Here is a 57,671-nt window from a genome sequence, read left to right on the forward strand (position 1 = left end):
GTCCAGTTCCAGGTCATTGCCCACTGCCGTGACCCGGGTCAGCACATCCGGGCCATTACCGATCAGGGTTGCGCCCTTGACCGGTGCGCCGAGCTTGCCGTTTTCGATTTTGTAGGCTTCGGTACAGCTGAAGACGAACTTGCCGTTGGTGATGTCTACCTGTCCGCCGCCGAAATTCACTGCATAAAGGCCGTTTTTGACTCCGGCAATAATTTCTTCCGGGTCCTGATCGCCGGCCAACATATAGGTATTGGTCATGCGCGGCATGGGCTGATGGGCATAGGACTGACGCCGGCCGTTACCGGTGGCGTTCATCTCCATCAGGCGTGCATTCATGCGGTCCTGCATGTACCCTTTCAGAATACCGTCTTCGATCAGGGTGGTGCAGCTTGTGGGGGTGCCTTCATCATCAAAGGTGAGAGAGCCACGCCGATCCGTAAGAGTACCGTCATCCACCACGGTGACGCCCGGGGCGGCCACCCGCTCGCCAAGGAGGCCGGCAAATGCTGATGACCCCTTGCGGTTAAAATCCCCTTCCAGACCGTGACCAATGGCTTCATGCAGCAGGACGCCAGGCCAGCCAGGGCCAAGCACCACATCCATTTCCCCGGCCGGGGCAGGTACGCTTTCTAGATTAACCCGCGCTTGGCGATAGGCTTCATCCACCTGGGCTTTCCAGTTCTCTTCCATCAGCAGGCGGCTGTACTCATATCGGCCACCGGCCCCTTGATAGCCGCTCTCCATACGGTCTCCCTGGCGGGCCACAACGGAAACGTTAAGCCGTACCAGGGGCCGGATATCCCGGACCCGATGCCCGCCGGGGCGGATAATTTCAATAATTTGCCATTCGCCGCTAAGGGAGGCGCTGACCTGACAGATCCGCTCGTCCAGCGCGCGGGCATAGGCATCAATTTCTTCCAGAAGTCGGACCTTGGCCTGAAAGTCAAGGCCGCCAAGCAGCGGGTTTTCATCTGTATAAAGTTTTCGGTTGGTGCCTTGGGGCGGAATGGCGAGGGTACCACCCTGTCCGCTGCGAATGCTGCGCACGGTTTCCGCAGCGCGCTTCAGTGCGGTTTCCGTCAGATCCGAAGAATGGGCATATCCGCTGACTTCACCCAGGACGCTGCGCAGACCAAAACCGCGGCTGATGTCATAGACTGCATTTTTGAGCCGGCCATCATCATAGGTAAAACTTTCCGACTGGGCATATTGCAGATAAAGCTCACCGTCTTCCATGCCATGCAAGGCTTCGTCCACAATACGCTGGGTGCGCAGGGAATCGAGATCGGTTTCTGTGAAAAAATAGGAGTCGGTTTGTAATGAATCGGTCATATTGGCCCTGTTCTCGGTGGAATCGGTTTTCAAAGTATATTTTTTATACATCATACATAGTCTATATGGGTCTTATGGAAAACCGTCGCAAGAAAATTTGGCAAAAGAGGGCTGTTTTTCAGGCCTGTTCCGGTGAATGAGAAGGAGATGCGCTGAAGCAAGAGACAGAATTTCCGGTAATAATCCGGCACTAAGAGGATACAGAAACAAATTATTGCACAGGAAAGTATTGATTTGTATCAATGTAATCAATTACAGGGGTAATTGATAATTATAGCGGTAACTGATAATGCAGCCTTGAGCTAGATCAATTATCTGCTATAAGGTGAGGTGTTTTGCACGGGGATCAATAATAAGGATGGCAAGACATCCTTACCCTTGTGTGCACGATTTGAACTCGACAGTGGAATTTAGGGGTAGGACAGGATATGTCGTTTAAAAAAGCATCAATAGTGGTGGCCGCGTTTCTGGCCACGCTGTTCGCCGGCCTGTCATCGGTAATGGCAGAAGGCGACGGTATTTATTATGCGGCTCCCAAACAGGTGGGCTTAATGCAGCCTGCGACGGAAGTCATGAGGGATCTGGTGGGGTTCCATGACATGCTGCTGATAATTTGTGTTGTGATTACGGCACTTGTGTTGGGGCTGATGCTCTATATCATGATGAAATTCAACGCCAGAACCAACCCCAATCCGTCAAAAACGACCCATAATACCCTGCTTGAGGTTGTTTGGACTGTTCTGCCTATCCTGATTCTTGTAGTGATTGCGGTGCCTTCCTTCAAGCTTCTTTATAAACAGGATGTGATCCCGGAAGCCGATGTGACCATCAAGGCAATCGGTAACCAGTGGTACTGGACTTATGAATATCCCGATCATGATGGCCTGTATTTTGATGCTGTCATGTTGACGGATGAAGAAAGCGAAGAAAGTGGAAAACCGCGTCTTCTGGCCACCGACAACAGCGTTGTGGTGCCGGTGGGCAAGACGGTTCGGGTGCAGGTGACGGCCAATGACGTGATTCATGCCTGGACCATTCCCGCCTTTGGCGCCAAGGTGGACGCGGTTCCGGGGCGCCTGAACGAAACCTGGTTCAAGGCGGAAAAGGAAGGCACCTATTACGGGCAGTGTTCCGAACTGTGCGGCATCCGTCACGGTTTTATGCCGATTGTTGTTGAGGTGGTGTCCGAGGAAGAATATGCAGCCTGGCTGGAAGAGGCCAAGGAACGTTTTGCTTCCAATACGTCCAAGCGACCGGTCCTGGTGGCCGACGCCCATGGTGCTGAGTAAGAGACAGGGAGATCGTTAGAATGAGTTACGCTGCACAAGACGCCCACGCAGACCACGGTCATCCGACAGGCTGGCGCCGGTGGTTGTTGTCCACCAATCATAAGGATATCGGCACGCTGTATCTGATCTTTGCCATTGTGGCCGGGTTGATCGGCGGGATTTTCTCCGGCCTGATGCGTGCCGAGCTGATGTATCCGGGCATGGACTTCCTTCCGGCCTTTACCGGCGGGGATGTGGATGCCGCCTATCATTTCTTTAACGTGCTGATTACCGCGCACGGGCTGATCATGGTGTTCTTCATGGTCATGCCGGCGCTGATCGGGGGGTTTGGTAACTGGTTCGTGCCGATCATGATCGGGGCGCCGGATATGGCCTTCCCGCGCATGAACAATATCAGCTTCTGGTTGTTGCCGGCGGCGTTGGGCCTGTTGGTGATGTCCATGTTCTTCGAAGGCCCTCCGGGGCAGAACGGCGTGGGCGGCGGCTGGACGGTTTATGCCCCGCTCAGCACCTCCGGACAGCCCGGACCGGCCATGGATTTTGCCATTTTCTCTCTGCATATTGCCGGGGCTTCTTCAATCCTGGGGGCGATTAACTTCATCTGTACTATTTTCAACATGCGTGCGCCGGGCATGACCCTGCACAAGATGCCGCTGTTTGTCTGGTCCGTTCTAGTGACGGCCTTCCTGCTGCTGCTGTCTCTGCCGGTTCTGGCCGGGGCGATCACCATGCTGCTGACAGACCGTAACTTTGGCACCAGCTTCTTTGACCCCGCCGGGGGGGGTGATCCGGTCCTGTACCAGCACCTGTTCTGGTTCTTCGGTCATCCGGAAGTTTATATCCTGATCCTGCCCGGCTTTGGCCTGATCAGTCATGTGGTGGCCACCTTCTCCAACAAGCCGGTATTCGGCTATCTGGGCATGGCCTATGCGATGGTGGCGATCGGCGTGGTCGGGTTTATCGTCTGGGCCCACCATATGTTCACCGTCGGCATGGATGTGGACACCAAAGCCTATTTCACGGCCGCAACCATGGTGATTGCGGTGCCCACTGGCATCAAGATCTTCTCTTGGCTGGCGACCATGTGGGGCGGATCGATCCGGTTTGAAACACCTATGCTGTTTGCCCTTGGCATGATTTTCCTGTTCACCATCGGTGGGGTAACCGGTGTGGTTCTGGCCAACGGGTCGGTGGATACGGCGCTTCATGACACCTATTATGTGGTGGCGCATTTCCATTACACCATGTCCATGGGGGCGTTGTTCTCTATTTATGCCGGCTGGTATTTCTGGATTGGCAAAATGACCGGGAAACAGTATCCGCAATTGATCAGCAAGATTCATTTCTGGCTGACCTTTATTGGTGTGAACCTGATTTTCTTCCCGCAGCATTTCTTGGGATTGGCTGGTATGCCGCGGCGTATCCCGGACTATCCGGATGCCTACGCTTACTGGAACCTGGTTTCCACCATTGGGTATTATGTGATGGCTGTGGGGCTGGTGTTCTTCCTGATTGGTGTGGTGAAAACACTGATGTCCAAACGGACCCTGGGTGAAAATCCGTGGGGCGAAGGGGCAACCACGCTTGAGTGGACGCTGTCCTCTCCGCCGCCGTTCCACCAGTTTGAGAAACTGCCGCGGATTAAATAAACATGATGAGGGGCGGGCCTTGTCTTTCCCGGAATGTTCCGAGAGGAAGAGGGGCCCGCTTTACGGACTTTCAGATTGCCCGGCGGTTTGCTCGGAAGGGCAGGCTGGGTTTTTGATGAGCTTGACGGGACAAGATGTACGCTACTTCCGCTGAACAGCGCCGTTATGATCAATATGAACCGGCGGCGAGGGATTTCTGGGCCCTGCTGAAACCACGGGTGATGTCGCTGGTGGTTTTTACCGGGCTTGTGGGCCTGTTGCTGGCGCCGGGGGAAATTCACCCTGTGATCGCCTTTACGGCCATTTTATGTATTGCCGTGGGGGCCGGGGCATCGGGCTGCCTGAATATGTGGTATGACGCGGATATAGATGCGGTGATGAATCGCACCTGCGACCGGCCGATCCCGGCAGGGCGCGTTTCCCGTGAAAGTGCGTTGCATTTCGGGGTAGCGTTGTCAGTGGCGTCCGTTCTGCTGATGGGACTAGCGGTAAATATCACGGCGGCAGTGCTTCTAGCGGTTACCATCGGGTTTTATATTTTTGTCTATACCATGTGGTTGAAACGCCGCACCCCGCAAAATATTGTTATCGGCGGGGCGGCGGGGGCATTTCCGCCGATGATCGGCTGGGTCGCCGTGACCGGCAACATTTCCTTGGAAAGCCTGGTTTTGTTCGGGATAATTTTTATGTGGACGCCACCGCATTTCTGGGCGTTGTCTTTGTTTGCCTGCAAGGATTATGAAAAGGTGGGGGTGCCGATGCTGCCGGTGGTGGCGGGAGAGGCGGAAACCCGCAAGCAGATTCTGATTTATACCCTGCTTATGGTGCCGATCACGCTGGCCCCGTGGGTGATGGGATTTGCCGGGCCGGTCTATGGGCTGACTTCTGCGGTTTTGGGGACTGTTTTTCTGGGCCTGGCGCTGAAGCTTTATTTTCGTAAAGATATCGGAACGGCGAAAAAGCTGTTCTTTTTCTCGATCCTGTATCTGTTTATTCTGTTTGCGGTTCTGGGAACGGAAGCCTTTCTGGGCCAGACTTCAGGAGGGCTGATCTGATGCCGCTGCATGAGGAACATAAAAAACGCGCCGGGCGGAATTATGCGCTGGCTGCTGTGCTGCTGGCCTTGGTCGTGTTGTTTTTCCTGCTCACTCTTGCGAAGCTGAATGTGATATAGGGATACCCATGAACAGTTACGCAGAAACCAGACCCAACAATACCAAAACCCTGCTTGTGATCATGCTGATCCTGGCAGTGATGATCGGGCTTGTTTTTGCCGCAGTGCCGTTGTACCAGCTATTCTGCCAGGTAACAGGCTATGGGGGTACAACGCAAAGAGCGGAAAGCGGTGCGGCGCCTGTGGTGCTGAACCGGGAAATGAAGGTCAGTTTTAATGCGGATGTAAACCGGGAACTGCCCTGGAGTTTCAGGCCGGTGCAGCGGTCAGTTACCGTCAAGGTTGGAGAAGAGGCTCTGGTGTTCTATAAGGCGGTGAACAACAGTTCCGAAACGATAACCGGCACGGCGACCTTTAATGTCACGCCGTATAAGGCGGGAGCGTATTTCAGTAAGATTGAATGTTTCTGTTTTACGGAGCAGACACTCAAACCCGGGGAAGAGGTGGACATGCCAGTCACTTTCTTCATTGACCCGGAAATTGCCGAAGATGAACGTTTGGATGAGGTGAAGGAAATCACCCTTTCCTATACATTTTTCCGGATGAATGAGGAACAATAGACGGCGGGCAGGCCGCTATTTGGTTAGGATACAATTACGCATAGAGTGAGTAAGGGGACAATAGATGTCAGATTCACATGCTACTGAACATGAATATCACCTGGTGGACCCGAGCCCGTGGCCGTTGATCTGTTCGATCGGCGCATTTGTCACTGGTATTGGACTGGTGTTGTTGATGCATTTCGACGTAAGCTGGGTGGTTATCACCGGTGCGGTCATTCTGGCTTATGGCGCCTATAGCTGGTGGGGGGATGTCATTGACGAGGGCGAGCACAAAGGGTTTCACAAACCCATCGTGCAGTTGGGCCTGCGTTATGGCATGTTCCTGTTTATTATTTCCGAGGTCATGTTTTTTGTGGCGTGGTTTTGGGCGTATTTCAATGCGTCCCTGTTTCCTACCGAGGCCGTCGGTGGGGTATGGCCGCCGGAAGGCGTGGAAACTCTGGATCCCTGGCATTTGCCGCTGGTCAATACGCTGATCCTGCTGACATCCGGCTGCACGGTAACCTGGGCGCACCATGCCCTTGTTGAAGGGGACCGCAGCACCTTCCTGCGTATGTTGACTTTCACCATTCTTCTGGGGCTCAGCTTCACCGGCATCCAGGCTTACGAATATGCCCATGCCAGCTTCGGCTTCGAAGATGGCATCTACAGCTCCACCTTCTATATGGCGACCGGGTTCCACGGCGCCCATGTGATCATTGGCACCATCTTCCTGTTGGTGTGTCTGTTGCGTGGCCTGCGGGGCCATTTCAAACCTGATCACCACTTCGGTTTCGAAGCGGCCGCCTGGTACTGGCACTTTGTTGACGTGGTGTGGCTGGTGTTGTTCTTTAGCATTTATGTCGCGGGGTCCAGCAACGGTGTTGCAGGCCATTAAGGCGGTTAATGCCTGATCAAGACCATGATCCTTATCTGATGACCCCAGTCTCGCCTCTTAGGGCGGGGCTGGGGGGTGTCTGTCCGCGTTGCGGCCAAGGCCGCCTGTTTAGGGGGTATCTGGATCTGCGGGACAAATGTTCGTGCTGCGGTCTGGACTATTCATCATTTGAGTCCGCAGATGGCCCGGCCGTTTTTATTATTCTGATTCTTGGCTTTATCGTTGTGGGACTTGCGCTTGTGGTGGAGGTAAGCTTTGAGCCGCCGCTATGGGTGCATGTCGTGCTTTGGGGGCCGCTGACCCTGCTGGGGGCACTCGCATTGTTGCGCCCGTTCAAGGGGGTGATGATTGCCCTGCAATATCATTTCAAGGCAGAAGAAGGCCGGCTGGACGGGGAAGACGAGATATGATTTCCTTCCGCCCCCGTTTATGGCCCACGGTCTTTACCCTGCCGGCCTTTATCCTTCTTTGTGTGCTGGGCAACTGGCAGCTGGAGCGGCTTGACTGGAAGCTGGGGCTGATTGAAAAACTGGAAAGCCGCATGGCGCTGCCCCCAGTGGACCTTCCCCGTTCTCTGGAGAATAGCCCGGAGGTTCTGGATCGCTGGGAATACCGGCCGGTAATGGTACGGGGCCATTTTCTGCATATGCGGGAAATGACGCTGTACAGCATCGGGCCCGATGGCAAACCGGGTTATGATCTGTTCACCCCTCTGATGCTGGACCGGGGCGGGGTCATCATTGTCAATCGCGGCTGGGTACCGGAACAGCTGAAACTCAAAACAATGCGTCCGCAGACGCTAACGGAGGGTAAGGTTACCGTGACCGGGGTTTTGCGCAAGCCTTGGGGAAAGATCTGGTACGGCCCGGAAAACAGCCCGCAGACCAATGACTGGTATTATGGTGACATTGCGGCCATGGCGGAAAGCCAGAATCTGGAAAAGGTTTTTCCCATGTATCTCTATGCTGATAAAGGGGGGGATCCGGAGGAATACCCCCTGGGCGGGCGAACCCGGATCAAGCTGGTGAACAATCATCTGGATTATGCGCTGACCTGGTTCGGGTTGGCAGCGGTGCTGCTGATTATTTATCTGGTCTATCATGTTCGTTTAAGACGGGACGAGGGGACACAGGAATAACTTGCATCGTCAAGGCAAGATGCTAGTCTTGCCCGCGCAAAATGTATGAGTCGCTCATCATCTACAGCCTGAAAATAAAGGACGCATAAGGTGAAATATGTCAGTACACGCGGGGAAGCGCCGTCCCTGGGATTTGAAGAAGTTCTGCTGACCGGTCTGGCCCGGGACGGGGGCCTGTATCTGCCGGAAAGCTGGCCGCAATTGAGCCGGGAGGATATTGCTTCCTTTGCCGGGCTGAGTTATCAAGAGACGGCCTTTCGGGTGATGAAACCCTATGTATGTCCGGAAATATCCGAAGACGATTTTGCCGACCTCATTGACAACGCATACGCCACCTTCCGGCATAAGGCGGTCACGCCGCTTTCCCAGTTAGACAGCAATGAATGGATCCTGGAGCTGTTTCACGGACCAACGCTGGCGTTCAAGGATGTGGCGTTACAGCTCTTGGGACATTTGTTCGACCATGTGCTGACCCGTCAGGGACGCAGGATCACCATTGTGGGGGCCACCTCCGGCGATACGGGATCGGCCGCTATAGACTGCGTGCGGGATCGGGGCTGTGCGGAAATTTTCATGCTGCATCCCAAGGGCCGGGTGTCCGAGGTCCAGCGGCGGCAGATGACCACCGTGCAAAGCGCCAATGTGCACAATATTGCTGTGGAGGGGACCTTTGACGACTGTCAGGCGCTGGTCAAGGCCATGTTTAATGATCTTGCCTTCCGGGACGAGATCGCGCTGTCTGCCGTCAACAGCATCAACTGGGCCCGGGTGATGGCGCAGATCGTCTATTATTTTACTTCGGCTGTCGCGCTTGGCGCTCCGGCACGGCCTATTTCCTATAGCGTGCCGACCGGTAATTTTGGTGATGTCTATGCGGGATATGTGGCGCGGTGCATGGGACTTCCTATTGAACAGCTGGTGGTGGCGACCAATATAAATGATATTCTGGCCCGCAGTTTGACCAGCGGGGATTATACGGTGGGCACGGTACAACCGACCATCAGCCCCAGCATGGACATTCAGGTGTCCAGCAATTTTGAAAGGCTGCTGTATAATCTTTATGACGGGCAGGCGGCGGAAATCCGCCGGCTTATGGAAAACCTGAAACAGGCGGGCAGTTTCACCATCGACGGGCCACAGCTGGAAAAGGCACAGGCTCTTTTTGAGGCCTGTCGTGTAAGTGAAGAAGACACTCGCGCCACCATTCGCGAGGTCTATGACGAGACGGAAATCCTGCTGGACCCGCATACGGCAGTGGGGGTTTGCGCGGCCCGCAGCAAGCGCCGCCGGGCTGAAACGCCGATGGTGACTTTAAGCACGGCGCATCCGGCCAAATTCCCGGATGCCGTGGAGGCGGTTACCGGCAAACATCCGGCATTGCCGGATCATATGGCGGATCTGTTTTCGCGCCCGGAAAAATATGACAGCCTGCCCAATGACCTGGGCGTGATACAGGCCTATATACGTGATACGTTGAAATAAAAACACGTTGAAATAAAAAGTGACGGAAAAATCTGACGAACGCGAATGACAGTACGGACTTCGACCCTGGATAACGGCTTGCGTGTTGTGAGTGACAGTATGCCGCATGTGGAAACCGTGACGGTGGGGGTCTGGAACGATGTGGGCAGCCGCCACGAAAACCGGGAACAGAACGGGCTGAGCCATATGCTGGAACATATGGCCTTCAAGGGCACGACCCGGCGCACGGCGCGCGACATTGCCGAACAGATTGAAAATGTCGGCGGGTATCTGAATGCCTATACCTCGCGGGAGCATACCACCTATTATGCCCGGCTTCTGCATGAGGATCTGGAACTGGGCCTCGACGTGTTGGCCGATATTTTGCAGTTTTCCACATTTGATGCTGAGGAACTGGAACGGGAGCGGGGAGTTATCATCCAGGAAATCGGGCAAGCCAACGACACTCCCGATGATATAGTGTTTGACCTGATGCAGGAGGCCGCCTATCCCGATCAGCCGGCCGGTCGGCCCATTCTTGGTACGCTGGATCTGGTGCGGCGGTTCCAACGCCATGATCTTGCCGATTATATGGGGCACCACTACAAGGCTGAGGAAATGGTGCTGGTGGCAGCAGGGCGCGTTAATCACGACCAGCTTGTCGACCTTGCCGAAAAAAAGTTTTCCGCCTTGCAAAGACGTCGAGACAGTCGCATGGAGCCGATCTCTTATATCGGCGGGGCGCGGCTTAAGGACAAGGACTATGATCAGGTCAATCTGGTTTTCGGTTTTGACGGGATCAGCTATGACGATCCGGATTATTATGTGGCGCAGATTATGTCCATGATTCTGGGGGGCGGCATGTCGTCGCGTCTGTTTCAGGAAGTACGCGAAAGGCGGGGCCTGGTGTATTCCATCTACAGCTTCATGCAGTCCTATACCGATGGCGGGACCTTTGCCATTCATGCGGGGACGGGACCGGATCAGGTAAATGAGCTGATTCCCGTAGTGGCTGAGGAAATGCATCGGCTCAGCCAGGATGTGAGCGCAGAAGAGGTGAGCCGGGCCCGTACCCAGCTCAAGGCCGGCATGATGATGGCTTATGAAAGCACCACCAACCGTATGGAACAACTGGGCCGGCAGATGATGATTTTTGACCGCCCCATCCCGCGACAGGAAATTCTTGACAGCCTGGATCGAGTGGATGAGACAGCGGTCATGCGGTATATGGACCGGTTGCTGTCTTCGGGGCCGCTGACGCTTGGGGCGATCGGTCCGCTCAAGGGGCTGGAGGAGTACGACAAAATCGCCGCCCGATTTTAAAAATGTTTCTCCCCTCTTTTCTTCTTTTTATTGTCATTCCCGCGTTTATTGTCATTCCCGTTTTTATTGTCATTCCCGCGCAGGCGGGAATCCAGTCCTTTGTTAAAATGGCTCTTCCGGGCCAATTGGGGGGGTGTGTTATGGGGCTGGATTGCTGTCTGTGTGGCAATGACGGGAAGACCGCCTTACTCCGGAAACATGGGAATAAATCGCGGGGTGTTCTGCACCCGTTCGATCCAGGTTCGAATGGCTGGATAGGGGCCAAGGTCAAAATCACCCATTTCAGCCACATGGGTATAGGCAAATAGCGCGATATCGGCGATGGAATACTGTTCGCCCACGAGAAAGGTTCGATCCTTCAGATGGGCTTCCATCACTTGTAACGCCGCAGTGCCTTTTTCATGCAGGTCCGGTAGTTCCGCCCGGCGGGGGCTATCTTCCGGCAGGAGGGTGAGAATGAATTTTGCCACGGCGACATAGGGTTCGTGGCTGTATTGCTCAAAAAACAGCCACTGCATCACTTGGGCCTGGCCCCATTTATCGGTGGGGAAATAGTCTGTCTCTTGCGCAAAATAATACAGAATGGCGTTGGATTCGGCGAGACAGTGCCCGTCCGGAAACTCCACCACCGGAATGCGGCCGTTGGCATTGATCCGCGACAGAAAGTCCGGGGTGCGGGTCTCTCCGATGGTCACGTCATAGGAAATGCTGCGAAAAGGCACCCCCAGTTGGCTTAGCAGAAGGCGCACCTTATAGGCATTGCCGGAGTGGGGATTGTCGTGCAGGATATACATAGCCTCGATTTTCCTTCCCGCTCACAGGTCCAGCACCGGTTCGCGTACATGATCGATGATTTTTTTCATCACCGTAGGCAGGGCGTATTTATCCAGCTGGTCCAGTGGCACCCATTCCCCTTCCTGCAGATTGATCATTTCTTCAAGCTCAAGGCGGATCACTTTCAGTTCCAGGTGAAAATGGGTAAAGGTGTGGCGCACCAGCCCCGGCAGTTCCCGCCAGTTGGCGATAATCGGCACCCGGGGAGGTGGAAAATTGTCCCAGCTGTTGCTGGGAATCCAGTCGCTGGTAGGCACCTCCATCATCCCGCCGAGCAATCCATTTTCGGGTCGGCGGCGCAGCCACAGCTTGCCGTCAAATTCCCCCCAGAAGGCAAAACCCCGGCGGGTGGGTTTTTCCGCCTTGCGTGTCTTTTTGGGCAGTTCTTCAGCGCTGTCAGTGCGGGCGGCGAGGCAGAATGCCTCCCACGGGCAGCGCCCGTTACATTTGAGCGCCCGCGGCGTACACACAGTCGCGCCCAGATCCATAACCGCTTGGGCGTAATCTCCCGGTCTGTGTGTGGGGGTCAGCTTTTCGGCAAATTCTCTCAAAACCGGTCTGGCGTCGGGCAGGGGGGTGTGCACGTCAAACAGCCGGGCCATGACCCGCTCCACATTGCCGTCTACCACTGTGGCGGCCTCATCAAAGGCAATGGCAGCGATCGCGGCGGCGGTATAGGGGCCGATACCGGGCAGCTTGCGCAGGTCGCCCTCTGTGGTGGGAAAGATACCGTCCAGGTCATAGGCGATGACCTGCGCGCATTTATGCAGGTTTCGGGCCCGGGCGTAATATCCCAGTCCCGCCCATTCCACCAGCACATCATCCAGATCGGCCTGGGCCAGATCCTTAACGGTGGGCCATTTTTCGATAAATTTTGTGAAATAGGGAATCACCGTTGCGACGGTGGTCTGTTGCAGCATGATTTCGCTGAGCCAGACTTCATAGGGATCCGGCACGAGGCCGCCTTTGCGATGTTCGGGGCTGATGCGCCAGGGCAAGGTCCGGGCGTGAGTGTCGTACCAGTCCAGCAGCATATCCGCGAGATCTTCGCGGTGTTGTAATAAGATGTCCTGTTCTGCTGTCGTCATAACCCGGTGGTGATTGTTTTGTTCGGTTTTCTTTTTCGGTTTTTGGTGCTGAGTTTGTTTCGGGAAGGAAAACTATAAAGAAAGCCTCGAAAGAATCCAGAAAATAGAGTCGTCGGCAGGCTACCCAGGTGTGAGACCCCCTCATCTCCCTCCGTATTTTTTCCTATGATCATCTTATTTTGGACATAGGCCGGAAATATCTTATGGTTGTCCCTCTTTCGATTTGCGGGAAGAACTGTATAGTAACGTCATGACCATAAAGCGACCAGAAAAAAGCTCTGGGGGAGTACGCGGCACCGGCAGGTCTCGGAAGCCCCTTTCCGTGGCCGATGCGGTAGAATTGTCCAGCCTCAGAGCGTTCCGGCGTTACGGTTTTGCCCGGCGGGAAATCATTTCCCGATGGAGCGATATTGTGGGTTCCGTGCTTGCGGAGTGCAGCCTGCCAGAGCGGCTGAGCCCGCCGCGGGAAACGCCTGACGGCGAAAGCCGGGGGGGGACGCTCTATGTCCGGGTGCAGGGCAGCTTTGCCGCAGAAATACAGCATCTGGAGCCTTTGATTATTGACAGAATCAACAGCTATTACGGGTATCGGGCCGTGGACAGGCTGAAACTGCGGCAGGGGCCGGTACCGCCCCGGTTGCGGCCGGCGTCACGCCGGGAACCGGAGTTGACCGAGTCTCAGAAAAAATTTTTGGAAGAGACACTGTGCAGGGTCAAGGACAATAGCTTGCGGCAGGCACTCTATCGTCTCGGGGCCTCGCTCTTCGATCCGGAAAAAGCAGAAAAACCAAGACCTAAGCGTCGCTTTGCCCGGCGCGGCAAGGGGGCGCTGCCGCCGGATTAGGCGCCCTTAACGATTCTTCACTTGATTTGAAGGAACAATCATTTCTATACTCACCTACAATATATTGTGGATACGACATGACTAAACAACTAAATACGCGAAAAAAACTGTTTTCTATTTTTGTTCTGGCGGTCTTCTTTTCGGGCGGCTGCCTGATGGGGGTCACGGCCATGGCTGCGGCGTCGGAGCCAGAAGGAAGTGCGCAAAAAGTTGCTTCCGCACCGGCTGCAGGCGACCAGAAGCCGGTACAGACCACTGCGGCTCAGGACAAACCCTTTCTGGATTATGATGTGGTGATGGGGGACCCGGAGGCCCCGATCGAAATCATCGAATATGCCTCCACCACCTGCCCGCACTGTGCGGACTTTCATGAGAATGTGTTGCCGCAACTGAAAGAAAAATATATCGAAACAGGCAAAGCCAAACTCATTTACCGGCATTTTATGCTGAACGCCATTGATCTTGATGTGTCGATCATTTCCCGCTGTGCGACAGAAGATAAATATTACCCGCTGTTAGGGCTGATTTTTAAACGCCAGTCGGCCTGGTTCCAGCCCCAGGAATATCGGAAACTTGCAGATCAGTATGGTAAAGAGACTGGCTATCGGATGTTTTCCGAATTTACCCGTAACGAAGTGGCGAAAATTGCCCGCATGGCCGGGATCAGCAAAAGCCGCATGGAACAGTGTCTGACCGATTCCCGGATTCGGGATTATCTGATTGACGTGTATCAGGAAGGCGCCAAGACCTATCAGATTACGGGAACGCCATCATTTGTAATCAATGGCGAAAAGTTTGAGGGACGCCCCGATTTTGAGTCCCTTGATAAGGCCCTGCAAAAACTGAACTGATCCGTTACAGGACAAGGATTGGCCTGAGTTTTTGCCGCTTTATCTTTCGGGACCGGCCCGGGGCGCTCCAGATGACGGGAGTGTTGCAACGCCGGGGATGAACCCCAGGGAGGGAACCAAGGTGGATTTTACAAGGCTCAGGCTATCCGGTTTTAAGTCTTTTGTTGATCCGACCGAACTGGTCATTGAAAAAGGTCTAACGGGGATTGTAGGTCCCAATGGGTGCGGCAAATCCAATCTTCTGGAGGCGTTGCGCTGGGTCATGGGGGAAAATTCCGCCAAAAGCATGCGTGGGTCTGGCATGGATGATGTGATCTTTGCCGGGACCTCGGCCCGCCCGGCGCGCAACCTGGCGGAAGTAACCCTGACCCTGCATAACGGGGATCGCACCGCCCCGGCCGCCTTTAATGATGAAATTCAGCTGGAAATTTCCCGGCGCATTGAGCGCGAAAGCGGCTCCGCCTATCGTCTTAATGGCAAGGAGGTACGGGCCAAGGATGTGCAGCTTCTGTTTGCCGACGCCTCCACCGGGGCCCATTCCCCCTCATTGGTAAGCCAGGGGCGCATTGGTGCGCTGATTAATGCCAAGCCGCAGGCCCGTCGGGCCGTGCTGGAGGAAGCCGCCGGTATCAGTGGCCTGCATTCCCGCCGCAAGGAAGCGGAAAGCAAATTGCGCTCGGCGGAAAATAATCTGGAACGGCTGGGGGATGTGGAAATCCAGCTTCAGGAGCAGATTCGCAGCCTGAAATCCCAAGCGCGCCAGGCCACGCGCTACAAGAATGTCAGCCGGGAAATCCGCACCCTGCAGGCCTTGATCCTGTATATGGAATGGCGGGCCATTGCCGGTAATATCGCCCGCACCGAAACCGACATGCGCACGGCCGTGCGCAAAGTGTCGGACATCAGCACCACTCTCGCTGCCCTGAATAAGGAACAGGCCATCTTGGCCGCAAAACTACCTTCCCTGCGGGAAGCGGAGGCGGAGCTTGCCGCCAAACTGCATCGCCTCACCGTAGCGCGGGATGGCCTGGATGGGGAAGAAAAGCGGATACATGAGACTCAGGAAAAACTGCGGGCGCAACTGGAACAGATTGATCAGGACGAAGCCCGGGAAAAAGGCGTCGTCGGGGATGCGGCCCGTATGACCGAACGCCTGAGTGCGGAAAAGCGGCAGCTTCTTCAGGACATTGAAAATCAGACAGATAATGTGGAGCAATTATCGGCAACCCTGAAACAAAAACAAGCCGCGACCCTGGAAGCGGAATGGACGCTGGAGGAAATGACCCGCCGGCAGGCCCAGCGCAATGCGGAAAAAAACAATCTTCTCCGGGATCTGGAAGAAACCGAAAACCGTCTGGCGGCGCTCACGGAACAAAAAAACACCATTGAGGAACGCATTGCCCGTTTGGAAAGCAACAATCTGTTTACTCAAGCGTTGAATGAAGCGGAAAACAGGTTGTCGGCCGCCGAAAAACAGATGCAGCTTCAGCAGGTCAAGTCCGTCGAGGCCGAAGAAAACCGTCAGCACTGGCAGCAACAGGAGCAGGACGCCCGTGCCGCCTTGCAGACCCAGGAAGCAAAGCAGGCCAAATTGCAGGCAGAGATTGAGGCATTGGAAGAGCTTCTTTCCGCGGGACATCAGGAAGGATTTACGCCGATTCTGGAAAAAGTTACCGTGCGGGAAGGTTATGAAGCGGCGCTTGGGGCGGCACTGGATGCGGATCTGGACGCATCGGAGGACAGTGAGGATCCCGTGCATTGGCGTCATTTACCGCCTCTGGTCAATCCACCGGCCCTGCCGCAAGGGGTAGAGAGGCTGGTGGATCATGTGCAGGCCCCCGAAGCTTTGGCCCGCCGGCTGTCTCAGATCGGTGTGGTGGATACGGAAGAAGAGGCCATGACGCTGCTGGACCGTCTTCACCCCGGTCAGCGCCTGGTGACGCGCAAGGGCGGGGTCTGGCGCTGGGATGGGTTGTGCACCTCGCCGGAGGCACCCAGCGGCGCCGCCATTCGTCTAGCGCAGAAAAACCGGCTGGAAACCCTCTGTGAGGCGATGCAGGAACAGCACCGACACACCGAACATGCCCGTCGGGAGCTTGAACAGGCCCAGAGCCGGCTTGATGAAGCCCGACAGCAGGCCCGGGACCTGCGGCAGGCGTGGCGGGACGCGGAAGAAAAGGCCGCCGCCGCGCGTCGGGAACTGACCGAAGCGGAAAAACAAGCCACCCGCCATCAGACGGAAGAGACGGCGCTAAAGGATCGTCTGGGGCATATTCTGGAAAGCCTTGATGAAGTCAGGGCACGCCGGGAACAGGTTCGGGAAACCCTGGCGGCGCTGCCGGAGCCGGCCAGTCTGGAACAGGATATTCAGGCGGCCCGGGCGGAGGTGGAAGCGCGTCGGCATGATCTGTCGGAGGCGCGTCTGGCGCATGACAGTTTCCTGTCCCGAAGCACAGCACGGCAAGACCGTCTGGAGCAGATTGAAACGGAACTTGGCGCCTGGAAACTGCGTCTGGGGGATATTGAGCAGCATCTGGAAAAGCTGGTTCAGCGCCGGGCGAAAGCACGCGAGGAGCTGGCGGCGCTCGAAGATCGCCCCGGTCAGATTGTGGAAGAACGCCGCAAGCTCAACAGTCTGATTGACGCGGCGGAAGAAGACCGTCGCCATGCTGCGCAGCGGCTGGCAGAAGCGGAAGAAACATTGGCGACCAAGGAGCGCGAAATCCGGGAGGTGCAGGCAGCTCTCGCCGAAGCCCGGGAGCAAAAAGTACGTTACGAAACCAGTCTGGAACAATATGACGAGCAACGTCAGGCGCTGAAACGCCGTATTGAAGAGGAGTTCGGTTGTGCGCCCGAAGCGCTAAGGGAAAAGGCGGATCATGAGCCGGAAGCGGAATTTCCGGATGAGGAGGAGGCACACCGCCGGCTGGAGCGGCTGAAAATGGAACGGGAGCGGCTGGGGGCCGTGAACCTGCGGGCGGAAGAGGAACTGGCTGAAATTGAGAAAAGTCTGGAAACCTCCGTCCGGGAACGCGAGGATCTGGAAAAGGCCATTGAAAAACTGAAACGCGCTATTGCCGACCTGAATAGGGAAGGCCGGGCACGTATGCTGAAGGCGTTTGAGGAAGTCAACGCTCATTTTTCGACCTTGTTTACGACCCTGTTTGGCGGGGGTCATGCTCATCTTGAACTGACCGAGTCTGAAGACCCGCTGGATGCCGGCTTGGAGATTATGGCCAGCCCGCCGGGCAAGAAATTGCAAAATCTGTCCCTGTTGTCGGGGGGGGAGCAGGCACTGACGGCGCTGTCGCTGATTTTTGCGGTGTTTATGACCAATCCGTCACCGATTTGTGTGCTGGACGAGGTGGATGCGCCGCTGGATGATGCCAATGTGGAGCGGTTCTGCGATCTTCTGGATGAAATGACCCGCAAGACGAAAACCCGTTTCCTGATCGTCACCCACAATGCGCTAACCATGTCGCGGATGAATCGGCTGTTTGGTGTTACTATGGCGGAACGCGGGGTGTCACAGCTGGTTTCCGTGGACCTGGAAAGTGCCGAAAGAATGCGCGACAGGCTGGCAGATTCTCTTCTGGGATAGGCCTGCGGAGGAGGGGAAAAATAAGCTCAAAAAGCTGCGGGGGAAAACAACCTTTGTTCGCAGGGGGTTACGGCCATATTTGCAGGAATAAAAAGTCCTTTTTTTGTAACTTGACAGGGCACGGGGCAGAAACTATGGTGCACACAATTTTGCGGGTGCGGTCCGGGCTTTTGGTTCGGATCGGTTTTCGAAAAGGGGTTGCCTGTGTCTGATGATGAAAACAAGTCAGGCGACAAAGAGCGGTCTTTCGAAGATTTCAGCGCCCGGCTACAGGCGGCGCGTCAGGCCCAGAAGGACAAGAGTTCGGGGAAACCGAAACCGATGAGCGCCTATGGCGCGGCGATCAGGCTGGTTGCCGATCTTGTTGCGGGGATCGTGATGGGGGCGCTGATTGGCCTGTTTTTGGATGACTGGCTGGGAACCCGGCCGTGGTTAATGATTGTGTTTCTGTTTTTGGGCATCGGTGCCGGGATCAGAAACGTTCTGAGGACCGCAGAGCAGATGAACCGGCCTGGGTCCGATGATGAAGAAGATAAACCGTAATTCGTGTTTTGTTGAAACAAGACAGGTAATAAGAGGGAAGATAAAGTGGCCAGCCCGCTTGCGCAATTTGAAATCACCAAGATCATGCCTCTGGAAGTTGCAGGCTATGATGTCTCTTTTACCAATTCTTCCGCCTTTATGGCGCTCACGGTTGTGCTGATCAGCCTGTTTGTGCTGGGAGGCATGCGCCAGGCCGCCTTGGTGCCGGGGCGATGGCAATTGATGGTGGAAGTGTTTTATGAATTCGTTGCGAAAACATTGACCGATCTTGCCGGACATGACGCCCGGCGGTATTTTCCCTTCGTTTTCTCTCTGTTCATGTTCATTCTGTTCGCCAATGTTCTGGGGCTGATGCCCTACAGCTTTACGGTCACCAGCCATATAGCCGTTACCTTTGCGATGGCCTTTTTTGTGTTTGTGGGCGTTACGCTGATCGGCTTTATCAAACACGGCATCGGTTTTCTGAAATTTTTTGTCCCGCATGGCGCACCGTGGTATCTGCTGCCGCTGCTGATTTTGATCGAGGTGGTCTCGTATCTGTCCCGTCCCATCAGCCTGTCTGTCCGCCTGTTTGCCAATATGGTGGCCGGTCATACCATGCTGAAGGTGTTTGGCGGCTTTGTGGTGGCTTTGGGTGCACTGGAAGGCATCTGGGGAGCTTCCGGAATTTTTCCGGTGGCCTTCATGGTGGCGATTACCGGCCTTGAGCTGCTGGTGGCTTGTCTGCAGGCATACGTGTTTACGGTATTGACCTGTATTTATCTGAATGACGCCCTGCACATGCATTAAGGCACAGGCCTTAAGACGCATCAGCTGCGATGATGCGGTGAAGGGTAGCATGTTTTGTTGTAGTTGGATTTAATTATATATCAAAAGAGGAAGTATAAAATGGACGTCGAAGCTGCAAAAATGATTGGTGCCGGTCTGGCTTGTTTTGCTCTGATCGGGGCCGGGGTAGGGATTGGCCTGATTTTCGGTAACTATGTATCTGCCGCGATCCGCAATCCTTCCGCTGCTGGCCAGGTTTTTGGTCAGACCATGCTGGGCGCCGCTCTGGCCGAGGCTGCTGGCCTGTTCGGTCTGGTTATCGCCTTTATGATCCTGTTCATGTAATGTGCCCATCAGGGAGGAAACTCCCTGATTTCCCTGGTTCACTTACGTAAACAGGAATGGGCCTTACGGCAACTTAAAGGCCCAGGAGAGAAGAAAATGCCACAATTAGACCCAGCTGTATTTCTTCCCCAGATTTTCTGGTTGGCGGTGCTGTTCGGGGTGCTGTATCTGATTACGACTTACAGTGCCGTTCCGAAAATTTCCGCCATCCTGGAAAAACGCCAAAATCGTATCGCCGACGATCTGGAAGAAGCGGAAAGGTTACAGCGTCAGGCCGAAGAGGCCCGGGCAGCTTATGAAGCGGCGCTGACCGAGGCGCGTGAGACGGCCAAGGCCCGGATTACGGCCAAGCGGGAACAGATCAAAGCTGAAATCGACGTAAAATATGACGAGCTGACAGACAGGCTGAATGCCGAGGCGGCCGAAGCAGAGCAACGCATTGCTGCCGCCAAAGCCAAGGCGATGGCCGAGCTAAAGGATGTTTCTGCGGAACTTTGTAAGGAAATCGTCGCCCGGATTGCTCATCTGGAGCTTGATCCCAAGTCAGTGGCCAAGGTTGTGGAAGCCAAATTGGCGGACACCCGTCTGGAAGGTGCCGGGCTGGCCGAGGTTCCGGCGGATAGCGGAAAAAGCAGTGCACCGGTGAAGGAGAAAGTCCATGGTTGACATAGAGCAGTCAGCTAAGGAGCTTGAGGAGAAACTCCATCAGGAAATGGAAAGTGTCGCCACCGCCTTCCACGAAGAGGAAACGCACCAAGGTTATGAAATCGGTGATGCCACATTCTGGGTGGCGGTCTCTGCGATTTTGTTTGTCCTTCTGCTGATCCGGCTTAAGGTTCCCGGTCTGATCGCCCGCAAGCTGGATGAAAGATCAGCGGCCATTGAAGAACAGCTGAACAATGCCCGCCAGTTGCGGGAAGAGGCATCGGCCTTGCTGAACAGCTATCAGCGGGACCAGCGCAAGGCGGAACAGCAGGCCAAGGATATGCTTGAGCAGGCAGAAAGCGAAGCCAAGGCGCTGGCGGAAGAGGCGGAAATTAAAATCAACGAAATGGTTGAACGCCGGACCCGTCTTGCGGAGCAGAAGATCGCCCAGGCCGAAGCCAATGCGGTGAAGGAAATTCAGCAGATTGCTGCTGATGCGGCCATTGCCGCCGCGCGGCAGCTCATTGCGGAAAACCTTAAAAAGGCGGACAAGGATGCTCTGATCAAGGCGAGCATCGAGAATCTGGATCATCGCCTGCATTAAGCATGGTCCCAGGGGAACGCCCTTTAAAATAGAATGAGAAAAACCCGGGCCGGAACCCGGGTTTTTTTATATTTACGGGCATAATTTGCGCTGGATCAATGTTGAAAATTGTCGGACATGCCATACATCATATTGTGTGTATCCTTTATGCGTTGTTCATGTAATAAGGGAGATGAGACATGTCTGAAAAATTGCCTGAAAGGAAAGAAAATGAGGGTGGTCGGACACCGCTCTCTCTGTTTGATCCGTTCACCCATCTGCGCAAGGAAATTGATGACATATTTTCCGATTATGGGCGAGGGTGGAGCAATTTCTTCCGCCGGCCGATGAGCTTGAGCAAATTTGCGCTCAACCCGCAGACAGATATCACCGAAAGCAAGGAAGCTTTTGAAATATCAGTGGAACTGCCGGGGCTGGACGAGAAGGATGTAACTCTCACCCTGCAGGATGATGTCCTGATCCTCAAAGGAGAGAAAAAAGAGGAAAAGGTGGAAAAAGAAAAAGACTATCACCTGACGGAAAGAAGCTATGGCGCCTTCCAGCGGAGTTTTAAACTACCGCCCAATGTGGATGCCGATGCCATTCAGGCGGATTTCCACAAAGGGGTCATGACGATTGTCCTGCCGAAAACCGCCGAAGCGCAGGAAAAAGTGAAAACGATCAAAATCAAGTCCCGTTAAGGGACACTGCTGTCTCTTTTGCTCAATATGCGTTTTCCTTTGGGGCCGGCTTTCGCGCCGGTCCTTTTTTATTAGGGTAGGGAGCTTGTCGGATAGGGCTATCTCTTGACTTTGGGCACCATATTTGATTCCTTGAAGGCCTGTAGGGTGAAAGAGAGGCTTACGACACAATGAAAAGGGGGATGCGCCACGCGCTGCTGCCGATTGTTTTGCTGGGGCTTGCCGGTTGTGCCACCAGTCCGCCCAGCAACATTCATGACAGCTGCACCATTTTCAAGGAAAAAAGCAGTTGGTATAAAGCCGCCAAAGCCAGCCAGAAACGGTATGGCACGCCGATTCATGTGCAACTGGCGATCATCAAACAGGAATCCAGCTTCAAATACGACGCCAAGCCGGAACGGGTTTATCTGTTGGGGCTTATTCCCTGGGGCCGGAAATCCTCGGCCTATGGCTATGCTCAGGTGAAAGACGGCACCTGGGACTGGTACAGGAAAAAAACCGGCAATCACGGGGCCAGCCGGGATGATTTCGCTGATGCCATCGACTTTGTCGGCTGGTACACGAATTTAAGCCAAAGCATGCTGGGCATTTCCAAATGGGATGCGTATAACCAGTATCTGGCGTATCACGAGGGCCATGGCGGCTGGAAACGGGGTACCTACCGAAAAAAGCCCTGGTTGATGCGGGTGGCGCGCAAGGTGGAAAAAAGCGCCCGGACTTATGGCGCCCAGCTGAAACGCTGTGAAGACGACCTGGACAAGGGATTCTGGCTCTGGCCGTTTTGAGGGCTTGCGGAGAAATGCCTCGCCTTGAAATCTCTGAATTGCCCCCCTAAAGCTGTTCCGGTTCGCCTTTCCTGAGCCAGCCGGTGATGCTGTAACGGCCGCCTTCAGCCTGGGGCGCTACATAGCTTACGGAATGTTTTTGCGGCACCTTCAAAATGTTGAGCGCATTGAAGGTGGGCGTGAAGCCCTGGGAAATATGGCCGTGGTTATCAATAAACTGCAAAATTCCGCCCCAGTCGGGCCGCCAGTGCGGTGTGAAATTCAGCACATAAGCCGCCAGGCGGTTTTTGCCGCCCACATCATCGCTATGATCGGTCAGAAAATGGCCGGGGCGGAACAGGGTACACTGGGCGTCGGCATAGGTGGCTTCCTGAAAGCCGGTCACGGCCCGCATGAAGTCCAGAAACGCTTCGGAGTTCACAAAGTCCAGCACCCGGTTGATGAACAGGTCCTGATTGAGTTTCTGCGCCCGGGCATCGCTCAGGGAATAGCTGTTATAGATATACTGAAACCCGTATTTTGCTTTTTCGGTAATATGGGTGTTCAGCAGATTACGCTGTACCTCGGTCATGGCCTCGACCTGGATTTTATGGAGCGTGTAACCTTTTTCCCCGTCATTGAAATTGGTTTGCCAGGGCACTTCGGTGGTGAGCGCTTCATGGATTCGCGCTGCACTTTCGGGAGTGAGAATGTCGGGGATATGCACCCGGCCGGTTGTGGCAAAAATTTCGGCATATTTTTTGACGACAATATCCGGATTGAGGCGGATATCAATTTCAGACGTATGATGCGCAGACATCTTATTTCCTGTTTCTGTCAAAATCATAGGACCGTTCCACGCGGGCCACATGGATGGCGTATTTTTCATACCAGGTTGTCCGGCCTGTCTTCTGGGCAATGGCGTGATCCATGACTTTTTTCCAGGCCCGAATGCTGGCCTCATCCTGCCAGTAGGACACCGTAATACCTTCGCGTGTGGTTTTGTCTCTGACGCTGTCCAGGCCCAAATACCCCGGTTGCTGTCTGGCCAATTCCTCCATCAGCCGGGCCGTTTTCTGATATCCGTCTTCATCCTCCGCCGTGCGGCGGCTGGTGAAGATCACGGCATAATAAGGCGGCGTGGGCAGCGTCATGGCGGGATCCTTCTATCGAACAAAAGCCTTGCCGCGGGCCATCACAAAACTGGGGGTACGCAGGGTGGAGATATCTTCAAGCGGATTACCCCGGGCGGCAATGATATCGGCCACTTTGCCTTTTTCCAGCGTACCGATTTCATCTGCAAGCCCCAATAGGTCGGCGGCATTGACCGTGGCGGCTTCCAGTACGGCCCGCTCCGGCATACCGGCTTCGACCATCAGTTCCAATTCACGGCCGTTAATGCCGTGTTTGCTGACCCCGCTGTCGGTGCCGAAAGCAATTTTTACGCCGCTCTTATAGGACCGGCTGAGCGCTTCCATGATCTGGGGGCCTACTTTGCGGGCCTTATCCACGCTGGCGGGCGGAAGAGTGCCCGGAATTTCCGCCATCTCGGCGGCGGTGATGCCGGCAAGCACAGTGGGTACGTGATAAGCGCCGGTTTTCTTGAACAGCTTGATGCTTTCCTTATCCAGATAGGTACCGTGTTCAATGCTGTCCACTCCGGCCTTGAGCGCCGCGTTAATCCCGTCCGCGCCGTGGGCATGAGCGGCCACCTTGCGGCCCATAGAATGGGCGGTTTCGACAATGGCGCGCTGTTCCGCGTCCGTGAACTGCTGGCCGGTACCGGCGGCGATATTGCTCAAGACCCCGCCGGTGGCGACATATTTGATCACATCGGCGCCGAACTTGATCTGTTCGCGCACCGCCCGACGGCAATCATCGGCGCCGTTGCAGATGCCGCTGTCCGGTTCGATCACCCCGTGGCGGAACCCGTTGGTATCCCCATGTCCACCTAGCGGCGAGATGGTATAACCGGCAGCAAGGATGCGCGGTCCCTGAATAAGCCCTTTGTTAATACCATCCCGGAGCGCAAAAATGCCGTCCCGCGGTCCGCCCACATTGCGGATGGTGGTGAAACCTGCGGCCAGAATACGTCGGGCAAAAGGCACGCCCATGATGGCATAATCCGCTTCGGTCAGGGTCACGGCCTCCAGGCGGCTGTTCTTGCTGATCTCCATGGTCACATGAGTGTGACTGTCGATCATGCCGGGCATGACAAACTGATCCCTGAGGTCGATGATGTCCGCCTCACTCACCTGGTCTAACTCTTCAGGCATGACATATCCAGGCCGGATCTCTTCGATACGGTCGTTTTTAATCAGGATGGACTGTTCCCGGCGCACTTCTTCGCGCGCATCGGTCATGAGTGTTCCGGCATGGATGATGGTCCAGTGCGGCTGCTCCTTGTGATCGGCAGCCGTGGCCGCCGGGCCTGTGATCATCGCACACAGCAGCAGCCCAATAAATCCTGATAAAAACTTCATGAATAATCCCCTTTAATGACTGTTATTTGTTTAATGACTTTTATGTGTCGACTCATATAAGTTTTTATAAAGCTAGCAGAATTGCCCGCCGCCGCAAATGGCCTATTTTTGCGCCGCTATTTCTGTCCAAAGCCGCCGCCTCCCGGGGTTTCGATGACAAAAACGTCATCCGGTTGCATATCCGTTTCATCGGCCGGCCCCAATATGTCCTCCCGACCGTCGCGGCGGATAACCTTATTGATGCCGGGTAGACCGTCATCCCCGCCGTTCAGCCCGGGCGGGGGAATCTGTCGATGATTGGAAATGATGGCCGCTTGCATGGCATGGCGAAACCGGAGCCGGCGGACAAGGCCATCGCCGCCCCGGTGCCGTCCATCACCGCCACTGCCGCGCCGGAGGGAAAACTCTTCCAGCAAGACCGGATAGCGCCATTCGAGTACTTCGGGATCGGTCAGGCGGGAATTGGTCATATGGCTCTGGACGGCGCTTTGTCCATCATGATCCGCCGTCGCGCCCATGCCGCCGGCGAGGGTTTCGTAATACTGGAACGTCTCGTCGCCAAAGGTGAAATTATTCATGGTGCCCTGGGCGGCGGCCATCTTGCCGAGCGCGAGAAACAGTGCGTTGACCACGGCTTGCGAGGTTTCCACATTACCCGCCACCACTGCCGCCGGCGGCCGCGGGTTCAACAGGCAGCCTTCCGGTACGATGATATCAAGCGGCGTGAGGCAGCCTTCATTAAGCGGAATATCGTCGTCCACCAGACAGCGGAACACATACAGCACCGCGGCGCGACAGACGGCGAGCGGGGCATTGAAATTATTGTCCTGTTGGGCCGAGGTGCCGGTGAAATCAATACGGGCGCGGCGGGTTTGTTTGTCGATGCCCACCCTGACCCGGATTATGGCGCCATTGTCCAGCGGATAATCATAGGCCCCGTCATGCAGCACATCGAGCGCCCGGCGCACCGCTTCTTCGGCATTTTTCTGCACATGGCCCATATAGGCCCGGACCACTGGCAGGCTGAATTCTTCGATCATACGGGAAAGCTCCCGCGCGCCTTTCTCATTGGCGGCGATCTGCGCCTTGAGATCGGCGATATTTTGCGGGATATTGCGGGCTGGCCAGGGTCCGGTGGACAACAGATCCGTGATCGCCTGTTCCTGAAAGGCCCCGTCTTTGACCAGATGCACATTGTCCAGCAGCACGCCTTCCTCGTTGATATGACGGGAGAAGGGCGGCATGCTGCCCGGCGTGAGACCGCCGATGTCCGCGTGATGTCCGCGGGTGGCGAGGTAAAACAACGGCTTTCCGTCTTCATCGAACCAGGGGCTGACCACCGTCACATCCGGCAGATGGGTGCCGCCATTATAAGGATCGTTCAGCACATAGACATCCCCTGGTTTCATGGTCGCGCTTCGCTTTTCAATGATGGTGCGCACGCTCGCGCCCATGCTGCCCAGATGCACCGGCATATGCGGCGCATTGGCGACCAGCCGGCCTTCGCCGTCAAACAGGGCGCAGGAAAAATCCAACCGTTCCTTCATGTTGACCGAATGAGCGACATTTTGCAGCACCGCCCCCATCTGTTCGGCGATAGACATGAACAGATTGTTGAAAATTTCCAGCATGACAGGGTCGGCATCGGTACCGATGGCTTTTTGCCGGGGGAGCGGCGTGGTGCGGGTCAGAATCAGGTTGCCAAGCGGGTCCCGCTCCGCCTGCCAGCCGATCTCCACAATATTGGTGCCGTGATCTTCCAGGATCATGGCGGGGCCGGGGACCGCTGTGCCGGGGGTGAGGGCATCCCGATGCAGGACGGCGGCCTCGACCCACCTGCCGCTACAAAAGATCCGCCGGGTTTTGGGGGCCGGACGCGGGCCGTTGGGGGACGTTGCGGCCCGGTCGGGAAGAGCTTCGCCCCCGCCCCGGGCTTCGGCGCGGGCGGCTTCGACAATCAGCGGCCGGTCCGGGCTGATAAAGCCGAAATGTTGTTTATGCAAGGTTTCAAAGTTCCGGCGCATCTCCTTGAGGGAGCCATACGGCACCTGCAGCGGGCTGTCGCTGCCCTGATATTTGATCTCAAGGGTGCGTTCCACCCGGATGTCCTGAACCCGTTGTTGTTTAAGTTCGTCCCGGGCGGCTTGCGCCAGCCGGTTCAGGGCAGCCTCAATTTCGGATAGATGCGCCGTGTCCAGCGGGCATTCCAGGGTGATCTCCTGCAGGTTTCTGAGGTCCGCAAGGCCCATGCCATAGGCGCTCAATACCCCGGCGAAAGGATGCAGCATCACCCGCGTTATGCCCAGCCGGTCGGCCACCAGGCAGGCATGTTGCCCGCCCGCGCCGCCGAAACTTGTGAGGGTATAGCGGCTCACGTCATAGCCGCGCTGGGTCGAGATTTTCTTGATGGCGCTGGCCATGTTTTCCACGGCGATGGCCAGCAGTCCTTCGGCCATATGTTCCGGGCTCTTGATTTCCTGTCCGGCGGCCTTGACCTCCTGCGCCATCGCTGCGAATTTGCGGCGCACCACGTCAAGATCCAGCGGTTCATCCGCACCGGGGCCGAACACATGGGGGAAGCTGCCCGTATCAAGCCGGCCAAGGAACAGATTAGCGTCGGTGACGGTGAGCGGCCCGCCCCTGCGATAGGCGGCGGGACCGGGATTGGCGCCAGCGCTTTCAGGCCCGACGCGAAAACGGCTGCCATCGAAGCCGAGGATCGAGCCGCCGCCGGCGGCCACGGTGTGGATATGCATCATGGGAATCCGCATGCGCACGCCCGCCACCTGGGTTTCATGGCGGCGTTCATACTGCCCCCGGTAATGGGCCACATCGGTGGAGGTGCCGCCCATGTCAAAAGCGATAATCTTGTCGACCCCCGCCTGGGCGGCGGTCCTCGCTGCGCCCACAATGCCGCCCGCCGGGCCCGACAGGATGGCGTCCTTGCCCCGGAAATGATCTGCATGGGCGAGCCCGCCATGAGACTGCATGAAATAGAGCGGGATGCCCGGCACCGCGTCCTTGACCCGGTCTATATAACGGTGCAACACGGGCGAGAGATAAGCGTCCACCACGGTGGTGTCGCCGCGGCTGACGAGCTTCATCAGCGGGCTGGTCTCATGGCTTGTGGAAACCTGGGAAAAGCCGGTCTCGCGGGCGAGCGTGGCGATTTTCCGTTCATGATCGGGATAGCGATACCCATGCATCAGCACGATGGCGACGGCGTTGATGCCGTCTTCATGGGCGGCCCGAAGCGGTGGTTTGAGGCTGTCCAGGTCCAGCGGGATGAGCACCTCGCCGCTGGCACTTAAGCGTTCGTCCACCTCGATCACCTGGTCATAAAGAAGCTCCGGCAGCGTGACATGGAGCGCGAACAGATCCGGCCGGTTCTGGTACGCGATGCGCAGCGCGTCCTTAAACCCTCGGGTGATCACGAGCAGGGTGCGCTCGCCCTTGCGTTCCAAAAGCGCGTTGGTGGCGACCGTGGTGCCCATCTTGATGCTGTCCACCCGGTCTGCGGGGATCGGCGCGTCTTTGGGCAGGCCCAGCAGGTCGCGCATGCCCTGAAGGGCGGCGTCCTCATATTGTTCCGGATTGTCCGACAGCAGTTTGTGGGTCAGCAACTCGCCCCCGCAAACAGTGGCCGGCGGCGCCGCCACAATATCGGTGAACGTCCCCCCCCGATCAATCCAGAACCGCCATTTTTTGCCAGTGTTACTTTTTTTCATAATGTTAAAGTCAGATAAATATCCGGATGAAGGGAATTGATGCCTATTGCGTAATAAGTGTTTCTATGTAACACACGAAAGTCACGAAAAAAATGCAGAGGAACCAGTAGTGTCGATTTGGGGTACGATCTTGGGCGGGGCCGCAGGGCTGGTGCTCGCTGGGCCGATCGGTGGTCTGATCGGGGCATTGGCCGGGCATGCGGCCAGTAAAAAACTGAACAAGAAACTTACAGGGCACGGTGGTGCGGGCGCCGAGGGCCTGCGTCAGATCACTTTCACCATCGGCGTGATCGCGCTGTCGGCCAAAATGGCCAAGGCGGATGGACGCGTGACCCGGGATGAGGTCAATGTGTTCAAACAGGCCTTCCGGGTGCCGGAGGGGGAAGTCAAAAATGTCGGCCGCCTGTTCGATCTGGCGCGCCGGGACGTGACGGGCTATGAGGCCTATGCGCGCCAGCTTGCCGACCTGTTTCATGATCGGCCCGAGGTGCTGGAGGAGCTTCTGGACATCCTGTTTCATATTGCGCTCGCCGACGGGGTGATGCACCCGCAGGAAGAGGAGTTCCTCAAACAGGTGGCGCAGATTTTCGGGTTTTCAGCAGCGGACTATCGCCGTATTCGCGAGGGCCATATGGGTCCGGACCGCAGCGATCCCTATGTTGTTCTGGGGGTGGGGCGGGAGGCCTCGGACAGCGAGATTCGCGCCCGCTATCGCCGCCTGATCAAGGAACACCACCCGGACCGGCTGATGGCGGAAGGCGTGCCGGAGGAATTCATCACCGTGGCCAACGACAAACTGGCGGCCATCAATGCCGCCTATGACCGCATCGCCAAAGAACGGCATATGACATAACAAGGGAAAAGGAAACGTCCATGTCCCCGCTGCATCTTTTACTGGGCCTAGTTGTTGCGCTGGCCTGGGGGCTTAATTTCGTGGTGATGAAGATCGGTCTGGAACAGTTGAGCCCGTTCTGGTTCGGCACGCTGCGGTTTGTCATCGTGCTGCTGATCCTTTTGCCGTGGCTAAGGGTGACGAAAGGCGCCATGACAAAGCTGTTTCTGGTGGGGATCTGTATCGGGGGCTTGCATTTCGGTTTTGTGTTTTTGGGCATGAATATGGCGAGCCAGGTTTCCGCCATCGTGGTGGTGGTGCAGATGAATATCCCGATCACCCTGCTGCTGGCGCATTTTTTCCTGGGCGAAAAAATAAGTCTCTGGCGGATGACGGGTATTGCTGTGGCTTTTGGCGGGGTGATCATCATCACCTTTGACCCGGCCATTGCTGGCGAAGGACTGGCGATAGCGATTATGTTGGCCGCGGTCACGCTTTATTCCATCGGTACCACCCTGATGCGGCGCATGCAGACGGTGAGCATTCTCAGGGTACAGGCTTGGACGGCCTTTTACAGCGTGCCGCTGCTGTTGGCGCTCAGCCTGTGGTTCGAGACGGGGCAGATCGCCGAACTCGTTCATCTGGACGCGCTGCATTGGGGCATGCTGATTTATACGGCGGTGATTTCGTCCATTGTCGGCTATGGCGGCATCAATTATCTGCTGAAACATTATCCGGTGGCGCAGATCGCGCCGATCCTGCTGCTGGTGCCGGTATTTGCCACCACGGCGGCAGTGGTCTTCCTAGACGAGGTGTTATCCCTGCGGTTTCTGATCGGTGCCGGAATAACCCTTGGCGGGCTGGGGCTGATCCATTATCGTGATTGGGTGAAGAATCGTAAACTACCCAAGGAGATGCTGCCCTGAGCGCAGGCTGAAGGATGCCGTTATGAGACGTCTTGCCATATTCGAGGCGCCCTCGCCGAATTTTGATGACCGCCGGGCGGACGCCGAAATCCGTTATCTGATCCTGCATTATACCGGCATGGTTTCCGCCGCTGCGGCGCTCAGCCGCATGTGTGATGCCCGCGCGAAGGTCAGCGCCCATTACATGATTGAGGAGGACGGCCGTATCCTGCGTCTGGTGCATGAACACAACCGCGCCTGGCATGCGGGGGTGTCCTGCTGGGAAGGGGAGACGGACATCAACAGCTTTTCGATTGGCATCGAACTGGTCAATCCGGGGCATGCCTATCCGGGCTACAAAGGAGGATATCGCCCCTTTCCTGAGGCCCAGATGGACAGCCTTGTGGCATTATGCCGCCGGATCTGTGAGACATATAACATCCGGCCCTGGCATGTGCTCGCGCATTCGGATGTGGCGCCGGGACGAAAAAAAGATCCGGGGGAGCTGTTTGACTGGCCCAGGCTGGCGCGGGAGGGACTTGCGGTCTGGCCGCAGAGGGGCGGGGAAGACATGCAAGGCGAGACCTTTTCCAAAGGGCAGACGGGGGCGGAGATCACACAGTTGCAGGAGGATTTGCGGCGTTATGGGTACGGGCTTGACTGCAGCGGGGTCTATGATGCCGAAACCATTGCCGTAATGAGCGCATTCCAGCGTCACTTCCGTCCGGCCAGGTTTGACGGCATGGCGGATCCGGAAAGCCGGGCGTTGCTGAACGCCCTGTTACGGCTCAAGGACGCTGCTTAATTTTCCGTGTGCCGGGCGTTTTCCTGATCCGGCAGAATGCCTTCAGGCAGGGGTTTCAGGGTCTGTTCGGTATTGGGACCGGCCGGACCCGTGGCGAAAACAATCTCATCATCCCCGCCACAGCCTGAAAGCATCAACAGCGGCATGGCCATAATAAGGGTTTTGAGCAGGGTCTGTATTGTGTTTGTCACCTGTTTCATTGACGTGTCCGGTCCTTGCATGATCATGTGGTAGCTTGTTGTTGTTTTCCGACAATACAGCGAAAAAAATGCAGTGCAAGCCCTTCATCTTAGAACTTTGTCAATATTTTTGGGCTATTCTTCCGTCAAAGGGTTAACGCAATAGAGGCATACGACAGTCAGGGCAAAGATAATGGCAAAGGCGGCAGTGGACATGGATGCACAACGGATCGAAAAAATCAGGGATGGTCTGAATTGCCTGCGCAAGCACAAAAGACGCACGGTGGTGATGCCGGCGACGCTTTATGTCGGGGCTTATGAATTCCGTTCCATGTTGTATGATATTTCGCTTGGCGGGGTGCGTATGAAGCTGGATCTGCCCTTGGCCCGGGGGGCCGAGGTCAAGATCAGAATCAAGGATAAATCCAAACTGGATGGCGCGGTGGTCTGGCATGCTACCGGCTTTCTGGGCCTGAAATTCCTGGACGATGCAGATCAGATCCGGGGCGTTTTGGGCGAACTTGTTGCAGGACTTGACTGAGCGCCTTGGTCCAGCCCTGAGTGTTGCGTTTTTTGACAAGACGCTTGCACTTCTGTTCATAAATAAGCGATAATAATAAAACCAGATGGCCGGATGGCCGCTGCGGTCTGCCGCAGAGGAAAGTCCGGGCACCACGGAAGAACGGTGCCGGTTAATGGCCGGCGGAGGCGACTCCAGGGAAAGTGCCACAGAAAGAAAACCGCCTGAAACGAGTTTCAGGTAAGGGTGAAAGGGTGCGGTAAGAGCGCACCGCTTTTCTGGCAACAGAAAAGGCAGGGTAAACCCCACCGGGTGCAAGATCAAATAGGAACGACAAGCCGGGGCATTCCCCCGGCGGCTCACTTCCGGAGCGTTGTTCGGGTTGATTGCATGAGGCGGCTGGCAACAGTCGTCCCAGATGAATGGCCATCCCTTCGGACAACCGGAGGACAGAACCCGGCTTACAGGCCGTCTGGTATCATTAATCCGGATAAGATCTGGAGTAAACTGTGGTAAGGCCCCGGTCCGAACAGACTTTATCCGCTTGGTCTCTAAAGCGAAAAATGTAACTAATATTAAGTTTTTTTTAACGATCGGCTTTGTACCCTGTCACTATAAAGTATATTTAGAGCCAGGTAGACACATGCAGGATTCCGTAATCAGACAAATTCTCAGTTCCATGCGCCGTCATAACCGCCGCACAGTGTTGTTGCCGGCCAGGCTGGATGTGGGAAAATATAATTTCGACTGTACGGCATATGACATTTCGCTGGGCGGAATTCGGCTCAAGGTGGACCTGCCGTTGGAGCAGGGGGCGAAAGTTTATGTCCAGCTCAAAGACAAACTGAAACGCGCCGCTAATGTTATCTGGTCGGCCGATGGTTTTGTCGGGCTGAAATTCTGTGATGCGCCGGAAATCATCCGGGGGGAACTTGGCAGTCTGGCCAAGGGGCTTAACTGATCTCTTTTGCTCTGATCCCTCCCGCCTTTTTACTGTCCTGAATCGATATGAATCGGCATGGTGTTAGAGTGAATTGAGCCAAGCTATTCACAATTCACTCTAGGCCACATTCCGAGCAACGGGGTTTGGTGTGGGCCGGTCGATATGCAGCACGGCGCCAGTGATGCTGCGGCGGCGGCGGACCAGTTCGAGCCCCACGGCTGAAACCTTGATGGCAAAGGCGATGACGGTTTCGCCGTCCATGTCCTGTGGATAGCCCAGCGGTTCAATGCCCCAGCCCGCGCGCAAGATGCAGGGAAACGTCGCCATATCCGTGACAAAGGTGATCTGCTCAATCCCATAAAGCAGGGCCGCTTCCATCAACGCGCTGCTGAAGGCGGCGCCGATCGGATTCATCAGGTTCAGGCCACCGTTCCCTCCAGACAGGATATAGGCCCGCGAACATTCCCAGATTTTGGGGCCCCGTGGCACTTCTCCTTCGATGAGGTGAGGGAATATTTCGGACATCAGATGTGGTTTTTCCGTCGGCAAAAGGCGCATGCTGCCCAAAACGTCACCCTGTTCATCCAAGGCCATAAGATACAAGGCGTCTTCCGTATCAAACTGGTCCTTTTCATATCCCGGCCGGGCCAAGGGAAGCGACCAGCCTTTCTGTTCCACAAAAACCCGGTATCTTTGCCGGTGCATTTGGGAAATGGCTGTCAGATAACGATGCCGGTTTGCGGCAGTGACCAAGGTGATCATGAAACCGTCTCCTTTGTTGCCGAACATTTACATCTATGTTTGCGAGAATGCCTTGAAAGGTAGGACGTTGTAACCTCCCTAGTCGGATAGGGTCACGAACGCATCAGGTCAGCCGATAAGCCGGAACGGAGATGAAGGCCGGGATCATATATGGACTCATTAAATAAATAGGTGGCGAAATAAATAGGTGGCGTTTCCCCTCATACAGCGGGCCGGGAACCGGGGACAACAGGCAGGTCATATGTGGGTAAGAACAGCGGTTACGGCCTGATTTCTCCGCTGATGACGGCGCGGATTACGGCCTGTACACGGGTCGGTACGCCGTGTTTGCGTTTGGCGTTTTCCACATGAAAATGTACGGTGCTGGAACTGATGGACAGAATATCGGCAATATCATTGTCACTTTTTCCTGCCGCCACCCAGCTCAGGCATTCCCGTTCCCGGTTGGTCAGAGGGACGCCGGGCCGATCGTCCTGATCCGATTTGTTAAAAATGCGGGTCGCTGCTTCCTGGAAATATATTGCCATTAAATGCAGGGCATGATGGCTGTTGGGTGGCAGATCCACGCAGCTTCCTGAAACGTTGAATGTGGTTGGCAACCGACCCGGCACATAGATGGGCACGGTGATTCCTGTTTTAAGCCCGCACTGGGCCGCTTCATCCATGATCTGCTGCTGGCGTTTATTCAACTTGTCCAGCTTGTGCCAGTAAAAGGGGGTGGGAACGCACAGGGCTTTTTTTAAAATGATGTCCGTTTCAAAATATCGCTGGTCCAAGTATCGGGATACCCAGTTTTCAGGATAATGCACAATACCAATGGCATCCGGCGGCGGCGAGACAAAATCCACCAAGGAAAGACAGGAAAAATAATCGAACCCCAGCGTTCTGACAGCCTTGCTCATGACCCGTTTCAACTCTTGTCCCCCAGCGGCTTTCTGGGCGGCGGTGACAAAGTCCTGAATATCGGAAAACCCCATCATCTTACGGCCCCTATGGGAAACGGCTCCCTGAAGTGGTTCTTGGTCATATATCTTTAGTATATTATTATAAATATTTTTCAATTTAAAGTGTTATTTTGTGTTAGGGGTATTTCCGGATAAGAGGAAGCCCGCCTTAAAGCTTTCTTAAAGAAATCCATCTATTGTAGAACAGGCTTTTGAAAGTGTTTGCGGCAATACAAAAATTCATAAAAAAGTTTTCAAGGGAGCGACAGTGACAGACCCCCTTTTAATGAACTTCGCTGATCAGGAACTCGCAGCGGCCTGGCATAAGGACATATATGCCTATTGGCAGGCGTTGCGGGGCGACCGAATAATGCCTTCCCGGAAAATGTTTGACCCATTGCAAGTACCTGCCGCTCTTGGAAAAATCATGATTATTGAGGTTGGGGAGCCTCCGGAAAAATATAAATTTCGTTTAATTGGGACCGAGATTACCCTGCTGGCAGGGTTTGATGCCAACGGTCAAAGATTCATGGAACTGCCCGATATCGAAAGGGTTACGCACCGTTTTGACTGGTTGCTGGAAAATAAGCGCCCCTATTATGTCCATGATATTTTCTTTTGGTCTGAGGAAGATAGAAAGGAAGAACGGTTTGCCTATAATTCTCTGGTCCTGCCTTTTTCAGAAAATAACATAGACGTTAATTTTATTTTCAACTGCCTTGACATTGTCAAACTTCCTCCCGTTTCCTGACTGTCGCAGGGCGGCGGAAGAGTACAGATAAACCCCGTTGGCATTCACAGCCGTTCTTTGCAACTTGATTGGGGAACCACCTCGATATAAAGCGAATTGTGATGAGAGGGGAACGTCATCGCGATAAACATCAGCGACGACGCAATCCATAGTGCTGCCGTCTGTGGAACGCCGCATCCGCTTGCGCCGCCCCGCAAAGCAGTGCGTTAACTTTTTGTTAACTTTTTTGCGCTGGAATCCAACGCCGGATAAAGATAATATTGTCGCATCAAAACATCACACAACGTAATGCTGCAGCAGCCCCTTCGCCAGCATTATGTTTGGGGGATGTCCTGTTAATCTACAGGATTTAAGGGGAATAATCGTGATACACGCTAATAGTCCGGACACTTTAGTGACCGACCTTTCCAAAGGTGATTTTTCCGAAAATTTCCAGAAAGACGTTTTGGCATACTGGAATCTGATCAGAGGCAGCCGACAGATGCCTTCACGAAAGGATTTTGATCCTGTGAAGGTTCCGACCGCTCTGGGAAATCTGCTCTTGGTGGATGTGGTGGCCAACCCCGTCAAATTCAGAATTCGCCTGCTGGGCACGGGTCTTACCCCTTTGTTCGAGGGGGACAGAACAGGTTATTTTATTGATGAAATTCCTTATAGCGGGCAAATAATACAACGGTTCCAATGGTTGATAAGCCACAAGAAACCCTATTACATCCGAAGCGATTTCTCCTGGCCCGGGGAGGATCCCAAGCCTTATACCAGCCTGGCCTTGCCCTTATCGGAAGACGGCCAGACCGTCACCATGATCCTGTGCTGCATTCATCTGTTGCAGCTTGACCCGGGCGGAAAAATGTTCTGGTTCCGTCATTTTGGCGGGGGCGCCTCCTGAACTTGAGGCGCAAACTTGGGCCCAAATTTGAGGCTGGGTTAGAAAACTCGCCTGTGAACCGGTCAGTGAACTTGACAGTATAAGACGGCTAGGCGCATGCTGGGATGGCCGAATTGTGGTGGTTTATCCCCGATAAGGTCTGTATTGAGCTCCTGGTGAGAGAAACTGATGTCCCGACAACCTTCACGCCTTCCGTTCCAAAGCCCTGAGCAGGAATATTTGCGGCGCCTTTATACCAGCGCGTCGGCCTGTGCCCATCATTTGGAATGTTCCCTGAGCGGAGAACGTTATGATATTGGTCGGCCTCACGGACTGTCGCGGACCGGCAAACCGCTCATGGTGCGTTATGACCTGGACAAGGTGAACCGGAGCGTCACATGGGCGCAGATGAAAGCCCGTCGCAGCGGTTTCTGGAAGTATCGGGAACTTTTGCCGGTAATGAACGGAGAGAATGTAATCAGCCTGGGAGAGGGCGTGACTCCACTGATTGCCTTGCGCTACAGTGTGCCGGCGGGCGCTCGGGTGGTTGTCAAGGATGAAGGACGCCTGCCGACCGGTTCTTTCAAGGCGCGGGGACTGGCGGTGGCCGTGGGCCGCGCGCGGGAACTGGGGCTTAGACACCTGGCCATGCCGACCAACGGAAATGCTGGCGCGGCTCTTGCGGCTTACGCCCGTTATGCTGGCCTGAAGGCCACGATCTTCTGTCCGGAGGATACGCCAGAGATTAACCTGCGGGAAATGGCGGCGCAGGGCGCGGAATTGCATAAGGTTAATGGTTTGATCCATGAATGCGGCCGGATTGTCCAGAAAGGGGTTGAGGAATCTGGTTGGGCCGACTTTTCCACGCTCAAAGAGCCTTATCGTCTTGAAGGCAAAAAGACCATGGGGCTGGAGCTGGCCGAACAATATGGCGGGACTTTGCCGGAGGTGATTTTTTATCCCACCGGAGGCGGCACTGGGCTGATCGGGATGTGGAAGGCATTCCAGGAATTGGTGGCTCTGGGCTGGATCAGGGACAAGCTGCCGCGCATGGTGGCGGTGCAGGCCACAGGCTGTGCGCCAATTGTCAGGGCCTGGGAACAGGGGTGGGATCAGGCATCCTTGTGGCGTGATGCGGCCACAGTTGCGGCGGGCATTCGGGTGCCGGTGGCGGTAGGGGATTTTCTGATTCTGCGCGCTTTACGGGAAAGCGGTGGTTTCGCAACGGCCGTATCGGATCAGCAGATTCTCAAGGCACGCGATCAGGTTGCGCGTGAGGACGGCCTTTTGTTATGTCCGGAAGGGGCCGCAACCTTTGCCGCATGGAAACAGGCCCTGGAACAGGGAATGGTCAGTTTTCAGGACCAGGTTATACTGTTTAATTGCGCCACTGGCCTTAAATACCCGCTGCCAGAAGGTGGCAGCTGTTCCGATTGTGATCATCCCTGATAAGGTCTAACCCCTGTCCGGGGTAAGGAGACCCCAATTTTGTTATCGCCAAGGGGGCTGAACGGGAAGTTATGGTGAAGTGTGTAGCGTCTATTGTTGCAGCTATGCTGGCGCTGGGAGGGCTCATCGGGGCGGTGCCGGGTTTTGCCGCCCCGGCAGTGGAGGAAATCGTCACGACGGGCACCCCACTGGCGCGTCTGGCGGATAGCTCATTTAGCGAAGACCTCTGGACGGCGGGGGATCTCGCCAGTCTGCCGGGCCGCCAGCTCGACCGGAAACTCAGATTTCATCCGGGGTTTGGTCTATTTCGTCGCCACAGCAGCCTGGTAGCACATCCTTCAATTCAGGGGGGCGGACTGCGGCATCTGGGCCCCAATGGCGCGGGGCGGGTTCTGGTGTTGCTGGATGGCGTGCCGCAAAACGACCCTTTTGGGGGCTGGGTATACTGGAACGGGATGGAGGCTGCTGACCTTGAAAGCCTTCGTCTGGTGAGTGGCGGTGGCGCCGGACAGTGGGGCCAGGCGGCCCTTGCCGGAACCATAAATCTGAGCAGCCGTTCGCCCCGGGAAGGGGGGTGGGCCCGGTTGATGGTAGACAGTCTGACGAGCCTTGAAATGGCGGCGTCGGGAGGTCTGGATCTGGACGGGGTGATGTTGTCCCTGAGCGGGGGATATCTCGATAGCGTAGGACATCATTTGTTATCTGAAGAGCAACGCGGGTCCATTGATCAAAAAGCGTCACTGGAAAGCCGTCGGATTGGGGGGCGGCTGACGGTGCCGCTGCGGGAACAGGTGACCCTGGCGGTAGGGGCTGGTTTTTATGAAGAACATCGTCTTAATGGCCTGCCATCGGCCCCGAATGACAGTCGTCTGTATGATGGAAGTTTCAGCCTGGCTCGCCGGGATAGTCGTCTGAACTGGCAGTTTCTTTTATTCGGCCGCAGTCGTGAGTTCAGCAACCGTTTTGCCGCCACGGATGAGCGCAGGACGGCCGATCGTGTGGTGCTGGATCAGTTTGACATGCCTGCGGAGATGTTGGGCGGCAGCTTTCTGTTGCAGGCCTCTGATCTGCACCCACATCATCTGGAAACCGGTGTTGACCTGCGTCTGCTTAAGGGCGAAACCCATGAGCGGTTCTTTTTTGTGGCTGGTGTGCCAAACCGGGAACGTGCCGCCGGCGGGCGGCAGCTTTTTGCCGGAATATTTGTCGAGGACAGGGTGACTTTGGGGCAAAGTACGACCCTAACCCTGGGGGCGCGGCTGGACTATTGGCGGCTCTATAACGGTCACCGCCGGGAATGGAACTTGCAGGATAACAGGCTAATTCGCGATGAAAGCTTTGACGAACGTTCAGGGCAAATTATAAATGGGCGGGTTTCCATGCAGCATCGTTTCAGTCCCGACAGCGGTCTGCGGGTGAGCGCCTATACGGGATTTCGGGTGCCGACCATCAATGAACTTTATCGGCCGTTTCGGGTGCGCACAGACATTACGGAAGCCAATCCGCAGCTGGACCCGGAACGGCTTTACGGGATTGAAGTCAGCGGCCAACACCGCTTTACGGAACAGGGCCGCCTGGAAGTTACGTTTTTTTACACCCGTCTCAATCAGGCTGTGGCAAATGTCACTATCGGGCAGGGGCCCGGCGTCATTCCGCCATTCGGGTTTGTCCCGGGGGTGTTGCGTCAACGGCAAAATCTCGATCGTATCGCTAGTCATGGCGCAGAGGTGCGCCTGAAGGGAGATTTGGGAGAGCGCCTGTCTTATGATCTGCGCTATCTGTACGTCCGCGGGCGGGTAGAACAAAGCATTGCCCATGCAGAGCTTGACGGCAAGAGACTGCCGCAAAGCCCGGAACATCAGGGGAGCATTCTGGTCAACTGGCAGCCAGCGGGGCGTCTGGACATTACCCTGGTGGCCCGTTATGGCGATGGCCCGTTTGAAGATGATCTGAATACTCTGCGCTTGAACGATCTGTTCAGTGTGGATTTGGCCTTGCAGTATCAGGCGGGAGCCGACTGGCAGATCGGCTTTGAAGCTCTCAATCTTTTGGATCGGACACTCGAAACCGGAATCAGCAGTGACGGCTTGGTCTCCATTGGGCAGCCACGGACCTTCAGGCTCAGTATCGTCAAAAACTATTAACGGGCCAAAACTGTTAACGGCTCAGAAATCATGTACAATTCTCCCGGTCAGATCTGGTTCAGGAGCCAGGGATTTGGCGCAAGCCATAGTGGTGCATCTTTTCTTGCATATTCATGTTTGGGATCATATGATGTGGGTTCTTTGAGGATGTACGGGTAGAGAGTATGATTGAAAAACGGCAAGAGGACTGGGAAAATAAAAAAAGCGACAAGGGTCGGATTGTTCGCTCTGAAGAACGCCGGACCCGCCGCCGGCAGCCGGTGTTATGGAAATCGGTGATCAATGTGGGCACTTACAGTTTTGATTGTGTGGTGTTCGATGTGTCCCTGGGCGGCGCCAAACTGAAATTCGATCTGCCGCTCAAACCCGGAACCCTGGCCAATCTCGTGATCAAGGATCAGTGGTCTCTGCCGGCCACCGTGGTTTGGCAGGATGAAGATCGAATGGGGGTGAAATTTGATTATGACGAAAGTCGGGTGCGGGTCATGTTTGGGCCGCTGGCGGAACGTTTGTAGGGCTGGCCTCAATCTTTCCTGCTCGGTTTGATTTTCTCTGCTCTGTTTTATTCTATATCTTAATCTTATTTCTATAACGCGGCCGATGCCGGGTGTTTCGTTTTTCCTGCCCTATCCTGGCTTATTTTCTGTTCTTGACCTGAGTGGCTTGTTCATGGCCTGACTGCGTCAAGGGCGCTGGCGGATTTGTGGCCGCCGAGTCTTTCCCGGAAATTGTTTTTCTGAAACCAACTGAACACACCGCATGCCGGACACGGCGTGGCCTTTGGTTTTTTGGGCAACCTGTTCGCAATTCACTTTAAAGCATTATTAACCCCATATCTATACCATGTATTCCCATTGACGAGGCACTATATCCCATGATATCCCATAAGGAGGCGAGTCAGAGGGGACGCAGGCCATGCAATAACGCACCACATGCCGATTGTCGGGACGGGCAATGCCGAAATTTACATCGACATACACCAACAAGGTGGATAAGAAAGGCCGGGTTTCCGTGCCGGCATCCTTTCGCGCCGCCTTGCCCGAAGGATCCTGGCAGGGAATTGTGGTGTACCCGTCCTTTGTACATGATGCCATTGAAGGTTGTGATCTGGCCCATCTTGACCGGCTGGCGGACTCCATTGACGATCTGGCCCCGTTTTCCGAAGAACATGATGCCTTCACATTGTCCATCATCTCGTCCAGCTCCCGCCTGGCTTTTGACAGCGAAGGCCGCATCATACTGCCCCAGGAGTTGATGGAAATTGCCGGAATTGTCGATCGGGCGACCTTTGTCGGGCGTGGCAACACCTTTCAGATCTGGGAACCGGAGGCCTTCCAGGCCGAACTGGCCAAGGCGCGCGAAGTGGCCCGCAATAATCGGGCGATGCTGAAATGGAAAAGCCGGCTTCCTGCCGGGGAAGGGCAAGGGGCATGATGACCGCAGCTTCCCCCCGTGATCCCCGAAAAAATACCACACATGATTCCGATCATGGCGCTGGGCGTTCCTCTCCGGACGACCGGAAACATTTTCCCGTCTTGCTGGAAGAGGTGCTGGCAGCCCTGTCTCCCGCAGATGGTGAAGTCATTGTGGATGGCACATTCGGCGCGGGCGGATATAGCCGGGCGCTGCTGGATCGGGCGGATTGCATGGTATGGGCTATCGACCGGGACCCCGCAGTCCGCGAAACGGGAACACAGTTCGAACAGGTATATCCCGGCCGGTTTCGTTTGCTTGAGGGATGTTTTTCAGACATGGAAAACCTGCTGCAAACGCAGGGGGTAACCGGCGTGAATGGTATTGTGCTGGATATCGGGGTGTCATCCATGCAATTGGATGAAGCGGCGCGCGGGTTTTCGTTTCAGCAAGACGGCCCGCTGGATATGCGTATGGCGCAAAGCGGGCGGAGCGCAGCGGATGTGGTCAATGAAGAAGATGAAACGACGCTGGCTGACATTATTTACCAATATGGCGAGGAGCATAAATCCCGGCGCATTGCCCGGGCGATTGTCGAGGCGCGCCGTAACCGCCCCATTACCACAACCGGACAACTGGCGGATGTTGTGGCCCGGGCGGCAGGGCCGAAAAGGCCGGCGCGCGGACAAAAGCAGATTCATCCCGCCACCCGCACCTTTCAGGCCCTGCGGATTTACGTGAATGACGAACTTGGCGAGTTGCGCCAGGCTTTGGCGGCAGCGGAACGGCTTCTTATGCCGGGCGGCAGGCTGTGTGTGGTGACCTTTCATTCGCTGGAAGACCGTATCGTCAAAAACTTTTTCCGGGAACGTTGCGGAGCGCTTTCCCGGGGATCACGCCATTTGCCTGCGGCAGCAGCGAAAGGGTCAAAGCCAAGTTTCGAAATGATTGTTCGGGGCGGGGTGAAGCCGTCTCAAGAAGAGCTACGTCTCAACCCTCGCTCAAGGTCGGCGAAAATGCGGGCCGGACGCAGAACTTCCGCGCCGGCTTGGAAAAAGGAGGATACGGCATGATCAGGATAATTGCTGCGATGGCGCTGCTGATGGTGCTGGTGTCGGCGGGCGCCGTCTATAACCTGAAAGAGGCCACGGAACGGTTGGAGGAACGCAAACGGGAGCTGAGCCGCAATATTCTGAAGGACCAGGAGGCCATCAAGGTGCTTAAGGCGGAAATGGCCTATCTCAGCCGCCCGGAGCGTTTGCAGAAACTGGCGGACAGGTTTCTCAACCTGCGGCCGATGGAAAATGTACAACTGGCTGCCTCTCTGGAAGACATTTCAGGTCGGGACGGGGAGTTTGAGCTTGTCGGTTATCCCGTGGACAGCTTTCCTTTGCTTTTGCCGCGTGAAAAGCCGCAGGAGAGGCGGGCAAATCCCAACAGGCGCGATATCTACCTGACCCGTGGTCAGGAGAGGCAGGTACATTATCCTGCGCCGCCAAAGGTTCAGGCGGAATCGAAATCCGCGCCGGCGCAGCATTCAAAAAGTTTTTATGAGCGAATTCTGACAAAATTGGAAAAACACAATTGAGATCTATTGATCTACATATCGAAGGGGCAAGGCAGGGGGCCATAGAGATGGCCCGCACGCGACTGATTGTGCCGCTGGTGCTGTTTGCGCTGGGTTTTGGGTTTCTGGCGATACGCCTGATCAGCATCGGGGCGTTTGGAGAAATGCGGGAAGGCGCAAGTTATGTGGCCGCCGCGCCGCGCGATTATATCACCGGGCGGGCGGATATTCTGGATCGGAATGGCGTGGTTCTGGCCACTAATCTGTTGAGCCCGTCTTTGGCGGCGCGGCCGCGTCTGATCAGTGAGCCGGAGACGGTGGCCGACAAGATTGTAGCTATCCTGCCGGATCTTAACCGGGTCGAGGTGCTGAACAAGCTGAAATCTTCCAGTCACCATGTATGGATCAAACGCAAACTCAGCCCGCGTGAAGTCTGGCAAATCAATAGCCTTGGCGAGCCGGGCCTGGAGCTGGAGCAAGAGGAGAAACGCACCTATCCCCATGGTCCGCTGGCGGCGCATGTGCTGGGATATGTGGGGGTGGACAATCAGGCTTTCGCCGGGGTGGAGCGTTTTTTCAACGACCATCTGTCGGATCCGTTGCGGGTTAATGAACCGCTGGTTTTGTCCCTTGATATCCGCGTGCAGCATATTCTGCGTCAGGAACTGAAAGTCTATATGGATAAATTCAGCGCCAAGGGGGCGGCGGGGCTGATCATGGATGCGCAGACTGGCGAAATTCTTGCCCTGTCGTCGTTGCCGGATTTTGATCCCAATGATTATACGGGGGCCGGCCGGGACCAGATGTTTAACAAGGTAACGCAGGGCGTGTATGAAATGGGGTCCGGTTTCAAGGCCTTTACGGTCGCCATGGCTTTGGAGAGCGGGGTGGTTGACCTGGAAGGTGGCTATGATGCGACCGAGCCGCTGAAGGTGGACCGGTTCACCATTCGGGACGATCACGCCAAGAAGCGCTGGCTCAGCGTGCCGGAGATTTTTACCTATTCCAGCAATATCGGCACCGCGCTTATGGCACGGGACATCGGCGCCGAACGCCAGCGGGCGTTTCTCAGGAAGATCGGCATGATGAGCGAACCCTCCATTGAACTTTCCGGAGTGGCAAGCCCGTTGTTGCCGCGCCAGTGGGGCGAGGTGGAAATGATGACCGTTTCTTATGGGCATGGCATCGCCATCACTCCGCTGCAATTGGCCTCCGGCGTTGCCGCCCTGGTCAATGGCGGGCGTCATATTCCTGCCACCTTGTTGCGCCAAGGTGATGGCGATCGGCACCGCGCCGATCCTTCCGGGCAAAGCCGGCATTTGAGCCGGGTGATTTCCGAAAAAACCAGCCGGACCATGCGGGACCTGATGCGTCTTGCCGTACAATATGGTACGGGCCGTCAGGCCGATGTTCAGGGGTACCGGGTGGGGGGCAAAACCGGCACGGCGGAAAAACCCGGCAAGGGCGGGTATCGGGAAAAGGACCTGGTGTCCTCGTTTGTGGGAGCTTTTCCCATGAACAATCCCCAATATGTGGTTTTTGCCATGCTGGATGAACCCCGGGGCATCGAGGAAACCTTTTATTATGCGACGGCCGGGTGGACGGCGGCCCCTCTTGTGGGCAGTGTGATAGAGAAAGTTGGTCCCCTGTTGGGGGTCATGCCGGAAAAAGAGCAGGACCCCGGGCTGGCACATTTTATATTAACTTCGGCGGATGGCGGAACAAAAAACAGATGAGATTATCCGAGCTTCTGAAAGAGACACGGACCAAATTCGCGCTTGAGATCACACCGGATGCGGATCTGGAGGTCAGCGGAATCACAGCCGACAGTCGCAAGGTACAGCCCGGTTTCATTTTTGTGGCCCTGCCCGGTCTCAAATATAACGGCGCGGATTTTATCGAAGCGGCCATAGCCAAAGGGGCTGTGGCCGTTCTTTGCGCGCCTACAGAAAAGGGTTCTCACCCTTCGGTGGTGTGGTTGACCCATGACACGCCAGGGCGGGTCTTCCCGCATATTGTCGCCAGTTATTTTCGCCGTCAGCCGAACAGGGTGGCTGCGGTCACCGGCACCAATGGCAAAACCTCGGTAGCGTCCTTTACCCGGCAGATCTGGGATCATCTGGGGCTAAAGGCGGCATCGGTGGGCACGCTGGGCGTGGTTGGTCCCGATTATCACCGGGAAACCGGCCTGACCACACCTGATCCCGTCACCCTGCACAAGGCGATGAGCGATTTATGCGATCTGGGGGTGGATCATGTGGTGTTCGAGGCATCGAGTCATGGTCTGGCGCAATACCGCCTTGACGGCATGCATATTTCTGCGGGGGCATTTACCAACCTGACCCGGGATCATTATGATTATCACGGCAGTGAGGAAAATTATCTGTACGCCAAAACCCGTCTATTCGGAGAGATCATGAAACCGGGCAGTACGGCCGTGTTGAATGCGGATTGTCCCATCATGCGGGATGTGGAGGATATCTGCTGGGCCCGGGGGCACAAGGTAATCACCGTCGGGCAGTACGATGGAGACATCCGTCTGCTCAGCCAGCGTTCCACGCCCAACGGTCAGGAAATCACGGTTTCTTATGGGGCGCGCCTTTATGATATAGATTTGCCGCTGGTGGGCAGCTTTCAGGCTATGAATGCGCTGATGGCTGTGGGACTGGTCATCGGTTGCGGGGGTGAGGCAGACCAGGCCTTTAAGGCGTTGTCTTGTCTGCGGCCTGTTCGGGGCCGAATGGAAAATGCCGGCCGGCATCCGTCAGGCGCCCGGATCTATGTGGATTACGCCCATACGCCGGATGCCCTGGAAACGGCGCTCAAGGCGCTTCAGCCTCATGTCCGGGGGCGGCTTTCTGTGGTGTTCGGTTGCGGTGGTGACCGGGACCGGGGCAAAAGAAAGCCCATGGGCGAGATTGCGGCGCGGCTGGCAGATCGGGTTTATGTAACGGATGACAATCCGCGCAGTGAAGATGCAGCAGCGATCCGTACCGAGATTATGGCCGGCTGCCCCGAGGCCACCGAGGTCGGCGATCGGGCCCAGGCCATTCGCCGGGCGCTCAGGGATCTTGAAGCCGGGGATATTCTTCTGGTGGCCGGCAAAGGTCATGAAAGGGGGCAGGTTATTGCCAACAAAGTCATTGATTTCGATGATGTTTCGGAGGTGCGTACAGCGCTGGCGGAGCTGTCCCCCTCGGCCAGCCCGGGAGGAGAAACCCCATGACCGAAGTTGTCGATGAAACCGCCCTGTGGACGTCCCGGGAACTGGGGCGGGTGCTGGGGAGTGACGTCCGGGCGCAGTGGGACTGTCAGGGCATTTCCATCGACAGCCGTACGCTTAAGCGGGGGGATCTGTTTTTTGCGTTGTCAGGTCCGCATTTCGACGGTCATGATTATGTGGCAGAAGTGTTTGAGAAGGGAGCGGCAGGAGCGGTGGTCAGCAAGCCCGTTGCTGGCGCTGATCCGGCCCGTCTGCTGATGGTGAAGGATGTGCGCGCGGCGCTGGTGATGCTGGGCAGGGCGGGGCGCGATCGGGTGGAGGCGCCGGTTATTGCGGTCACCGGTAGTGTTGGCAAGACCGGAGTCAAGGAAGCGCTGCGTCTGGCGCTGGGGCGTGACAAAAAAACTCATGCCAGCATCTTAAGCTACAACAATGAGATCGGCGTACCGTTGTCCTTGGCGCGCATGCCCCGGGATGCGGCCTATGGTGTTTTTGAGCTGGGCATGAACCACAAGGGGGAGCTGAAAGAGCTGGTCAGACTGGTGCGGCCCCATGTGGCGATTGTGACCACAGTCGAACTGGCTCATAGCGAATTTTTTGAAAGCGTGGAAGAGATTGCCGACGCCAAGGCCGAAATCTTTACCGCCATGACAGGGCCGGGGGTGGCTCTTCTCAATCGGGACAATGATCAGTACGGCCGGCTGCGGCAACGAGCCGAACAGGTCGGCGTGAACAAAATTGTTTCTTTCGGCAGCACGCCGGAAGCGGATATCCATATTCTGGAGCAGGTTCTTGAGGAAACACAAAGCATCGTGACCGCCAATGTGAACGGCAAAATCATGACCTACAGGATTGGTCTGGCGGGGCAGCACTGGGTTCTGAATTCGTTGGCAGTGCTGGGCGCTGTGGATCAGGTGGGGGGAGACCTGGGCCTTGCGGGATTGGCGCTGGCGGAAATGGCGCCGCTCAAGGGGCGCGGTCAGCGCCACAGAATTCCCCTACGCCCGGAGAAAGGCACCGACAGGGGCAGGACTACAGGCGATGAGGCTGCCTTTGTGCTGATTGATGAGAGTTATAACGCCAATCCGGCATCCATGCGGGCCGCTCTGGCCAGCCAGGGACAGATCACCCCCGCTTCGCAGGGGCGGCGTATCGCCGTGCTTGGGGATATGGCAGAACTGGGATCCGAAAGTGCCGCGCTGCATGCGGCCCTGGCGGACGCTGTTAGCGCTGCGGGCATAGAGCGGCTCTATCTGATAGGAACAGACATGAGGCATCTGGGCCGGGTGCTGGAAGATAAAATGTTTGTTGCGCATTTTGATACGATTGAGGATCTGGCGCAGGCCCTGGACGCTGATTTGCGCTGTGACGATGTGGTCATGGTAAAGGGCTCCAATGCCAGCGGCATGTTCCGACTGGTGGAAAGAATGCTGGACATGACGTCACCGAATGTGAAAAAAGCGACCAACGGGTAAACCCGTTTCAGCTTCGGGACGACGAACAGGAAAAGACATAAGGCATGCTGTATAACTTTTTATATCCTTTGAGCGATGATTTCGGACTGTTCAATCTGTTCAGATATTTGACGTTCCGGACGGGTGGGGCGTTGTTCACCGCGTTTTTGATCAGTTTCCTGTGCGGACCGTCGCTCATAGGCTGGTTAAGAAAGAAACAGAAAAAAGGGCAACCCATCCGCGATGACGGACCGGAAAGCCATCTACTGACCAAGCAGGGCACGCCCACCATGGGTGGTTTCCTGATCCTGTTGGGCCTTACGGTGGGCACAGTATTGTGGGCGGATCTCAGCAATCCTTATGTCTGGGCCTGTCTGGTGGTTACCACCGGTTTCGGGGTGATCGGTTTCATGGATGACTACCGCAAAGTGACCCGATCCAGTTCCGCCGGCGTTCCCGGCCGCGTCAAGCTTATCCTGGAAATTATTGTGTCTTTGGGTGCCGTGTTGATCATTATGAATGCCGCGGAACAGGACATTCGTGATGTCCTGGCCGTGCCGTTTTTCAAATCGGTGATGATTAATCTGGGTTGGGTAATGATCCCTTTTGCCATGTTTATTATTGTCGGCGCCTCCAACAGCGTCAATCTGACGGATGGCCTGGATGGCTTGGCGATCATGCCGGTGATCATCGCCTCGGGGACCTTTGCCCTGATTGCCTATCTGGTGGGCAACAGCATCTATGCCGATTACCTACAGCTGATTTATGTGCCGGGAGCGGGGGAACTCGCGGTGTTCAGTGCTGCCATTATCGGGGCGGGGCTTGGTTTTCTCTGGTACAATGCACCCCCCGCCATGGTGTTTATGGGCGATACTGGCAGTCTGGCCCTTGGGGGGGCGCTGGGCAGCATCGCGGTTATCATCAAACATGAAATCGTGCTGGCGATTGTGGGAGGGCTGTTTGTGCTGGAAACCGTGTCGGTCATCGTGCAGGTAATCTCTTTCAAGATAACCGGCCGGCGGGTGTTCCGTATGGCGCCAATTCATCATCACTTTGAACAAAAGGGCTGGGCCGAGCCGACCATTGTGATCCGTTTCTGGATCATTGCGGTGTTATTGGCGCTGTTAGGGTTGGCCACGCTGAAGCTGCGTTAGGCAGGGAAGAACAGAGGAGCAGGAGACGATAAGGGAATGAATATTTTTTCCCGTACCGATACAAGCCTATTGAGCGACTGGTGGTGGACGGTGGATCGCTGGCTTTTGATGTCGCTGGCCTTGCTCATTGGTCTGGGAATCCTCATGACCTTCGGGGCCAGCCCGGCCATTGCCGAAAAGTTGGGGCTGGACAGTTTTCATTTCGTCCGTCGCCAGCTGGCCTTCCTGGTCGTCTCACTGATTGCCATGTTCGGTATTTCCCTGTTGTCTCCGCTCAGTGTGCGACGGTTCGGGGTTCTATTGTTTCTTGTCTGTCTCGGACTTCTGGTGCTCACCCATTTCATCGGGGCAGAGGCCAAAGGCGCACGCCGCTGGATCAGGATGGGCAGTTTCACGCTTCAGGCCTCTGAATTTATCAAGCCGGCCTTTATCATTGTGAGCGCCTGGATGTTTGCCGAGGCCCACAAAAGTCCTGGTTTCCCGGGGTGGAAAATTTCCATTGGCCTGTATTGTCTTGTGGCATTTCTGTTGATCATGCAGCCGGATGTGGGGCAGACGGTGCTGATTACAGCAGTCTGGGGGGGGATGTTTTTTATGGCGGGGCTGCCCATGATATGGGTTGGCGGCCTGATCGGGGCTGGTCTTGTGGGGCTGATTTCGGCTTATCTGTTTTTGCCTCATGTGACAAGCCGCATTGACCGTTTCCTGAATCCCGAAAGCGGGGATACCTATCAGATCGACACGGCCATGAACGCCTTCAAGAGTGGTGGTCTGTTCGGCCGTGGTCCGGGGGAAGGCGCGGTGAAAAAACTTTTGCCCGACGCCCATACGGATTTCATCTTTGCTGTGGCCGGGGAGGAATTCGGCATCATCATGTGCCTGCTGATTGTGGTGCTGTTTGCGGTGATTGTGATCCGGGGCATGGTTAACCTTTTGAAGGAAACAGATATGTTCACCTTTCTTGCCGTGGCCGGGCTTCTGATTCAGTTCGGCCTGCAGGCGTTTATCAATCTGGGGGTCAACCTGGCGGTTTTACCCAGCAAGGGCATGACCTTGCCGTTTATCAGTTATGGCGGGTCTTCCATGCTGGCCCTGTCCCTAGGGATGGGCATGATATTGGCGCTTACCCGGCGCAACATTCATCAAACCTGTGATCCCGCAGGGCGAGGCTGGAGGTTGGTATGAAGCGGCGGCGCACCTCTCATATTGTGCTGGCGGCGGGGGGGACTGGCGGACACATGTTCCCGGCGCTTGCGCTGATGGAAGAGCTGGTGGCGCGTGGGCATCGGGTGAGCCTGATCACCGATGACCGGGGCCTGCGTTATAAGGATCTGTTTGACGGGGTTAAGGTGCTGAAAGTCAACAGCGCCACATTCAGCGGCCGAGGGCCGTTAGGGAAACTTGCTGCGCTGTTCAGGGTGTTGAGCGGGATTGTGGAGTCGCGACGGATGCTTAAAAGGCTTGTCCCCGGTGTGGTGGTGGGATTTGGCGGTTATCCGTCCCTGCCGACGCTCCTGGCGGCGGTATGGAGCGGCATCCCCACCTGTCTTCATGAACAGAATGCCGTGCTGGGACGGGTCAACCGGTTTCTGGCGCGGTGGGTGGACGCCGTGGCGTTGTCGTTTGAAAAGACCCTGAAAGCCAAATGGCACAGATATAATTATGTGGTGGTGACCGGCAACCCGGTGCGCCGGGAAATTATTGAGCTTGGGGACAAGGCCTATCCGCCCATTGGCGACGACCGTATTTTCCGTATTCTGGTCATTGGCGGCAGTCAGGGCGCGTCTATTTTCAGCGATGTTGTGCCCGCGGCCATTTCCATTCTGCCCCGGGCGTTACAACGACGCTTGCAGATCACCCAGCAATGCCGTGAAGAAGACATCGCCGCCGTGCGCGAAATTTACGCCAAAACAAAAATCGCGGTGGAACTTTCGACCTTTATTTCCAATCTTCCGGAGTGTATGGAATGGGCCCATCTGGTGATTGGGCGGGCCGGGGCCTCGACCATTGCGGAATTGACGGCGGCCGGCCGGCCGGCTGTTCTGGTGCCCTATCCCCATGCCACCGATGATCACCAGATGGAAAATGCCCGGGAAATGGTGGTGGCCGGCGGGGCCTGGCTTTTCCATCAGAAGGAATTCAATCCCAGTGAACTGGCCAAGACCCTGCAACGTCTGGCCAAACGGCCGCGGGATGTGTGGCGGGCGGCGGAAGACGCCCGCAGGGTCGGCAAACCCTATGCCACTAAGGATCTGGGCGACCTGGTGGAACGCCTGGCTTTGGTGCAGGGAGATGCCAGGGTGATCCGGGTGAATGAGGTCGCCTTACGGCCCGCACCGCGGCAGGAGACGGAGACAGGGGAGGTGCCCTCCGCCCTCGCGGTTGAGGAACAGCAGGCTGATCCGGAAAAACAGGAACAGAAAGTAATTAAGAACCCTTTGCGGGCGAGAAGACAGACATGACAAAACAACGGCGGTCCCAAACCATCAAACACTCTACGATCAAACACCCCATTGAGATCGGTACCCTGCATTTTGTCGGCATCGGCGGCATCGGCATGAGCGGCATTGCCGAAGTGATGCATAATTTCGGTTACAAAGTGCAGGGCAGCGACATCGCTGAAAACGCCAATGTCAAACGCCTGCGGGCCTTGGGCATTAAGGTCATGATCGGACAGAAAGAGGAAAACCTTGATGGTGCATGGGGTATTGTGGTTTCTTCCGCCATCCGTCCGGACAATGCGGAGATGGTGGCCGCGCGGGCGCGCAAGATGCCGGTTATTCGCCGGGCTGAAATGCTGGCCGAACTGATGCGTCTGAAATGGTGCATTTCTGTTGCCGGCACCCATGGCAAAACCACCACCACCTCGATGATTGCTGCAGTTTTGGATACGGCTGGTTTTGATCCGACGGTCATTAACGGCGGTATCATAAATGCCTATGGCACCAATGCGCGCCTGGGTGAGGGGGACTGGATGGTGGTGGAGGCGGATGAATCCGATGGCACCTTTGTCAAATTGCCCGCAACCATTGCCGTGGTCACCAATATTGATCCGGAGCACCTGGATTTTTACGGGGATTTCGAAACCGAGAAAGAAGCGTTCCGGACCTTTGTGGAAAATGTGCCTTTTTATGGTTTTGCCGCCATGTGTATTGATCATCCGGAGGTGCAGGCCCTGATCGGACGCATCAATGACCGCAAGATCGTGACTTTCGGTTTTAGCCCGCAAGCGGATGTGCGGGCCCGTAATCTGGAATTTTCCGGCGGGGCGGCGCATTTCGATGTGGAAATCAGCGACCGGTACCGGGATGACAGCCTGGAAATCAGGGATATGGTCCTGCCCATGCCGGGCCGGCACAATGTGCTGAATGCCCTGGCCGCCATCGCAGTGGCCACTGAAATGGGATTGGGTGCGGATATTATTCGTCGGGCTTTTGCGGCTTTTTCCGGGGTTCGACGGCGCTTTACCCGTGTGGGAGAAGTGGCGGGGGTCACAATTGTGGATGATTATGCGCATCATCCGGTGGAAATCTCCTCGGTCCTTGGGGCCGCGCGGGAAGCGTTTGAGGGGCGGGTCATCGCTGTGGTGCAGCCGCATCGCTATTCCCGGTTGAAAAGTCTGTTTGAGGAATTCTGCGCCTGTTTCAATAATGCGGATATGGTGTATGTCGCCCCGGTATATGAGGCCGGAGAAAAGCCGATCGAGGGTGCTGATCGTGACAGCCTGGTGGAAGGGTTAAGGCGTTTTGGTCACCGCCAGGTGATGCCTTTTGACGCTCCAGAAGAGTTGCCGGATCTATTGGGACAGGTTATCGAAACCGGCGATATTGTCATTTTTCTCGGGGCGGGCACCATTACCCAGTGGGCGTATGGTTTACCGGAAAAACTTGCCGCAGTGCTGGAGGGCAATGCCTGATGCAGCCGATAAAGATCATAGCGGATAACTGGTGGAGCAGCCTGCCTGACGTTCGCGGACGTTATGAATTCGACGTGCCGCTGGCCCGGCATACCTGGTTCAGGGTGGGCGGGCCGGCGCGGGTTCTGTTTACGCCCGAAGATCCGGCGGACCTGATGAAATTCTTGAGCGAGCTTGACCCGCAGGTGCCCATTATGCCGCTGGGCGTCGGGTCAAACCTGCTGATCCGGGATGGTGGTTTTGATGGAGTGGTGATCCGGTTCGGTAAAAAATTTGCCACCATCGAGGTCCAGGAGGATAAGATTATCGCCGGGGCGGGAGCGCCGGATATCGCGGTGGCTGCCGCGGCCCGGAACGCGCATCTCAAGGGGTTGGAATTCCTGCGTGGCATCCCGGGTACCATTGGCGGAGCCGTGCGCATGAATGCCGGCGCCTATGGGCGGGAAATGGCTGATGTTCTGGTTTCTGTGGAGGCGGTTGATCGCCACGGGCAGCGACATCAGCTGAGGGCAGAAGAGATGGGTTTCACATATCGTCATTGTGCCGTTTCGGAAGAGCTGATTTTTATGTCCGGCACATTGCGCGGCGCCCCGGGCATGCGCGAAGAGATCGACCGGAGGATGAAGGAAATAGCCGAGGCCCGTGAGGAAAGCCAGCCGCTCAGAACGCGTACCGGTGGCAGCACCTTTAAAAACCCGGAAGGGCGCAAGGCCTGGAAGCTGGTGGACGAGGCGGGCTGTCGGGGGTTGCGCGTTGGTGGGGCGCAGGTATCGGAAAAACACTGTAATTTCCTCATCAATCTGGGGTCGGCCACGGCCCGGGATCTGGAGGAACTGGGTGAGGAAGTCCGCCGCCGGGTCAAGCAGACCAGCGGCGTTGATCTGGAATGGGAAATCCGCATTGTCGGCACGGCACGGGGAGAGGTGTCATGACAAAACATGTGGCGGTGCTCAAAGGCGGCTGGTCCGCCGAACGGGAAGTGTCTCTGGTCAGCGGGGCGGCTGTGGCCAAGGCGTTACGGGCGGGCGGATACAAGGTCACGGAAATTGACGTTGAACCGGATATTGCTGACGTGCTTGCCGATCTAAAACCGGATGTGGTGTTTAATGCCCTGCATGGCCGTTGGGGCGAAGATGGTTGTATTCAGGGCATTCTTGAAATTCTGGGATTGCCTTATACCCATTCCGGGGTGACGGCTTCGGCTGTGGCGATGGACAAGATCCTGTCCAAGAAACTGTTTCGCACGGTGGGGATTCCCTGTGCAGAGGACAGACTGGTGACAAGAGAGGAACTGTTTGCCGCCGACCCGCTACCGCGTCCCTTTGTGGTCAAGCCCTTTAATGAAGGCTCCAGCGTCGGGGTGGTGATTGTTCAGGATGGCACGAACCTGTCGCCGCAGATGCCCGGTCCGTGGCAGAGCTGCGAGCGGTTGATGGTGGAACAATATATTGCCGGACGGGAACTGACTGTTTCTGTCATGGGGGCTCAGGCGCTGGCCGTGACCGAATTGCGTCCTCATGAGGGTTTTTACGATTATGACGCCAAATATAAGGAGGGCAAAACCGATCACCTGCTTCCGGCGCCGCTTTCTGAAACCCTGACCGCAGAAATTATGGAGATGGCCGAAAAGGCGCATGAGGTCCTGGGGTGTCGGGGGGTGAGCCGGGCCGATTTTCGCCTGGAAGACAAACCTGATGGCGACGGCGTGCCCCATATCCTAGAGGTGAATACTCAGCCGGGCATGACGCCTTTATCATTGGTGCCGGAACAGGCCGCGCATGTGGGGATCGGATTTGAGGAACTGGTCTGCTGGATGGTGGAGGATGCGTCATGCCATCGCTGAAAACCATTTTGCAGGAAAAATTTGCGCGCCGGAAAGGGCCGCTGAAACGCGGGGAGCGAGAAGCCCAGAGTCTCAAGCGGCGTCGGCAGAAGGACTTTCTGCGCCGGAGTTTGTCCGTTGCGGCGGGGGCGGCGGCGGTGCTGGGCGGCATTTATGCCTGGCAGAGTGGGCGACTTGCCGCCCTGATCGAAACAACACAGACGGCACTCCATGAACGGGTTGCTGAGGCCGGCCTGGTTGTCGAAGACATTCAGGTCAGCGGGCAACAAAATACCTCTGTTGAGGAAATCACCCGGGCGCTTGATCTTCGGCAGGGGCAGTCAATCGTGTCTGTTGACCTGAAAGCCATGCGGGATCGGGTGGAGCAGCTCGACTGGGTGCGTCGGGCGGTTATCGCCCGGGTCATGCCCAATGGGCTTTCCGTGACAATTGAAGAATATCAGCCGGCCGCCTTATGGCAGGTTGACGGGAATCTATGGATTGTGACAGAAGACGGTCATCGCATCACAGACCAGCATTTGGCGAAATTTGCCCATTTGCCGATGGTGGTGGGCCGCGGCGCCGAAAAACACCTGGGGACTTATCTGGCGCGTCTGGCGGCGCATCCGGATCTGGCGGCCCATATTGAAACTGCCGTACGGGTCGGGCAGCGGCGATGGGATCTGCACCTGAAACAGGGGGTGACCATTCGTCTGCCGGAACAAGACGAGGACAGAGCCTGGCGTCGGTTCCAGCGTTATGTGGAGGATCATAACATCCTGAACAGGAATATTCTGGTGGTGGATTTCCGGCAGCAGGATCGCACCATTGTGCGGCTCACGCCGGAAGAGGCGGAACGGCGGCGTCTGGCTGCCCAAAATGAAGATGAGGAAAGTATCTGATGGCCGGAATGCGTGATAATGTCATCGCCGCTCTGGATATCGGCAGCAGCAAAATCTGTTGTTTCATCGCCCGCATCAATGATCAGGGCCGACCGCAGGTCATCGGCATCGGACACCAGGTTTCCCAAGGGCTCAAAGCGGGCACGGTTGTTGATATGGAGGAAACGGAAACCTCCATCCGTACGGCAGTGGATACGGCGGAACGCATGGCCGGCGGCAGCCCCATTGAAAATGTCATTGTCAATATTTCTGCTGGGCACCCTGAATCCAGCCATTTTGCCGTGGATGTGGATGTGGCCGGACACCAGATCAGTGAGATGGATATTGAGCGGGTTCTGGGGGCCGCCCGGGACTATATCCGTAACGAAGATCGTTATGTGGTGCATTCCCGCCCTGCCAGCTATACCATTGACGGGGTCGGCGGGGTGAAAAACCCGCGGGGCATGTATGGGGAAAAGCTGGGGGTGGACATGCATCTGGCCACGGTGGCGGTCAGTCCGCTTAAAAACCTTCAAACCTGTATCAACCGTTGTCATCTGAACATGGCCGGCGTGGTGCTGTCGGCTTATGCCTCGGGCCTGGCGACCATGGTGGAGGATGAGAGGGAACTGGGCAGTGTCTGTATTGATATGGGCGGGGGGCTGACCACCCTGGCCGCGTTCAAGGATGGTGAGTTTATCTATGCGGATACGGTCCCACTGGGTGGCCATCATGTCACAAGCGATATTGCCCAGGGGCTGTCTACGCCGCGTGCCAGCGCGGAACGGTTAAAAACCCTGTATGGCACCTGTTTTCCAAGGCAGGTGGTGCGTGAACAGATTGATATTGTGCAGACGGGCGATGATGGCGGCGAATACACCACTACCATCCCCCGGGCCATGCTGACCTCGATTATCGAGGCGCGGATGGAGGAAATTTTTGAACTGGTGCGGGACCGGCTCGTAGACTCCGGTCTGGATCCATTGGTCGGGCGGCGGCTGGTGCTGACCGGTGGGGCCAGCCAGATGAGCGGCGTTGAGGATCTGGCCAAGAAGGTTTTTGGTACGGAAAAATTTGACCGCCATGTGCGCCTGGGGCGTCCGTTGAGTGTGGACGGGTTGGCCGATGCGACGGCCGGCCCGGTCTTTTCGACCTGCGCCGGCTTGCTGACTTATGCGGCGACGCGGCCAGAAGAGGTGCATTACCAGAAAGAAAAACAACCCTTGATTGGTATTTTGCCGCGCATCGGGCGGTGGATCAAGGAGAATTTTTAGGAAGGAAGCAGAAAAATGTGGCAAAAACGACTCGGGAGCTTAAAAAAACGACTCGGAGGGCATTTTTCTTTAGACAGCGCGAATCACATAAGTTAAATTGTTGTTAACTATTTGTTCCGGCTTACTGAATCCAGAACTCTCAGGGCCGAGCGGAGGGCTTTATGACTATAGAATTTACAACACCGGAATTGACGGAACTTCAACCTAAAATCACAGTGTTTGGTGTGGGCGGCGCCGGGGGCAATGCCGTCAACAATATGATTGCGGCTCAACTTCAGGGTGTTGATTTTATCGTCGCCAATACGGATGCTCAGGCGCTTGCACATTCCCGGGCGGAACAGAAAATTCAGCTTGGGGCGCAACTGACCCAGGGGTTGGGGGCAGGGGCACGCCCGGAAGTGGGGCGGGCTGCGGCCGAGGAAACCCTGGACAAGATTGAAGAGTATTTGCAGGGCGCTCATATGGCGTTTATCACGGCTGGCATGGGCGGTGGCACCGGCACGGGAGCCGCGCCGATTATTGCCAAAGCCGCCCGTGAAAAGGGTATTCTGACCGTCGGTGTGGTGACCAAGCCGTTCCAGTTTGAAGGCTCCCGCCGCATGGCGCTGGCCGAGCAGGGAATTAGCGAGCTTTCACAATATGTGGATACCCTGATCATCATTCCCAACCAGAATCTGTTCCGCATCGCCAATGAACGCACCACTTTTGCCGATGCCTTTGCCATGGCGGATGAGGTGTTGCATTCCGGCGTGCGCGGGATTACCGACTTGATGGTGATGCCGGGGCTGGTCAATCTGGATTTTGCCGATGTGCGCACGGTGATGAGCGAGATGGGCAAGGCGATGATGGGCACCGGCGAAGCCGAAGGGGACGGTCGGGCGCTGGAAGCGGCCGAGGCGGCCATTTCCAACCCGCTTTTGGATGAGGTTTCTATGAAAGGCGCCAAAGGGGTGCTGATCAACATCACTGGCGGCATGGACCTGACGTTGTTTGAGGTGGATGAGGCCGCCAACCGGATCCGCAGCGAAGTGGACCCGGACGCCAATATCCTGGTGGGGTCAGCGCTTAATCCGGAACTGGAGGGCAAAATGCGGGTGTCCGTGGTGGCAACCGGCATTGATGCAACGGCCCAGCCCAAGGTGGAAACCCCGATACGAACCTATGATTTCAATAAGCCGTCTCAGAAAACCGAGGAGCCGGCCGCGGAGGAAGCGACTATCGTTGCCGATGCCACCCCGGAAGAAAGAGAAGACCTGTCAGGGGAAGCTTATCTGGAAGAAC

At 56.0% G+C, this 57,671-nt stretch carries 54 protein-coding genes and 1 other RNA gene (2 of these 55 running past the window's edge); 45 read left to right on the forward strand and 10 right to left on the reverse strand.

Translation table 11 applies throughout. The features are described from left to right. Positions 1–1,332, reverse strand: partial view of a metalloprotease TldD gene (gene tldD, locus FE788_RS03475; protein WP_138379332.1) — the 5' portion only. The gene continues 105 nt to the left of window position 1, outside the view; the window shows 1,332 of its 1,437 coding nt (coding positions 1–1,332); it begins with the start codon at positions 1,330–1,332; the stop codon falls past the left edge of the window. A gap of 428 nt (positions 1,333–1,760) precedes the next feature. Between tldD and coxB the strand changes: the two genes are divergently transcribed. From coxB to FE788_RS03520, 9 genes are all read left to right on the forward strand, one after another. Further along, positions 1,761–2,621 carry a cytochrome c oxidase subunit II gene (gene coxB / locus FE788_RS03480; protein ID WP_210414120.1) on the forward strand — a complete coding sequence of 287 codons (861 nt, stop codon included), beginning with the start codon at positions 1,761–1,763 and terminating at the stop codon, positions 2,619–2,621. 20 nt (positions 2,622–2,641) lie between these two features. Further along, positions 2,642–4,270 (forward strand): cytochrome c oxidase subunit I, encoded by a 1,629-nt coding sequence (ctaD, locus tag FE788_RS03485; RefSeq protein WP_138379333.1) that lies wholly within the window; start codon positions 2,642–2,644, stop codon positions 4,268–4,270. Between the two features lie 134 nt (positions 4,271–4,404). Further along, on the forward strand, positions 4,405–5,325 hold the full coding sequence (locus tag FE788_RS03490) for a heme o synthase (protein ID WP_138379334.1): 921 nt from the start codon (positions 4,405–4,407) through the stop codon (positions 5,323–5,325). Between the two features lie 127 nt (positions 5,326–5,452). Then, complete coding sequence (locus tag FE788_RS03495) at positions 5,453–6,004, forward strand: cytochrome c oxidase assembly protein (protein ID WP_138379335.1); 552 nt, start codon at positions 5,453–5,455, stop codon at positions 6,002–6,004. 64 nt (positions 6,005–6,068) lie between these two features. Beyond that, positions 6,069–6,884 carry a cytochrome c oxidase subunit 3 gene (locus FE788_RS03500; RefSeq protein WP_138379336.1) on the forward strand — a complete coding sequence of 272 codons (816 nt, stop codon included), beginning with the start codon at positions 6,069–6,071 and terminating at the stop codon, positions 6,882–6,884. A gap of 8 nt (positions 6,885–6,892) precedes the next feature. Then, a complete protein-coding gene (locus FE788_RS03505; RefSeq protein ID WP_138379337.1) occupies positions 6,893–7,294 on the forward strand; it encodes a DUF983 domain-containing protein in 402 nt (133 codons plus the stop codon). After that, positions 7,291–8,022: an SURF1 family protein gene (locus FE788_RS03510; protein WP_138379338.1), complete on the forward strand. Its 732-nt coding sequence runs from the start codon at positions 7,291–7,293 to the stop codon at positions 8,020–8,022. The genes FE788_RS03505 and FE788_RS03510 overlap by 4 nt, the downstream gene beginning before the upstream one ends. 90 nt (positions 8,023–8,112) lie before the next feature. Beyond that, entirely contained in the window at positions 8,113–9,504 is a 1,392-nt protein-coding gene (thrC, locus tag FE788_RS03515; RefSeq protein WP_138379339.1) for a threonine synthase, read from the forward strand. Positions 9,505–9,549: 45 nt separating this feature from the next. After that, positions 9,550–10,806 (forward strand): M16 family metallopeptidase, encoded by a 1,257-nt coding sequence (locus FE788_RS03520; RefSeq protein ID WP_138379340.1) that lies wholly within the window; start codon positions 9,550–9,552, stop codon positions 10,804–10,806. A gap of 185 nt (positions 10,807–10,991) precedes the next feature. Here FE788_RS03520 and FE788_RS03525 read toward each other — a convergent pair whose 3' ends face one another. Then, a complete protein-coding gene (locus tag FE788_RS03525; protein WP_138379341.1) occupies positions 10,992–11,600 on the reverse strand; it encodes a glutathione S-transferase family protein in 609 nt (202 codons plus the stop codon). Positions 11,601–11,621: 21 nt separating this feature from the next. Then, entirely contained in the window at positions 11,622–12,728 is a 1,107-nt protein-coding gene (gene mutY / locus FE788_RS03530) for an A/G-specific adenine glycosylase (protein ID WP_138379342.1), read from the reverse strand. 322 nt (positions 12,729–13,050) lie between these two features. On the opposite strand from mutY, the gene FE788_RS03535 reads away from it, so the two are divergent. The 10 genes from FE788_RS03535 (at position 13,051) to FE788_RS03580 (ending at position 22,394) form a co-directional block, all read left to right on the forward strand. Continuing rightward, the gene (locus tag FE788_RS03535) at positions 13,051–13,572 is read left to right on the forward strand and encodes a DUF721 domain-containing protein (RefSeq protein ID WP_168190249.1); all 522 of its coding nucleotides are present in this window, start codon (positions 13,051–13,053) and stop codon (positions 13,570–13,572) included. 77 nt (positions 13,573–13,649) lie between these two features. Continuing rightward, positions 13,650–14,423, forward strand: a complete 774-nt coding sequence (locus tag FE788_RS03540; RefSeq protein ID WP_138379344.1) for a DsbA family protein — start codon at positions 13,650–13,652, stop codon at positions 14,421–14,423. Positions 14,424–14,520: 97 nt separating this feature from the next. After that, a complete protein-coding gene (gene smc, locus FE788_RS03545) occupies positions 14,521–18,024 on the forward strand; it encodes a chromosome segregation protein SMC (RefSeq protein WP_425462974.1) in 3,504 nt (1,167 codons plus the stop codon). 204 nt (positions 18,025–18,228) lie between these two features. Then, a complete protein-coding gene (locus tag FE788_RS03550) occupies positions 18,229–18,567 on the forward strand; it encodes an AtpZ/AtpI family protein (protein WP_138379346.1) in 339 nt (112 codons plus the stop codon). Between the two features lie 45 nt (positions 18,568–18,612). Next, complete coding sequence (locus FE788_RS03555) at positions 18,613–19,356, forward strand: F0F1 ATP synthase subunit A (RefSeq protein ID WP_138379347.1); 744 nt, start codon at positions 18,613–18,615, stop codon at positions 19,354–19,356. A 99-nt stretch (positions 19,357–19,455) separates the two neighbouring features. Further along, positions 19,456–19,680: a F0F1 ATP synthase subunit C gene (locus FE788_RS03560; protein WP_138379348.1), complete on the forward strand. Its 225-nt coding sequence runs from the start codon at positions 19,456–19,458 to the stop codon at positions 19,678–19,680. A gap of 96 nt (positions 19,681–19,776) precedes the next feature. Then, entirely contained in the window at positions 19,777–20,346 is a 570-nt protein-coding gene (locus FE788_RS03565; RefSeq protein ID WP_138379349.1) for a F0F1 ATP synthase subunit B family protein, read from the forward strand. Then, on the forward strand, positions 20,339–20,929 hold the full coding sequence (locus FE788_RS03570) for a F0F1 ATP synthase subunit B family protein (RefSeq protein WP_138379350.1): 591 nt from the start codon (positions 20,339–20,341) through the stop codon (positions 20,927–20,929). The genes FE788_RS03565 and FE788_RS03570 overlap by 8 nt, the downstream gene beginning before the upstream one ends. 179 nt (positions 20,930–21,108) lie before the next feature. Beyond that, positions 21,109–21,609, forward strand: a complete 501-nt coding sequence (locus FE788_RS03575) for an Hsp20/alpha crystallin family protein (RefSeq protein WP_138379351.1) — start codon at positions 21,109–21,111, stop codon at positions 21,607–21,609. A 182-nt stretch (positions 21,610–21,791) separates the two neighbouring features. Next, the gene (locus tag FE788_RS03580) at positions 21,792–22,394 is read left to right on the forward strand and encodes a transglycosylase SLT domain-containing protein (RefSeq protein ID WP_138381278.1); all 603 of its coding nucleotides are present in this window, start codon (positions 21,792–21,794) and stop codon (positions 22,392–22,394) included. A 46-nt stretch (positions 22,395–22,440) separates the two neighbouring features. Here FE788_RS03580 and FE788_RS03585 read toward each other — a convergent pair whose 3' ends face one another. The 4 genes from FE788_RS03585 to FE788_RS03600 form a co-directional block, all read right to left on the reverse strand. Beyond that, entirely contained in the window at positions 22,441–23,193 is a 753-nt protein-coding gene (locus FE788_RS03585; protein ID WP_168190250.1) for a 2OG-Fe(II) oxygenase, read from the reverse strand. 1 nt (position 23,194) lies between these two features. Beyond that, the gene (locus tag FE788_RS03590; protein ID WP_138379353.1) at positions 23,195–23,527 is read right to left on the reverse strand and encodes an antibiotic biosynthesis monooxygenase family protein; all 333 of its coding nucleotides are present in this window, start codon (positions 23,525–23,527) and stop codon (positions 23,195–23,197) included. 12 nt (positions 23,528–23,539) lie between these two features. Further along, positions 23,540–24,856 (reverse strand): metal-dependent hydrolase family protein, encoded by a 1,317-nt coding sequence (locus FE788_RS03595; protein ID WP_138379354.1) that lies wholly within the window; start codon positions 24,854–24,856, stop codon positions 23,540–23,542. 116 nt (positions 24,857–24,972) lie between these two features. Beyond that, complete coding sequence (locus FE788_RS03600; RefSeq protein ID WP_138379355.1) at positions 24,973–28,584, reverse strand: hydantoinase B/oxoprolinase family protein; 3,612 nt, start codon at positions 28,582–28,584, stop codon at positions 24,973–24,975. A 109-nt stretch (positions 28,585–28,693) separates the two neighbouring features. Between FE788_RS03600 and FE788_RS03605 the strand changes: the two genes are divergently transcribed. From FE788_RS03605 to FE788_RS03615, 3 genes are read left to right on the forward strand one after another with little or no spacing between them, the layout of a single operon-like run. Beyond that, positions 28,694–29,437 (forward strand): TerB family tellurite resistance protein, encoded by a 744-nt coding sequence (locus tag FE788_RS03605; RefSeq protein ID WP_138379356.1) that lies wholly within the window; start codon positions 28,694–28,696, stop codon positions 29,435–29,437. Positions 29,438–29,457: 20 nt separating this feature from the next. Continuing rightward, positions 29,458–30,342, forward strand: coding sequence for a DMT family transporter (locus FE788_RS03610; RefSeq protein ID WP_138379357.1), 885 nt, complete (start codon positions 29,458–29,460; stop codon positions 30,340–30,342). A gap of 22 nt (positions 30,343–30,364) precedes the next feature. Further along, complete coding sequence (locus tag FE788_RS03615) at positions 30,365–31,126, forward strand: N-acetylmuramoyl-L-alanine amidase (RefSeq protein WP_138379358.1); 762 nt, start codon at positions 30,365–30,367, stop codon at positions 31,124–31,126. Here the strand turns inward: FE788_RS03615 and FE788_RS03620 are convergent. Next, the gene (locus FE788_RS03620; RefSeq protein WP_138379359.1) at positions 31,123–31,326 is read right to left on the reverse strand and encodes a hypothetical protein; all 204 of its coding nucleotides are present in this window, start codon (positions 31,324–31,326) and stop codon (positions 31,123–31,125) included. The two genes, FE788_RS03615 and FE788_RS03620, sit on opposite strands and share 4 nt — an antisense overlap. 172 nt (positions 31,327–31,498) lie before the next feature. Here FE788_RS03620 and FE788_RS03625 point away from each other — a divergent pair, with 172 nt between their 5' ends. From FE788_RS03625 to FE788_RS03635, 3 genes are all read left to right on the forward strand, one after another. Next, complete coding sequence (locus tag FE788_RS03625; RefSeq protein ID WP_138379360.1) at positions 31,499–31,846, forward strand: PilZ domain-containing protein; 348 nt, start codon at positions 31,499–31,501, stop codon at positions 31,844–31,846. 81 nt (positions 31,847–31,927) lie between these two features. Continuing rightward, positions 31,928–32,305, forward strand: an RNA gene (rnpB, locus tag FE788_RS03630) — RNase P RNA component class A. Positions 32,306–32,468: 163 nt separating this feature from the next. Then, positions 32,469–32,786, forward strand: a complete 318-nt coding sequence (locus FE788_RS03635; protein WP_138379361.1) for a PilZ domain-containing protein — start codon at positions 32,469–32,471, stop codon at positions 32,784–32,786. A gap of 99 nt (positions 32,787–32,885) precedes the next feature. Here FE788_RS03635 and FE788_RS03640 read toward each other — a convergent pair whose 3' ends face one another. Both FE788_RS03640 and FE788_RS03645 read right to left on the reverse strand, forming a co-directional pair. Beyond that, positions 32,886–33,530, reverse strand: a complete 645-nt coding sequence (locus FE788_RS03640) for an acyl-homoserine-lactone synthase (RefSeq protein ID WP_168190251.1) — start codon at positions 33,528–33,530, stop codon at positions 32,886–32,888. Positions 33,531–33,790: 260 nt separating this feature from the next. Then, entirely contained in the window at positions 33,791–34,510 is a 720-nt protein-coding gene (locus tag FE788_RS03645) for a LuxR family transcriptional regulator (protein WP_138379363.1), read from the reverse strand. Between the two features lie 250 nt (positions 34,511–34,760). Here FE788_RS03645 and FE788_RS03650 point away from each other — a divergent pair, with 250 nt between their 5' ends. From FE788_RS03650 to ftsZ, 20 genes are all read left to right on the forward strand, one after another. Beyond that, positions 34,761–35,225, forward strand: coding sequence for a PAS domain-containing protein (locus FE788_RS03650; RefSeq protein ID WP_281277196.1), 465 nt, complete (start codon positions 34,761–34,763; stop codon positions 35,223–35,225). Between the two features lie 364 nt (positions 35,226–35,589). After that, positions 35,590–36,114 carry a PAS domain-containing protein gene (locus FE788_RS03655; RefSeq protein WP_210414123.1) on the forward strand — a complete coding sequence of 175 codons (525 nt, stop codon included), beginning with the start codon at positions 35,590–35,592 and terminating at the stop codon, positions 36,112–36,114. A 168-nt stretch (positions 36,115–36,282) separates the two neighbouring features. Then, positions 36,283–37,542, forward strand: a complete 1,260-nt coding sequence (locus FE788_RS03660) for a threonine synthase (RefSeq protein WP_138379366.1) — start codon at positions 36,283–36,285, stop codon at positions 37,540–37,542. Positions 37,543–37,613: 71 nt separating this feature from the next. Then, positions 37,614–39,686 (forward strand): TonB-dependent receptor, encoded by a 2,073-nt coding sequence (locus FE788_RS03665; protein ID WP_138379367.1) that lies wholly within the window; start codon positions 37,614–37,616, stop codon positions 39,684–39,686. Positions 39,687–39,850: 164 nt separating this feature from the next. Then, a complete protein-coding gene (locus FE788_RS03670) occupies positions 39,851–40,201 on the forward strand; it encodes a PilZ domain-containing protein (RefSeq protein ID WP_138379368.1) in 351 nt (116 codons plus the stop codon). Positions 40,202–40,640: 439 nt separating this feature from the next. Next, on the forward strand, positions 40,641–41,120 hold the full coding sequence (gene mraZ, locus FE788_RS03675; RefSeq protein ID WP_138379369.1) for a division/cell wall cluster transcriptional repressor MraZ: 480 nt from the start codon (positions 40,641–40,643) through the stop codon (positions 41,118–41,120). Continuing rightward, positions 41,117–42,172 (forward strand): 16S rRNA (cytosine(1402)-N(4))-methyltransferase RsmH, encoded by a 1,056-nt coding sequence (gene rsmH / locus FE788_RS03680; protein ID WP_210414124.1) that lies wholly within the window; start codon positions 41,117–41,119, stop codon positions 42,170–42,172. Before mraZ ends, rsmH begins: the two co-directional genes overlap by 4 nt. Next, on the forward strand, positions 42,169–42,687 hold the full coding sequence (ftsL, locus tag FE788_RS03685; RefSeq protein WP_138379370.1) for a cell division protein FtsL: 519 nt from the start codon (positions 42,169–42,171) through the stop codon (positions 42,685–42,687). The genes rsmH and ftsL overlap by 4 nt, the downstream gene beginning before the upstream one ends. A 47-nt stretch (positions 42,688–42,734) precedes the next feature. Continuing rightward, on the forward strand, positions 42,735–44,402 hold the full coding sequence (locus FE788_RS03690) for a peptidoglycan D,D-transpeptidase FtsI family protein (protein ID WP_138379371.1): 1,668 nt from the start codon (positions 42,735–42,737) through the stop codon (positions 44,400–44,402). Then, the gene (locus tag FE788_RS03695; protein ID WP_138379372.1) at positions 44,399–45,892 is read left to right on the forward strand and encodes a UDP-N-acetylmuramoyl-L-alanyl-D-glutamate--2,6-diaminopimelate ligase; all 1,494 of its coding nucleotides are present in this window, start codon (positions 44,399–44,401) and stop codon (positions 45,890–45,892) included. The genes FE788_RS03690 and FE788_RS03695 overlap by 4 nt, the downstream gene beginning before the upstream one ends. Next, positions 45,889–47,364 carry a UDP-N-acetylmuramoyl-tripeptide--D-alanyl-D-alanine ligase gene (locus FE788_RS03700; protein ID WP_138379373.1) on the forward strand — a complete coding sequence of 492 codons (1,476 nt, stop codon included), beginning with the start codon at positions 45,889–45,891 and terminating at the stop codon, positions 47,362–47,364. Before FE788_RS03695 ends, FE788_RS03700 begins: the two co-directional genes overlap by 4 nt. A gap of 44 nt (positions 47,365–47,408) precedes the next feature. Continuing rightward, positions 47,409–48,497 carry a phospho-N-acetylmuramoyl-pentapeptide-transferase gene (gene mraY, locus FE788_RS03705; protein ID WP_138379374.1) on the forward strand — a complete coding sequence of 363 codons (1,089 nt, stop codon included), beginning with the start codon at positions 47,409–47,411 and terminating at the stop codon, positions 48,495–48,497. Between the two features lie 36 nt (positions 48,498–48,533). Continuing rightward, the gene (ftsW, locus tag FE788_RS03710) at positions 48,534–49,682 is read left to right on the forward strand and encodes a putative lipid II flippase FtsW (RefSeq protein WP_138379375.1); all 1,149 of its coding nucleotides are present in this window, start codon (positions 48,534–48,536) and stop codon (positions 49,680–49,682) included. Next, positions 49,679–50,959, forward strand: a complete 1,281-nt coding sequence (murG, locus tag FE788_RS03715; RefSeq protein WP_138379376.1) for an undecaprenyldiphospho-muramoylpentapeptide beta-N-acetylglucosaminyltransferase — start codon at positions 49,679–49,681, stop codon at positions 50,957–50,959. Before ftsW ends, murG begins: the two co-directional genes overlap by 4 nt. After that, positions 50,956–52,413 (forward strand): UDP-N-acetylmuramate--L-alanine ligase, encoded by a 1,458-nt coding sequence (gene murC / locus FE788_RS03720; RefSeq protein ID WP_210414125.1) that lies wholly within the window; start codon positions 50,956–50,958, stop codon positions 52,411–52,413. The genes murG and murC overlap by 4 nt, the downstream gene beginning before the upstream one ends. Next, positions 52,413–53,345: a UDP-N-acetylmuramate dehydrogenase gene (murB, locus tag FE788_RS03725; protein WP_138379377.1), complete on the forward strand. Its 933-nt coding sequence runs from the start codon at positions 52,413–52,415 to the stop codon at positions 53,343–53,345. The genes murC and murB overlap by 1 nt, the downstream gene beginning before the upstream one ends. Further along, positions 53,342–54,256 (forward strand): D-alanine--D-alanine ligase, encoded by a 915-nt coding sequence (locus FE788_RS03730; protein ID WP_138379378.1) that lies wholly within the window; start codon positions 53,342–53,344, stop codon positions 54,254–54,256. Before murB ends, FE788_RS03730 begins: the two co-directional genes overlap by 4 nt. Continuing rightward, positions 54,244–55,137: a cell division protein FtsQ/DivIB gene (locus FE788_RS03735; protein WP_138379379.1), complete on the forward strand. Its 894-nt coding sequence runs from the start codon at positions 54,244–54,246 to the stop codon at positions 55,135–55,137. The genes FE788_RS03730 and FE788_RS03735 overlap by 13 nt, the downstream gene beginning before the upstream one ends. Continuing rightward, positions 55,137–56,390 carry a cell division protein FtsA gene (ftsA, locus tag FE788_RS03740; protein ID WP_138379380.1) on the forward strand — a complete coding sequence of 418 codons (1,254 nt, stop codon included), beginning with the start codon at positions 55,137–55,139 and terminating at the stop codon, positions 56,388–56,390. Before FE788_RS03735 ends, ftsA begins: the two co-directional genes overlap by 1 nt. A 161-nt stretch (positions 56,391–56,551) precedes the next feature. Then, positions 56,552–57,671: the 5' portion of a cell division protein FtsZ gene (gene ftsZ / locus FE788_RS03745; protein ID WP_138379381.1), read on the forward strand. Its footprint extends 656 nt past the window's final position; 1,120 of the gene's 1,776 nt are visible here — the first part of the coding sequence; its start codon is at positions 56,552–56,554; the stop codon falls past the right edge of the window.

The sequence above is a fragment of the Luteithermobacter gelatinilyticus genome (assembly GCF_005849285.1).
In the GTDB taxonomy this organism is placed as follows: Bacteria; Pseudomonadota; Alphaproteobacteria; order Sphingomonadales; family Emcibacteraceae; genus Luteithermobacter; species Luteithermobacter gelatinilyticus.

Coding starts and splice junctions, on each gene's coding strand:
- FE788_RS03735 (WP_138379379.1), top strand. CDS start 54,244: ATGCCATCGCTGAAAACCATTTTGCAGGAAAAATTTGCGCGCCGGAAA.
- FE788_RS03500 (WP_138379336.1), top strand. CDS start 6,069: ATGTCAGATTCACATGCTACTGAACATGAATATCACCTGGTGGACCCG.
- FE788_RS03615 (WP_138379358.1), top strand. CDS start 30,365: ATGAGACGTCTTGCCATATTCGAGGCGCCCTCGCCGAATTTTGATGAC.
- FE788_RS03560 (WP_138379348.1), top strand. CDS start 19,456: ATGGACGTCGAAGCTGCAAAAATGATTGGTGCCGGTCTGGCTTGTTTT.
- FE788_RS03625 (WP_138379360.1), top strand. CDS start 31,499: ATGGCAAAGGCGGCAGTGGACATGGATGCACAACGGATCGAAAAAATC.
- murC (WP_210414125.1), top strand. CDS start 50,956: ATGACAAAACAACGGCGGTCCCAAACCATCAAACACTCTACGATCAAA.
- FE788_RS03645 (WP_138379363.1), bottom strand. CDS start 34,510: ATGATGGGGTTTTCCGATATTCAGGACTTTGTCACCGCCGCCCAGAAA.
- FE788_RS03540 (WP_138379344.1), top strand. CDS start 13,650: ATGACTAAACAACTAAATACGCGAAAAAAACTGTTTTCTATTTTTGTT.
- FE788_RS03640 (WP_168190251.1), bottom strand. CDS start 33,530: ATGATCACCTTGGTCACTGCCGCAAACCGGCATCGTTATCTGACAGCC.
- ftsA (WP_138379380.1), top strand. CDS start 55,137: ATGGCCGGAATGCGTGATAATGTCATCGCCGCTCTGGATATCGGCAGC.
- murG (WP_138379376.1), top strand. CDS start 49,679: ATGAAGCGGCGGCGCACCTCTCATATTGTGCTGGCGGCGGGGGGGACT.
- ctaD (WP_138379333.1), top strand. CDS start 2,642: ATGAGTTACGCTGCACAAGACGCCCACGCAGACCACGGTCATCCGACA.
- mraZ (WP_138379369.1), top strand. CDS start 40,641: ATGCCGAAATTTACATCGACATACACCAACAAGGTGGATAAGAAAGGC.
- FE788_RS03570 (WP_138379350.1), top strand. CDS start 20,339: ATGGTTGACATAGAGCAGTCAGCTAAGGAGCTTGAGGAGAAACTCCAT.
- smc (WP_425462974.1), top strand. CDS start 14,521: ATGAACCCCAGGGAGGGAACCAAGGTGGATTTTACAAGGCTCAGGCTA.
- FE788_RS03635 (WP_138379361.1), top strand. CDS start 32,469: ATGCAGGATTCCGTAATCAGACAAATTCTCAGTTCCATGCGCCGTCAT.
- FE788_RS03565 (WP_138379349.1), top strand. CDS start 19,777: ATGCCACAATTAGACCCAGCTGTATTTCTTCCCCAGATTTTCTGGTTG.
- FE788_RS03700 (WP_138379373.1), top strand. CDS start 45,889: ATGACCGAAGTTGTCGATGAAACCGCCCTGTGGACGTCCCGGGAACTG.
- FE788_RS03505 (WP_138379337.1), top strand. CDS start 6,893: ATGCCTGATCAAGACCATGATCCTTATCTGATGACCCCAGTCTCGCCT.
- FE788_RS03610 (WP_138379357.1), top strand. CDS start 29,458: ATGTCCCCGCTGCATCTTTTACTGGGCCTAGTTGTTGCGCTGGCCTGG.
- FE788_RS03660 (WP_138379366.1), top strand. CDS start 36,283: ATGTCCCGACAACCTTCACGCCTTCCGTTCCAAAGCCCTGAGCAGGAA.
- FE788_RS03730 (WP_138379378.1), top strand. CDS start 53,342: ATGACAAAACATGTGGCGGTGCTCAAAGGCGGCTGGTCCGCCGAACGG.
- FE788_RS03575 (WP_138379351.1), top strand. CDS start 21,109: ATGTCTGAAAAATTGCCTGAAAGGAAAGAAAATGAGGGTGGTCGGACA.
- rsmH (WP_210414124.1), top strand. CDS start 41,117: ATGATGACCGCAGCTTCCCCCCGTGATCCCCGAAAAAATACCACACAT.
- FE788_RS03580 (WP_138381278.1), top strand. CDS start 21,792: ATGCGCCACGCGCTGCTGCCGATTGTTTTGCTGGGGCTTGCCGGTTGT.
- FE788_RS03525 (WP_138379341.1), bottom strand. CDS start 11,600: ATGTATATCCTGCACGACAATCCCCACTCCGGCAATGCCTATAAGGTG.
- FE788_RS03590 (WP_138379353.1), bottom strand. CDS start 23,527: ATGACGCTGCCCACGCCGCCTTATTATGCCGTGATCTTCACCAGCCGC.
- FE788_RS03620 (WP_138379359.1), bottom strand. CDS start 31,326: ATGAAACAGGTGACAAACACAATACAGACCCTGCTCAAAACCCTTATT.
- FE788_RS03520 (WP_138379340.1), top strand. CDS start 9,550: ATGACAGTACGGACTTCGACCCTGGATAACGGCTTGCGTGTTGTGAGT.
- murB (WP_138379377.1), top strand. CDS start 52,413: ATGCAGCCGATAAAGATCATAGCGGATAACTGGTGGAGCAGCCTGCCT.
- FE788_RS03495 (WP_138379335.1), top strand. CDS start 5,453: ATGAACAGTTACGCAGAAACCAGACCCAACAATACCAAAACCCTGCTT.
- FE788_RS03690 (WP_138379371.1), top strand. CDS start 42,735: ATGGCCCGCACGCGACTGATTGTGCCGCTGGTGCTGTTTGCGCTGGGT.
- FE788_RS03695 (WP_138379372.1), top strand. CDS start 44,399: ATGAGATTATCCGAGCTTCTGAAAGAGACACGGACCAAATTCGCGCTT.
- FE788_RS03650 (WP_281277196.1), top strand. CDS start 34,761: ATGAACTTCGCTGATCAGGAACTCGCAGCGGCCTGGCATAAGGACATA.
- coxB (WP_210414120.1), top strand. CDS start 1,761: ATGTCGTTTAAAAAAGCATCAATAGTGGTGGCCGCGTTTCTGGCCACG.
- mutY (WP_138379342.1), bottom strand. CDS start 12,728: ATGACGACAGCAGAACAGGACATCTTATTACAACACCGCGAAGATCTC.
- FE788_RS03585 (WP_168190250.1), bottom strand. CDS start 23,193: ATGTCTGCGCATCATACGTCTGAAATTGATATCCGCCTCAATCCGGAT.
- FE788_RS03510 (WP_138379338.1), top strand. CDS start 7,291: ATGATTTCCTTCCGCCCCCGTTTATGGCCCACGGTCTTTACCCTGCCG.
- FE788_RS03670 (WP_138379368.1), top strand. CDS start 39,851: ATGATTGAAAAACGGCAAGAGGACTGGGAAAATAAAAAAAGCGACAAG.
- ftsL (WP_138379370.1), top strand. CDS start 42,169: ATGATCAGGATAATTGCTGCGATGGCGCTGCTGATGGTGCTGGTGTCG.
- FE788_RS03595 (WP_138379354.1), bottom strand. CDS start 24,856: ATGAAGTTTTTATCAGGATTTATTGGGCTGCTGCTGTGTGCGATGATC.
- FE788_RS03665 (WP_138379367.1), top strand. CDS start 37,614: ATGGTGAAGTGTGTAGCGTCTATTGTTGCAGCTATGCTGGCGCTGGGA.
- ftsW (WP_138379375.1), top strand. CDS start 48,534: ATGAATATTTTTTCCCGTACCGATACAAGCCTATTGAGCGACTGGTGG.
- mraY (WP_138379374.1), top strand. CDS start 47,409: ATGCTGTATAACTTTTTATATCCTTTGAGCGATGATTTCGGACTGTTC.
- FE788_RS03600 (WP_138379355.1), bottom strand. CDS start 28,584: ATGAAAAAAAGTAACACTGGCAAAAAATGGCGGTTCTGGATTGATCGG.
- FE788_RS03490 (WP_138379334.1), top strand. CDS start 4,405: ATGTACGCTACTTCCGCTGAACAGCGCCGTTATGATCAATATGAACCG.